The organism is Streptomyces sp. NPDC002838, from assembly GCF_040295365.1.
Taxonomy (GTDB): Bacteria; Actinomycetota; Actinomycetes; order Streptomycetales; family Streptomycetaceae; genus Streptomyces.
On sequence record NZ_JBEOVF010000006.1, the window covers coordinates 168281 to 225951 of the forward strand.

A 57671-nucleotide genomic window follows, 5' to 3' on the forward strand; every position below is an offset into this window, starting at 1 on the left:
CGGCTCGACCCGCCCATGCTGGCGATCCTCGACGAGGCCGCCAACGTGTGCAAGATCAGCGACTTGCCGGATCTGTACTCGCACCTCGGGTCGCGCGGGATCATCCCGATCACGATCCTGCAGTCCTACCGCCAGGGCCAGAAGGTCTGGGGTGACGCCGGCATGGACGCCATGTGGTCCGCCTCCACCGTGAAGGTCATCGGCAGCGGTATCGACGACCCCGACTTCGCCGACAAGCTCAGCCGCCTGATCGGCGACCACGATGTCGAGACCACCTCGACCTCACATTCAGAGTCCGGCAAGTCGACCTCTGTGTCGATGCGGCAGGAGCGGATCCTGCCCGCCGACGCGATCCGTGCCCTGCCCAAGGGCACCGCGCTGTGCTTCGCCACCGGCATGCGCGCCGCGATGCTCGACCTGCGTCCCTGGTACCTGGAGCCCGGCGCTGACGAGCTGTCTGCCGCCTCCGCCCGCGCGTCGAAGGCCATCACCGCCCGCGCCATCGCCAAGCACGCACCCCAGCAGGGCGACTACGGCACCGCCGCCTAACCGGGCTGCGCCTCACCCTCGGGTCGCTCTCACCGTCCCCAAATTCCCGGAGCAGCATGGCTCTGACCGACCACCACGACGTCTTCATCGGCTCGACCGGCGACGGATGGACCTTCGTCGTCCTCAACCGCCCTCTCCGCAACGCCGCCCACATCCTGACCGGGGCGGGATTCACCGCCCGCGAACACCAGGGCCGCACCCTCTTCCTCCTGCCGCCCGAGACTGCCGAGGACGCGCACGAGCGCGCCGGTGTCGCGGCCTACGGACTCATGGCCCACACCCTGGACCTCGTCGACCTGGCCTGGACCACACGCCAGCACGGCGCAACCCCGTCACGCGAGCCCGACGTGACCATCCGCTTCACCGACCACGCGGTCACCGCTACCGCGGCCACGGGCCAGGCCGACGCCATCCTCGTCCAGCACGGCTTCACACCAGCGGGGGCGAAGCGGCAGTACGCACTGCCACCCGGACTCGGTGAACGCGACGCACTCAGCGCCGTTGTCCGCGCCGAGGCCCACCTCTACGCCGACGGCATCAGCGTGCGCATCGACCTCGGCATCGCGACCACGCAGGACATCCCACCGGCACCATCCCGCCGCGGTGCCGCCCCCGCACCGCCGCCCACCACACCGGTCAAGCGGCGCAGCCGCTGACCACCGTCCGCTTTCCCCGGAGCACTGCACCATGCGCCAGATCGACCTGCAAGCCGAGATCACCCGCCTGCGGCAACTCGGCAGCGACTTCGAGGACTTGCACAGCGAGATCCGCTCGCTCGCCCTGACACCCGGCACCGACGCCCGCCAGCAGCTCACGGCGAAGATCGTGGACACGAACGAGCTGGTCCAACAGGCCATGTTCCGCCTCGCCGCCCTCGACGGCAGCCAGTACACCGCCGTACCCGGCAGCCGCCCGGCTCTGGAACTACTCGCCTCCGTCGTCTTGGCCGCCAGTATCGCCGCATCCGACCTGGCCTGCGCGCTGGAGGCCAATCCGCTGGAGGGCGCCCCCTTCCCCGGCCCGCCAGGCGCCCCGTTTCCCAGCTCGTCGGCCGATGACGCAGCTGTGCGCACGGCGCGGCACGCGGAGGCGGTCCCCGCCATGGCGGAGCACCTCGCGAACGCCGCCCACCAACTCGACCTGGCCTACACCGGCTGCTACTACCTCGCCAGCGGCATCACCCGGGACCTGAAGCAGCACGCCGGACAGAACCAGGCGACACCGGCGCCGAAGATCACGGACAGTCAGTACGCCGTCCTGGCCCGGCTGTCCGCAGGGGGTGGCACCCGTTACGTGATCAGCCGGTACGGCGTGCTCAAGGCCATCGACAAGGACCGGGCCACCGTGAACGTCGCCACCCTCAACGCCCTGATCAAACGAGGACTCGTCGCAGTAGACACCACGACGTCCCTGCACCAGGGCCAGCGCCTTCACGTCACCGCCGACGGCGAGCGTGCCCTCGCCCAGCACAAGCCCGCCACGACCCCCGCTCGAACAGCGGCCGTGACGCCTCCTGCGACCAAGCAGGCCGCCGTGGGACGCACGCGATGACCGGCTTCGCCCCGACGGACCGCGTCCTGGTCAGCCCCGTCTACCTGGCCGGCCCCGGCAACTCCACCGTGGTCTCCCGCCCGCTGCACGCAGCGGGCTGGGATGAGGCGCGCACGCCCGCCGGGCGGATGTTCTCCAGCCCCTGTCTGCGCGCACAGATCGCCGACCTTCCCGACGGCTGGACGATCTCCTACGCCCGCGAGCCGCTCGCCGTCCCCCGCTGGACCGCTCATTTCACCCGTGGCACCCCTGCCGAGATCGTCTCCGCCTTCACCACCACGCTCGTCCGCGGTCTGCCCGACGACCACCGTGACCATCGGCCCGGTGGTCCCCACCACACCCCTGCCGGCCCCGGCGATGTTCTGATCGCGCGCGGCTGGAGGGACGACCCCAACCCCCTCTTCCACTACCAGCACGCCCCGGACGGCCACGCCTACCTCCGCCTCAACCTCGGCGAGGCCGACTTCCACACCGAACTGGAAGGCGAGGCCGCTGCCGCCTGGACCCTGTACTCCCACGTCGAGGCCGCGGGCGGACCGCGCTGGTACGCCGACTTCACCAGCCGCACCCCCATGCACCTGATCACCGCCACCGCCGACGCCTTCTCCCGCCCGGACCCCGCACGCCGTAGGCCGCACGACCTCCCCGAGCGCCACCTGCCCTTCCTGACCATCCGCTCTGCGGCAGCCCGCACCCAAGCTCACGCTGCCGGCGCCACCGCCCGGTCATCGGCCAGCGCGGTACCCGTGGCCCCAACGCCGGCGCACATGCGCCTTGCCAACCCCGCACGAGCACGCCGCTGACCTTCCCGCGCGGCCTCTTCGGCACAGCGCAGGCCCCGCCCCACCTGGGCCGTTGAACGCCGACACCTGACGGCGGTCCGAAGCGCTCCGTCTCTTCCCCACCACTGGACTCCCCTGTGCCTGAACCCCGCCCCGACCCCGGCCTGCGCCGCACGCAGCGGGCCGGCCGTGACCGTAGCGATGACGATGTCCTCGTCGCCCCTGGCTACCTCGCCGGCAGTGCCTATTGCGGTGACGACGCCTTCGTCCCGCTGACCCATCACTACTGGCACGACATGAGTGACGAGATGGGCAACTTCTACGTCACGACCATGGGCAGCCAGCTCCGCGTCGCCTACGTCCCGGAAGCATCCGAACTGATGCCGGACGCCACCGCGTTGTGGCAGATCCGCTGCCGCACGGATCTGCACGCCCCACCGACGTGGACCGCGGCCTTCACCGACGAGACCCCGCCCGAGATCGTCGCCGCCGTCACCGCCGCCCTGGATGCCGACGTCACCGCGGGCCGATGGGACGACGAGCCCTACCGCGAGCGCGATGACCATCCGGAGATGGTGTGGGAGGTCCTGCGCGCCGCCCGCTGGCAGATCACCGTGGACGGCTGGCACATCACCGCGACCTCGCCCGACCGGCTGGCCCGCCTGGAATGCCGCCCTCCCTCCTCGTTCGGCGGGCACACAGTGGCCCGGGACGAGGCGTGGCGCGCGAGGATCCTTGCCGCCCCGGATGCGCGACGAGCGCTGTGCGAGGCCGACTTCCACAGCGCCACACCCGCCCACCTGGTCGCGGCCTTCGCCACGGCTCTGGCCGATCCGGCGCCGGTCTCCCGTGAACGCGCCTGCGTGCCGCGCGAGTGCCACGCCCACCTGCGCCCGCTGAAGCCGGACGCCCCCGCGGCGCCCCGGGCCGCGGCGGTGCCCACGCCGCGGGACCTCGCCCGTGCCCGGGCGGCTCGCGGTCCTGCACTGGCAACCGTCAGCGTTCCGCGCTGGTCAACCACCACACGGCCGCCCGCCGTTGCCGCCCCCGCCGTCAAGCCGGGCCCGCGCCGCTGAACATCTCCGCCGCCGGGATCCAGCGCGACACAGCCGCCGAAGGCCACCGCGCGCTCGCCCGCCACCAGCCCAGCCACAAGCGGCCCCTCGACGCCTCCTACGGCAGCGGCACCGCCCGGTTCTGGTACGAGCCGGTAACCGGCAGCGCATTCCCGTCCCGCGGCCCGAGCACGCCGCCGAAGGCGACAGCTGTGCGGCGCTGACTGCCCGCGCCCCTTCGGGGTCGCCTGCCCGGTATCCGCCCGCCCCCACTGCGGCGGCAAGCGCAGTGCGGTGCCGAACGGCCGGTTTCCACCGACCCGGCGCGGACGGCGAACGGCTGCCTCCTACTGATCCCCCCTTGGAGTTCTACCTGTGCGCAACCCGCCTTCTGCCACTGAGGTGTTGTCGGTCTCCGCCGCGGACGGCGCTCGCCTGTCCGTCTACCGCGACACCCCGGTGCGCCCGCGTCCCGGCGGCGCGACGGTCGTGCTGGTGCACGGGGCGTCCGTCACCGCGGACCTGTGGCGCGTCCACGCCCGGCACCTGACCGGCCTGGGCTTGACCGTCGTGCGCTACGACCAGCGCGCGCACGGTCACACCCCGCGCGGCCAGGCACCGCTGACGATCCGGCAGCTCGCCGACGACCTGCACCAGATCCTGACCCACCTCGTCCCCACGGGGCCGCTCGTGCTCGCCGGCCATTCCCTGGGCGCCCTCATCCTGCAGGAACTCGCCGCCCTGCACCCCCAACACCAGGCCCGCGTACGGGGCATGGTGCTGCTGTCGGCCACCGTACGCGGGGCGAGCGTGCTGCCCGGCCGCGGCCCGCGTGCCCTGCTTCTGGCCGCCGGACGCAGCCTGTTCGCCCTGACCTGCACCCACGCGCCCCAGGCTGTGGACTTCCTGCGGCACCGGCTGCCCACCACACACCCCTACAGCCTCGCGCCGCACCCCGACCGGCCGGCCGACGGGCCACCGCCGTGCCGCCACGGCATCCGCCACACCCACACCCGCGATCTCGCCGACCTGTGGCAGTGCCTTCGCCGCTACCAGCCGCGCGACGCCACCGTGCTCAACCAGTTCGGCGACCGGCTGCTGCTGATGGCCGGCGCCGACGACCGGCACATCCCCGCCGCCCACACCCAGCAGCTGGCCGCCCAACTCCCTGCCGCCCGCCTGGAGATCCTCCCCCGCACCACGCACGCGCTGCCCATCCGCCACCCCGCGCTCATCAGCGACCGCATCGCCCGCCTCGCCGCCGATCCGGGCCCCCACCCTCCTCACCCCCAGGACCGATCATTTCCGAACTCCCTGCCTTTCGGGCAATTTCACTAGGTGCCGGTATCCAGTCCAGCGCCATGCTCGCCCTCTCCGCAAAGGGCATACTCCCGAAGGTCGACTACGCAATTTTCGCCGACACGGGCTGGGAACCGAGAGCGGTTTATTCCCATCTCGACCGGCTGGAGCGTGAAATAGCCAGACCCGCAGGCATACCCGTTCTTCGCGTATCGTCCGGAAACATACGCGAGGATGCCCTGGACCCCGACCACAGGTTTGCGTCAATGCCGCTCTACGTCCTGAACAAGGACGGAAATCCGGGTATGACCAGGCGGCAATGTACCGGGGAATATAAAATTAAGCCGATCAAGAAAAAGGTTCGCGAAATACTCGGCTATCCCTATCCGACACGCGTCCCCAAGGGGATCTTCGTCGAGCAGTGGGTCGGAATTTCCACCGATGAATTCCACCGGGCCAAGGACGCCGACGTCAAGTACATGCGCAACCGGCACCCGCTCATCGACATGGGCTGGTCACGGTCCGACTGCGTCCGCTATCTGACGTCGCTCGGCCTGGCCGACACCCCGAAATCGAGCTGCCTCGGGTGCCCTTTCCACGGAAACGCCCAATGGCGCAATATCCGCGACAACTCCCCGGAGGAATGGGAGGACGTAGTGGAGTTCGACGCGGCCATCCGCAAGGGAAACGCCCGCGCCAACGCCACCGGCAACCGTCTGCTCGGCGAGGCGTTTCTCCACCGCTCCCGCGTCCCTCTCAGCGAAGCCCCGATCGATCACGTCACCGCAGCCGAATGGGCGGCGATGCAGCAAGAACTCACCGAGAGCGGACCGGACCTGGATGAGCTGGAGCAGGGCGTCGTCGACGGCTGTTCCCCGTGGGCCTGCCGCGGTGAAGTCGAGCCGGTACAGGACGACTTCGGACTGGCCTCTTGACCATCCTGGACCTGTTTGCGGGACCGGGGGGATGGAGCCACTCACTTAACGTCCTCGGCGTACGGGACGTGGGCCTGGAATGGGACGAGTGGGCCTGCAAAACCCGTGCGGCGGCAGGGCAGTTGACCATTCGCACCGACGTGGCGCTGTATCCCGTCTGGCCCTTCCTCGGCAAGACCGCCGGGCTCATCGCGAGCCCGCCCTGCCAGGCATGGTCCATGGCCGGCAAGCGCCTTGGCCTGGTGGACCAGCCCCTGGTCCACCAGGCGGTCGCCGACCTCGCCACCGGCCGCGACACCCGCAAGCAGCTCCTGGCCGCCTGCCGTGACGAGCGCTCCCTGCTGGCGGCCGAGCCGATGCGCTACCTGCATGCCCTCAACACGGTCGGCGAACCGGAGTGGGTGGCCATGGAGGAGGTCCCCGACGTGCTGCCGCTGTGGCGCCAGTACGCGGCCGTCCTGCGCGGCTGGGGGTTCTCGGTCTGGTACGGGATCCTCAATGCCGCCGACTTCGGCGTTCCGCAGACGCGGAGGCGGGCGATTCTGCTCGCCTCCCGGGTCCGTACGGCACAGCCTCCAACGCCGACGCACTCCCAAGTCGCTGAGCCCGAATCGCTGTTCGGTCCGGGCCGCGCCCGCTGGGTGAGCATGGCTGAGGCGCTCGGGTGGGGCGCGACCGACCGGCCTGTCCCCACCGTTTGCGCCGGCGGCGGACCCGGCGGCGGGCCCGAGCCTTTCCCTTCGGGCTCCCGAAAGACGCTGTCCGATGCCCGGGAGCGCGGCACCTGGATGCCGCGACCGGACGGAGTGGTTCTGCAGTCCCGCCGCGAAGGTGCAGGGTGGGCGGCGCGGCGCGGCACCAACCGTGCCGCCAGCGCTCCGGCGCCGACGTTCACCGCCGAGGCCCACCGTTGGTCTTGGTCGCTGCGCAGCAACAACCAGGCCAACGCCACCGTCCGGTCCATCGAGGAGCCGGCGGGAACGCTGTTTTTCGGACACCGCGCGAACGAGTGCACGTGGGTCGCAGAACCGGCCGCTGCGCCGACACAGGACACGGAGGCCCCCGCTGTGCCGGAGCCGATCCGGATCACCGCCCGCGAGGCGGGCCTGCTGCAGACCTTCCCCGCCGGCTACCCCTGGGCCGGCAACAAGGGCCAGGTCTTCGGCCAGATCGGCAACGCGGTCCCACCGTTGCTCGCTGGCCACCTCCTCGCCCCGCACCTCGGCGTCACCCTCGACCCCGACGATTTCACCTTGGCTGCCTGATGCCCCACGGCCCCGAACCCGACGAAGACGACCTGCCCGACACGCATCCGCCGCAGCCCGTGCGCTACGCCGAGCAGGCCCTCCTCGGTGCCCTCCTCCTCGACCCGCATCGGCTCGGCGACGTGACCGGGATTACCGCCGACTCGTTCTCCACCGCCGCGCACGCCGCTCTGTTCGCCGCGATCAGCACCCTGCCCCCGCCCGATCCGGCCGAGCACGCGAAGAACACCAAGTGGCTCGACCAGGTGCTCGCCGCCGGCCGCGAGCAGGCGCGCGGACTGTCCGTCTCATACCTGCACACCCTCATCCAGATCTGCCCCTGGCCCCGCCACGCGCCGGCCTACGCGCGCATGGTCGAGGCCGAACACGCCCGCCGCCGTCTGCAGGCCGCCGCGGAACGCCTCGTCCAGACCGTCCACGATGTCTCCCTCCCGCACCCTGTCCAGACGGTGCTCGCCGAGGCCGACGCGCTCGCCGCGGTCGTGGACGACATCGCGAGCCGCTTCCCGCCGCGCGCCGGCGTCCTGCCCCGCACCACGGCACCGCCGCGGACCATCGCGCCCGACTACACCGAGGCGGTCGAGGAGGAGCAGCTGCTGCTCGCGACCGCCACCGCGCACCCCACAGATACCGAGTCCGTCCGGTGGCTGCTCCCCGAGGACTTCAACCGGCCGCTGCACGCCGGGCTGTGGCAGTGCCTGACCACCCTCGCTCGCCGCCGCGAGCCCGTCGACCCCGTCACCGTTCTGTGGGAAGCCCAGCAGCGCGGTCTGTTGGACGACGGAAGTGAACCGGGTGAGGTGCTCCGCCTGCTGGCCGAACCGGCTGGGTCCGTGGAGCACTGGGGCGAGCGGGCCCTGCAGCGTTCCCTCCTGGCCACCGCAGAGCACACCGGCCGGCAGATCGAGGCGTACGCCGGCGACCTGGCGAACACACCGTTCCAGCTCGTCGTCGGCGCCCGCCGCTCCCTCGCCGACATCGGCGCCGTCCGCACCCGCTGGCAGCACGCCACCGGAACGGTCCCGCCGCAGCGACCGCGCCCGGCGCCCACCACCCGTGCCGGCCCGCCGACCACCACGCCCGCGCGCACCGCCCGCGCCGCGCGAGCAACCCGATAGCCCCGCATACGCCGGTGGCCGGACCCGAAGGCCCGGCCACCGGCAGAAGAGACGACACCCCAACGTGACTCCCCCCATCGACGCCCACGTCCGCCTCGACAGCCACCCCACCCATCCCAGCGCCGTGACCGCCGTCCTGACCGGCGCCCAGGCCCACGTTGCCCACCTGGGCCTGGAGGCTGCCGACTGGACTGTCGTCGCTGACAACGTGCTGGTCCTGGTCCGCATCGACCATGAGGAGCCCTACTGGGCGCAGGACGCGGCCAAGCACCTGTCCGCCGAAGGCATCGCCGTCGAGATCACCCCTCGGCTCCGGGAGGCCATTGACGAAGAATGGACCTGGGCCAACTACCCGATGCCCTGGTGCACCCGCAGCGAAATCCGCGAGGTCTCCAACGAGGCCCAGAAGATCCACGACGACATCCGCCACGGCCAGCTCCTCATCCACGCCCACGCCTACGACCGCCACACCACCGTCGCGGTCGGCACCTACCTCGGCCGCAACGGCAAGTCCGTCTACCTCCACGGCGAGGACCACCTGCGCCAGGTCGCCGACACCTTCGACTCACCCGCTCAGGCCCTGCTCGCCTTCGAAAAGGTCCACGGCGCCGAGATGCACCCCGGACCGGCGCCCCTGACCGACACCGAACGCGCCGCCGCCGAAGCCCGCACCCCACTCGCCCTCACCGCAGCCACGACCGAACCGGCCCGCCCGGAGCCGGAAACCGTCCCGGCCTACCTGGCCGATACCGGCGACCACGACGCCCTCCTCAACACCTTCCTCGACGCACACGGCGACTGGGAGAAGTGGCGGACCTGGTCGGACGAGACAACCCACGCCATCCACGAATCACAGACCCTGCGCATCGAACGCGTCCACGAAACCCCCGCCCACGAAACCGCGTGGACCGTAGCCGCCTACGAGACTCCCGTCTCCGACCGCATGTGGGTCCTCACCGCGACCGGCGCCACCCCCGCCCCGGTGCTGCAGGAGTTGCTGGACCACCTCGCCGACGGCGACGGCTGGGACACGGTCATCGGCGCCCCGGTGGACGAGAAGATGGTCACCGCGGCCACGCAGCCCCTCTCCGACGCCGGATGGAAGCACACCGTGGACGGGCGATGGATCCGCTGGACATCCCCCACCGGGGACGCAGGCGTCCAGTTCGACGCCTTCACCGCACAGCACCCGAGCCAGAACCTGGCCACCTGGACCGTCTGGGCCGGTCCCGATCCTGACAGGCCCACCTGGACCATCACCGCGTCCCCGCACACCCCGAGTTCGCTGCTGGCCGATCTCTCCGAAACCCTCGCCCACGAAACCGGCCTTCGCCGCCCGCAGACCGCGGGCCCCGAACGCAGGACGACCCTCTTCACCAGCCCACCGGCCGCTCCGGCGGTCACGGCCGGTCCCGCTGCCAGCCGTTCACGCTGATCATCGGCACGCGAGAGCGGGGCAACATAGCGCGGGATCGCCGGTTAGCCAAACCGGCGATCCCGCGCACCATTGATAGTCCACCGCCACGCCCTGCCCGCACGTCGAAAGGCACCACCCGACGACCACAGAGCAGCCACGAAGCAAGCACAGCCAAGAGGCCCACAGGCGATCACGCCGCTGCGTAGCTCGCCCGGAACAGATCCTGCGCCCGCTCCACGTCCTTCGGCGTACGGAGCTGCACCTCCAGATCACCCGTCCCGTGGTGACCGAGACCCGACACGTCCCGGGTGAACCCCGGCACGAGGTCGACGTCCTTCGGGTCGACCTTCAGGTAGACCAGCAACTTGCTCCGCTGCGGCGGACACAGGCAGGCGAAGTTCCGCAGACGCTGATACGCCCGGTACTGCTTGCGCTCAACACGGTTCACACCGTCCCCGAGCCCGAGCAGTGCCTCGTCGACCGCGCCCGCCAGCTCCATCATCGACGCGCCCTGGATGTCAGCTGTTGCCCGAGCAACCGCCTGGCGACGCGCCCGGCGGGCCACCTGCATGCCGCCGCTCACGGACGCCACGGTCTCAAGCCCGAGCAGGTCGCTGCCGAAGAATCGGTAGCGGACCAAGTCGATCGAGCGTCGGTGCTCGCGAACGGCATGCACGTCGTAGCGCGTGAAGTCACCAGCGATACAGATCAGGCGCGGGCCGCTCCACAGCACCTGGGACGCGGCCGTCACCCCGAGCCGGTCGCGGACCAGGCGCTCGAACTCGGCCCGGTGGTCCATCAACCACGCCAGGTAGAACAGGCCCTGGTTGATGACGCCGGCATCGACGCCGCGCTTGTACTCGACGATCACCGGCGCCCCGTTCTCGTCGAGCCCCAGCGAGTCGATCCGTCCGCCGTTGACACAGTCGATGACGTACTCGCTCGCCAGGAACCGCACGCCCAGCATCGTCTCCATGTGCGCCTCGATGAGGCCCTGCACATCCGCCTCGACCTCAGCAAGACGCGGCTTGACCTCGGTCACGCCGCTATTTGTCGTGTAGAACAGCTTCAGGCTCGACACCTTCCCCTCCTCGGCTCGAAGATCGAGAACGTCGAGGAAGGGCAGGACTATTTCCGCCATGGCCTTCAAGCGAGTGAAGATCGTGTGAGCAGCCACTCCCGGGCACCGAGGCGCACCGTGATTGGGGTCGGCCGCCACAGCAACGCCACGACCGAAATGGGGCTGTACAAGGAGATCAGCACCGGCCCAGCACGGGACGGGTTTCCTGAGGTGATCACAGGTGCCTCCAGGTCAGCACACAGTCAGCACGGGTACAGCGAGAGCCCCGGATCATTCCGGGGCTCTAAAGCTGTGATCTGCATGTTTGTCGTCAGGAACGATCGCTGCTAAGTCAGCGTCTCAAATACCGTCCGCACATACGTGCCACACTGCCAGATTCGACGAGACCTCAGGGAGCTACCGCCGAACATGCACACCACCGCATCCGACTCGCTCGCCTCCCTCTGGGACGAGGTCTTCGGCCACCAGCCCGACCCCGACCTGTGGGTGGTGATCGCGACCCTCGTCGCCGCGCTCGCCGTGGTCGTCCCGCACAACTTCTGGCGCATCTCGCGCAACGCCATCACCATCGCCCACGAGGGAGGCCACGGCCTGGTCGCGCTGCTCACCGGCCGCACCCTCACCGGCATACGGCTGCACTCGGACACCAGCGGCCTGACCGTCAGCCGCGGCAAGCCCCACGGCCTCGGCATGATCCTCACCGCGTCCGCCGGCTACACCGCTCCCCCGCTCCTCGGCCTGGGCGGCGCCGCCCTGCTCGCCGCCGGCCACATCACGCTGCTGCTGTGGGCGGCGACCATCCTCCTGGTGGCCATGCTGGTGATGATCCGCAACGCGTACGGCGCCCTGACGGTGGTCATCACCGGAGGCACGTTCGTGGCGGTGTCCTGGCTGACGGGACCGCAGGTGCAGGCGGCGTTCGCGTATGTGGTGGTGTGGTTCCTGCTGACCGGCGGGGTACGCCCGGCGTTCGAGCTCCAGGCGAAGCGGGCGCGAGGCGGAGCGGGCGACTCGGACGCGGACCAGCTGTCGCGGCTGACGCATGCGCCGGCGGGGCTTTGGCTGTTTCTGTTCCATGCCGTTTCGCTCTGCTCATTGATAGGCGGCGGCCGCTGGCTCTTGGGGATGTGAAGCGCCCCTTCAGGGGCGCGGGGCTGTGTCGATATGCGGCTCCGCCGCGGGGCGCGACCAGCCACAACGCTCCTGCACCCGAACGACGGCCTCCTTATAGAGTGGGCCCATGGCCCAGAACCCCGCACACACCGCCCTCTGGCCCGCCCCGCACGCGAGCGGAGCCGTCGACGCGACGGTCCACGTGCCCGGGTCCAAGTCGGTCACCAACCGCGCCCTGGTGCTGGCCGCCCTCGCCTCCGAGCCCGGCTGGCTGCGCCGCCCGCTGCGCTCCCGCGACACCCTGCTGATGGCGGGCGCCCTGCGGGCGATGGGCGTGGAGATCGAGGAGACGGTGTCGTCCAGTTCCTCCGTCGTGGGCGGCCAGGACAGCGCGGGAGAGGCCTGGCGCGTGCTCCCGACCGGCCTGCACGGCCCGGCCACGGTCGACGTCGGCAACGCCGGCACGGTGATGCGCTTCCTGCCGCCGGTCGCCGCGCTCGCCGACGGCCCCATTCGCTTCGACGGCGACCCGAGGTCGTACGAGCGTCCCCTGAACGGCGTGATCGACGCCCTGCGCGTCCTGGGTGCCCGCATCGACGACGACGGCCGCGGCGCGCTGCCACTGACGGTGCACGGCGGCGGGGCGCTGGACGGCGGCCAGGTGGAGATCGACGCGTCCTCGTCGTCGCAGTTCGTGTCGGCCCTGCTCCTGTCCGGCCCCCGCTTCAACCAGGGCGTCGAGGTCCGCCACACCGGCTCCACGCTGCCCTCCATGCCGCACATCCGGATGACCGTCGACATGCTGCGCTCGGTCGGCGCCCAGGTCGACACCCCGGAGTCGGGCGGCGAGCCGAACGTCTGGCGGGTCACGCCGGGCGCCCTGCTCGGCCGCGACCTGACCATCGAGCCGGACCTGTCCAACGCCCAGCCGTTCCTGGCGGCGGCCCTGGTGACCGGCGGCCGGGTCGTCGTCCCGGACTGGCCGGCCCGTACCACCCAGCCCGGTGACCGGCTGCGCGAGATCTTCACCGAAATGGGCGGATCCTGCGAACTCACCGAATACGGCCTGGTGTTCACCGGCTCGGGCTCCGTGCACGGCATCGACGTGGACCTGGGCGACGTGGGTGAACTGACCCCCGGCATCGCCGCGGTCGCCGCCCTCGCGGACTCCCCCTCCACTCTCCGCGGCGTGGCGCATCTGCGCCTGCACGAGACGGACCGCCTGGCCGCGCTCACCAAGGAGATCAACGAGCTCGGCGGCGACGTCACGGAGACCGCCGACGGCCTGCACATCCGCCCGCGCCCGCTGCACGGCGGGATCTTCCACACGTACGAGGACCACCGGATGGCGACGGCCGGCGCGATCATCGGCCTGGTGGTCGAGGGCGTGCAGATCGAGAACGTGGCGACGACGGCGAAGACCCTCCCGGACTTCCCCGACCTGTGGACCGGGATGCTGCGTGGCGCGGAGACCCAGGGATAAGGTCATGCGCCGCTACGGCAAGCACACCGACGAGGACGACATCCGCTCCCGCCCGAACCGCAAGGGCAACCGGCCCCGTACGAACATCCGGCCCAAGCACGAGGACGCGGCCGAGGGCATGGTCCTCACCGTCGACCGGGGCCGGCTGACGTGCCTCGTCGAGGGCCGGATCGTGATGGCGATGAAGGCCCGCGAGCTCGGCCGCAAGGCGGCGATCGTGGGCGACCGGGTGGCGCTGGTCGGCGACATGTCCGGCCAGAAGGACACGCTCGCCAGGATCGTCCGCATCGAGGAGCGCACGTCGGTGCTGCGCCGTACCGCGGACGACGACGACCCGTACGAGCGCGTGGTGGTCGCCAACGCCGACCAACTCGCCATCGTCACGGCCCTGGCCGATCCGGAGCCCCGCCCCCGCTTGATCGACCGCTGCCTGGTGGCGGCGTTCGACGGCGGCCTGGAACCCCTGCTGGTCATGACGAAGTCGGACCTGGCCCCGCCGGACAAGCTGCTGGAGCTGTACGGCGATCTGGACATCCCGTACGTGGTGACGAGCCGCGAGGAGCTGGAGAGCGGGGCGGCGGTGGCCCGGGTGCGCGAGCAGCTCGACGGCAAGATCACCGCCTTCGTCGGTCACTCGGGCGTCGGCAAGACGACCCTGGTCAACGCGCTGGTACCCCTGGAACAGCGCCGTTTGACGGGACACGTCAACGCGGTGACGGGCCGCGGCCGTCACACCACGACCTCGGCGCTGGCCCTGCCGCTGGCGGGCGACGGGGGGTGGGTGGTCGACACCCCGGGCGTACGGTCGTTCGGCCTGCACCACGTGGACCCGTCCCGGGTGATCCACGCCTTCCCCGACCTGGTGCCCGGCACGCAGAACTGCCCCCGTGCGTGCAGCCACGACGAGCAGGACTGCGCGCTGGACCAGTGGGTGGCCGACGGCCACGCGGACCCGGCCCGCCTCTACTCGCTGCGCCGGCTCCTGTCGACGAGGGAGCGGAAGGAAGGCGACTGAGGAAGGGTGCCGGGGAGGCGTCCGGGGAAGGCTGCTGACCTTCGCGTTGTTTGTCTTGACGTACGTCCGGTAAGGGCATAATCGCACCGAGCCCGGATCGAAGCCTGAGCAAAGCCTGATGAAGCGGTCACAAACGCTGGGACACGTGGACTTACGGGAGGACAGCACATGGCGTGGCTGCTGGTCATCGTGGCCGGGTTGCTCGAGACCGGTTTCGCCGTCTGTCTGAAGCTGTCGCACGGCTTCACCAGACTCTGGCCGACCGTCGCTTTCTGCGTCTTCGCGCTCGGCAGCTTCGGTCTGCTGACCCTGGCCCTGAAGAAGCTCGACGTGGGCCCGGCGTATGCCGTGTGGACCGGCATCGGCGCGGCGGGAACCGCGATCTACGGCATGGTCTTCCTCGGCGACCTCGTCTCGACCCTGAAGATCGTCTCGATCAGCCTGGTGATCATCGGCGTGATCGGACTCCAGCTGTCGGGTTCCGCCCACTGAGCCGTCAGCCGGTCAACTGGCGGTGGAGCGCGCTCCGTACGAGATCCGCCACGCCGCCCTCGCCGGGCGGGGCCGCCACGCAGGACAGGGCGAGGCGGACGACGAGTTCGCAGGAGCGGGCCAGTTCGGCGATGTCCGACTTGGCCGCGCCGGGACCGGAGAGAACCGCCACGGCCCGATCACGCACCAGGGCCACGAAGTCGCCGGGTGACGGCAGCGGGCCGTCCGCCCGGCGCTGCGCGGGGACAGCCGAGGAGGATGGCACGGCCTTCAGCGTCGGTGAGGGCAGGCGCTCGCTCCAGCAGCCGGTGAGCATGGCTCGGACAAGGGCGTTCTCACGGGCCGTCGAGGCCGTCCACTCGGCGGTCGCGGTCAGCCGCTCCCGGACGTCGCCGTGCGCGGTCAGCGCCCGCTCGACGCCGGTGAGATACCCGTCAGCTTCCCTCCTGACCAGGGCCCGGGCCAGCCCTTCCTTACTCCCGAACTCGTTGTACAGCGTCTGCCGGGACACTCCGGCCGCCGCGGCCACGTCCACCATCCGCACAGCGGACCACGGCCGGCGCGCCAGCGCCGTGTAAGCGGCATCCAGCAGGGACTCCCGCGCTGCAGGCATCATCGCCTCCCTGGGCGATCGGCTCTGCGCCCCAGATTTGACGCGCACAGAGGCACTGTCAAGGGTTCGCGGCGGCACCCGGGGGCGCGCACTCCCCCTTCGCAAGCCACAAACAACAACCACCACCAAGCCGCGACGAGCCGCCACCGTCAGTCTGCGGGCAGCCGCTGCCGTCAGGCTGCGGGCAGCCGCCCCCGCCCCACCGTCAGCCTGCGGGCAGTCGTGCCGCTGGGGCGGCACGGGTGGGCGCAGGCGGCACCCCGTAGCGCCGGGCCGCGCGACCCACCCCCGCCCAGCCCCCACGCCGGGCGACTGAAAACGCGGGTGCCTGGACAAACCCCGGGCACCAACCCCGCACACCCCTCCCCAAGGCCCCCTGTAGCCCCGTACCAGCAACGACAGATACCGTTCGCTACATGCCCGACTACCTCGACGACCTCCGCTTCGCCCACGTCCTCGCGGACGCGGCAGACGCGGCCACCATGGCCCGCTTCAAGGCCCTAGACCTCAAGGTCGAAACGAAGCCGGACATGACCCCGGTCAGCGAAGCGGACAAGGCCGCGGAAGAACTCATCCGCGGTCAACTCGGGCGCGCCCGCCCCCGCGACGCGATCCTCGGCGAGGAGTACGGCATCCAGGGCACCGGCCCCCGCCGCTGGGTCGTCGACCCGATCGACGGCACCAAGAACTACGTACGCGGCGTCCCCGTCTGGGCCACCCTCATCTCCCTCATGGAGGCGGGCGACACCGGCTTCGAGCCCGTCGTCGGCGTCGTCTCCGCCCCCGCCCTCGGCCGCCGCTGGTGGGCCGCGAAGGGCCACGGCGCCTTCACCGGCCGCAGCCTCAGCTCGGCCTCCCGCCTGCATGTCTCCCGTGTCTCGAAGCTCACGGACGCCTCCTTCGCGTACTCCTCGCTCAGCGGCTGGGAGGAACAGGGCAGGCTGGACGGCTTCCTGGACCTGACCCGCGAAGTGTGGCGCACCCGCGCGTACGGCGACTTCTGGCCGTACATGCTGGTCGCCGAGGGCGCCGTCGACATCTGCGCCGAGCCGGAGCTCTCCCTGTGGGACATGGCCGCGAACGCGATCGTCGTGACGGAGGCCGGCGGCACCTTCACCGGTCTCGACGGCCGCCCGGGCCCGCACAGCGGCAACGCGGCCGCCTCGAACGGCCTGCTCCACGACGAGCTGCTGGGATATCTCAACCAGCGCTACTGAGATAAACAGAAGAGCGTCTGCGCTCTCAACCGACCGCACGCGCCCTCTTGTTGACCTCCGTTTTACCTGCCACTCTGAGAGCACCCTCATTTGTGAACTTGTGAATCCTTGAACTAACGGACGCCGGAATCGGGGAGTTCGGAGCCCGACAGTCCCAGAGCCCGACAGTCCGAGAGTCCGAAGTCCGAGAGTCCGGGGATTCGTAGGAGGTGCCTCCAACGCATGCTCGTCCGCGACGCCATGAGCACGGTGGTCCTCACCATCGGCCCCACCCACACCCTCCGCCAGGCCGCCGCCCTGATGTCCGCCCGCCGGATCGGCGCGGCCATCGTCCTCGACCCCGACGCCGGCGGCATCGGCATTCTCACCGAACGCGACGTACTCAACTCCGTGGGCCAGGGCCAGAGCCCGGACACGGAACCCGTCCACGCCCACACCACCACCGACGTCGTCTTCGCCGCTCCGGCCTGGACCCTGGAGGAGGCGGCCCACGCCATGGCGCACGGCGGCTTCCGCCACCTCATCGTCCTCGACCACGGCGAGCCCGTCGGCATCGTCTCGGTCCGCGACATCATCCGCTGCTGGGCTCCGGCCCGACAGCACGCACCGGCCTGAACACACCGACCTGAACACACCGGCGGGCCGGATCCCCTGCCCAGGGAATCCGGCCCGCCGAGATATGACCCGCCGAGACCCGATCAGACGAGGTCGAACCGGTCCAGGTTCATCACCTTGTCCCACGCGGCGACGAAGTCCTTCACGAACTTCTCCTTGGCGTCGTCGCTCGCGTAGACCTCCGCGAGCGCGCGCAGCTCGGAGTTCGAGCCGAAGACCAGGTCGGCACGGCTGCCGGCCCACTTCAGCTCGCCCGTGTCGGCGTCGCGACCCTCGAACGTGGTCTGGTCCTCGGACGTCGACTTCCACGTCGTGCCCAGGTCGAGCAGGTTGACGAAGAAGTCGTTGGTCAGGGACCCGGGCGTCTTGGTGAGGACGCCGAGCTGCGACTGCTGGTGGTTGGCGCCCAGGACGCGCAGACCACCGACCAGGGCCGTCATCTCGGGGGCGCTCAGGGTCAGCAGGTTCGCCTTGTCGAGCAGCAGGTGCTCGGCCGGCAGACGGTTGCCCTTGCCGAGGTAGTTGCGGAACCCGTCGGCGGTCGGCTCGAGCGCGGCGAAGGACTCCGCGTCGGTGTGCTCCTCGGTCGCGTCGACGCGGCCCGGGGTGAAGGGCACCTCGATGTCGAAGCCGGCGTCCTTGGCGGCCCGCTCCACGCCCACGCAGCCACCGAGGACGATCAGGTCGGCCAGGGAGACCTTCCTGGCGCCGGAGTTGAACTCCTGCTGGATGCTCTCCAGCGTGCGCAGGACCGTCGCGAGCTGCTCGGGGTCGTTGACCTCCCAGCCGCGCTGCGGCTCGAGGCGGATGCGCGCGCCGTTGGCGCCGCCGCGCTTGTCGCTGCCGCGGAAGGTCGAGGCCGACGCCCACGCGGTGCTGACCAGCTCCGAGACGCTCAGGCCCGAGTCGAGGAGCTTGGCCTTGAGGGCCGCGATGTCCGCGGCGCCGATGACCTCACCCTCGGACTCCGGCAGCGGGTCCTGCCACAGCAGGGTCTCCTCCGGGACCTCCGGGCCGAGGTACAGCGACTTCGGGCCCATGTCGCGGTGGGTCAGCTTGTACCAGGCCCGGGCGAAGGCGTCCGCGAACTCCTCGGGGTTCTCGTAGAAGCGGCGGGAGATCGGCTCGTAGATCGGGTCGAAGCGCAGCGACAGGTCGGTGGTGAGCATCATCGGGCGACGCTTCTTCGACGGGTCGTGCGCGTCGGGGACGATCTCCGGGGCGTCCTTCGCCACCCACTGGTGGGCGCCGGCCGGGCTCTGCGTGAGCTCGTACTCGTACTCGAAGAGGTTCTTGAAGAACCCGTTGCTCCACTGGGTCGGCGTGGTGGTCCAGGTGACCTCCAGGCCGGAGGTGATGGCGTCCGCGCCCTTGCCGGTGCCGTAGGTGCTCTTCCAGCCGAGGCCCTGCTCCTCCATCGAGGCGGCCTCGGGGTCGTTGCCCACGTGGTCCGCCGGGCCGGCGCCGTGGGTCTTGCCGAAGGTGTGACCGCCCGCGATCAGGGCGACCGTCTCCTCGTCGTTCATCGCCATCCGGCGGAACGTCTCGCGGATGTCACGGGCCGCCGCGATCGGGTCCGGGTTGCCGTTCGGGCCCTCCGGGTTGACGTAGATGAGGCCCATCTGGACCGCGCCGAGGGGGTTCTCCAGCTCGCGGTCGCCGGTGTAGCGCTTGTCGTCGAGCCAGGTGGTCTCGGGACCCCAGTAGACGTCCTCCTCCGGCTCCCAGACGTCCTCGCGGCCGCCGCCGAAGCCGAAGGTCTCGAAGCCCATCTGCTCCAGGGCGACGTTGCCCGTGAGGATCATGAGGTCGGCCCAGGAGATGTTCTGGCCGTACTTCTTCTTGACCGGCCACAGCAGACGGCGCGCCTTGTCCAGGTTGCCGTTGTCCGGCCAGCTGTTGAGGGGCGCGAAACGCTGCTGCCCGGCCCCGGCGCCGCCGCGGCCGTCGCTGATGCGGTAGGTGCCGGCGCTGTGCCACGCCATACGGATCATCAGCGGGCCGTAGTTGCCGAAGTCGGCCGGCCACCAGTCCTGCGAGGTGGTCAGCACCTCGGCGATGTCCTGTTTCACGGCCTCGAGGTCGAGGGCCTTGAACGCCTCGGCGTAGTCGAACTCCTCACCGAGGGGGTTGGCCACGGCGGGGTTCTTGGCGAGGATCTTCACATTGAGTCGCTCCGGCCACCACTGGCGGTTTCCACCGCCCTGGGTGGGGTGCAGGGCGCGACCGTGCGCGACGGGGCAGCCGCCCGCCTCCTCCGGCTTCTCGTCGGTGACGATCGCGTCATGGTTCTCAGTCATGGGAATCCTTCGGGATTAGGCGGATCACGGTGCTCAGGAACTGCGGGCGGTGGAACGGTGGGGGCGCGGACCCCGATGGATGACCGCGGCGTCGTCGTTCGAGAAGCCCTGGCCATGGGACACCGTCGGGCAGGGGGCCTCGCCGACCGGCTTTCGTCGCCCGCAGGCCGGCACCGCGCAGCTCCTCGACGGTCGTCGGAGCCTGGGATTCGCTCATGGTGCCCACGTTACTGCTGCCTGTTCCTGTCGCCTTGGCCAAAGCCGATCTCGATCCTACAATGGACAATGTCTAAGTCAAGCTATGCTCCAAAGTCACATTCGTTCGGGATCTGGTTCCCCTGCTGTTAGGCTGGTCTTTATGAGTGACCTTCTGGAACGACTGCGCGGCCGCGGCTGGCGGATGACCGCGCAGCGGCGCGTTGTGGCCGAGGTCCTCGACGGCGATCACGTCCACCTGACGGCCGACGAGGTCCACGCGCGGGCCGTCGCCAAACTGCCGGAGATCTCCCGGGCGACCGTCTACAACACGCTGGGCGAGCTGGTCTCCCTCGGCGAGGTGCTCGAGGTCGCCACCGACAAGCGCGCCAAGCGGTACGACCCCAACGCCCACCGGCCGCACCACCACCTGGTGTGCGCCCAGTGCGGCGCGATCCGGGACGTCCACCCGAGCGGCAACCCGCTGGCCGACCTCCCCGACTCGGAGCGCTTCGGCTTCACGGTCTCGGACGTCGAGGTGACGTACCGCGGCGTCTGCCCGAACTGCGCGGCGGCCTAGCACGGCCCGCGACACCCGCTGATGCCCCGGCACCCTCTTGGGAGCCGGGGCATTGTGCTGCGTACGCGGAGTCCATACGTCGTTCGGGCTTCCTGAATCTGACGGGCCGTCATATCGTCGTGCGGCACCCCCGCCCCGTACCGAACTCCGCGAGGAGCAACCGTGGGAGATCCGCACCCAAAACTCCACGCCACCGAACTGACCCGCACCTTCGGCCGCGCCCCGCACACCGTCGACGCCCTCGGCCCGCTCGACCTGACCGTCGCCCCGGGCGAGTTCGTCTGCCTCGTCGGCCCCTCCGGCTGCGGCAAGTCCACGCTGCTGCGCATAGCGGCGGGACTGCTCCGGCCGAGCACGGGCACGCTGGAGATCCGTACGACCAGCCCTCGCCCGGCCGCGATGATCTTCCAGGACTACGGCATCTACGACTGGAAGACGGTCCGGGCGAACGTCCGCTTCGGCCTGGACATCCAGCGCGTCCCGCGTCGCGTGGCCAACGCGCGGGCCGACGAGTGGCTGACCCGCATGGGCCTCGCCGACTTCGCCCACGCCTACCCGGCGACCCTCTCCGGCGGCATGCGCCAGCGAGTGGCGATAGCCCGCGCGCTGACGGTGGAGCCCGAACTCCTCCTCATGGACGAGCCGTTCGCCGCCCTGGACGCCCAACTCCGCATGATCCTCCAGGACGAGCTCCTGGAACTCACCCAGTCCACCCGCACCACCACCCTCTTCATCACCCACAGTCTGGAAGAGGCGATCGTCCTCGGCGACCGCGTCCTGGTGATGTCCGCCCGCCCGGGCCGGATCATCGCCGAACACCACCCGCCGTTCCCACGCCCGCGCACCGGCGACATTCGCTCCGCACCCGAGTTCACCTCCCTGAAGAGCGAGCTGTGGGACCTGCTGCGGAAGGAGGCGGTGCCGGCATGACCACGATCGCTCCCGACAAGGAGTCCCTCCTCGTACGCCGGCCCGGCCCTCAGGAACTCCACCCCGTACGCGCCCACCGCCGCCGACGCGCCCTGGAACTGTCCCTGGCCGCGGCGGTCCCCCTGCTGCTGATCCTGCTCTGGCAACTGGCCGCCACCCAGGCCTGGATCGACGACCGCGTCTACCCGGCGCCGTCCACGATCCTCGCCGACGGCTGGGACCGGGCCGCGGCCGGCGACCTCTGGCCGGACGTGTGGGCGACGCTGAAGCGCGTCCTGGCCGGCTACGCGATCGGCACGGCGGCGGGCTACGCGCTGGGCCTCCTGATGGGCTCCCTCTCCCTGGTACGGGCCGCCCTGGAACCCCTCCTGGACGCCCTGTACGTCGTACCGAAGCTGGCCCTGCTGCCGATCTTCCTGAACATGTTCGGCCTGGGCGAGGGACCGCAGGTGGCCCTGGTGGCGGCGACGGTCTTCTTCTTCGTCTGGATATCGACGATGTCGGCGGTGATGGCCATCCCTTCCGGCCACCGGGACGCGGGCCAGGTCTTCGGCGCCTCGCCGTGGCAGATGTTCCGCCACGTCCTGCTGCCGGCGTCGTTGCCGCAGGTCCTGGTGGGCGCGCGGATAGCGGCGGGCGTGGCCGTGCTGGTGATCGTCGCCTCGGAACAGATCGCCGCCACGAACGGCCTGGGCCACCTGATCTTCGACTCACGGGCGCTGTTCCAGAACGACGTGATGTTCGTCGGCATCGTCTGTGTCGCCGCCCTGGGGGTGCTCTTCTCCGAACTGGTGCGGATCGTGGGCCGACTGCTCACACCGTGGGCCCCGAGGGATCGAGGACGGGGGCAGTCATGAGGACGCGCTCCTACGGTGTCATGGGGATCGTCGCCGTACTGCTGACGTCGGCTGCCTGCTCGTCGCCGTCCGCAGGGGGCCCGGCGTCGAAGGCGGGCGCGCAGACCCGCACGGTCCGGCCGGTGGAAGGCTGCGGCGACACGTCCTGGACGGAGCCGGCGGACCGCTCCCCGAACCGCGGTCCGGCCCGCTGCCGCCCCGGAGCACCCGCCCCACAACCCCTGCCGGAAACCCGAAAACTGACGCTCGCGACGGGAACGCTGAGCGCGGAGTACGTGGCACCGCTGCAAGTTGCCCTTGACAAGGGAGAGTTCAAGAAGGAGAGCCTGGACGTCACTCTGAAGGTGCTCCCGACCCCGGACGCGCTCCCCCTCCTCGCCAAAGGAGACATCGACGCACTCTGGGCAGCCCCGGAGGCGGCCGTCATGAACGGCGTCCGCGGCGGCTTCGACATCAGCTGGGTGGCGGGGAACTTCTCGCCCGACCCGAGGTCGAGGAGCGGTCTGTGGGTGCGGCTGAAGGAGGGCGAGAGCGCCGACCGTGTCGCGATGGCCGGCCGCAAACTGGGCACCATGATCGGCAAGGGCTCGGTGATCGCGTATCCGATGGAAAGGGCGCTGGAGAAGCACGGTGGCGGCCTGGACGAGATCCAGTACCAGCAACTGGGCTCGGCCGACGTCCTCACGGCCCTGCGGAACGGCGGCGTCGACTCGGCCTGGCTCCTGGACCCGGTCTGGCGCAGGATCGACGGCGAGAAGGGCTACGCCTTCCTCGGCGGCCAGCCAATCGGCGAGCCCCTGGGCGGCATGCTGTACGGCCCGAGCCTGCTGAACGACGACGTGGACGCGGGGGTGGCCCTGCTCCGGGCCTACATCCGCACGGTGAACACGCACTTCGCAGGGGACTACAAGAAAGATGCGACCTTCGTCACATATTTGGCAAAGCTCCTGAAGGCGGACGAGGCGATCCTCAAGTCGACTCCGTCCCTCCGCATGGACTGGGAAATCCGCGCGGGCACGACGGACCGCCTGCAGTCCGCGTACGTCGCCCAGGGCGTGGCGGAGGGAGACCCGCTCCCGGAGTCGCAGACGGTGAACAGGTCCTTGTACGAGGAGGCGGTGGGCCACCGCCCCTGACGTGAACGCCTGAACGCACCGAGGGCCGGAACCCTTTCGGATTCCGGCCCTCGGCCTTCAGTAGCGGGGACAGGATTTGAACCTGCGACCTCTGGGTTATGAGCCCAGCGAGCTACCGAGCTGCTCCACCCCGCGTCGATGAATGCAACACTACGTGAAGGACGCGGACAGAAGCAAATCGATTACCTGCCCCGCATCAGCCCAGGTCAGGACGGTCCATCAGAGGCGGAGCCCTCAGGGGTGCGCATCCGAACGCACCCGCATCCAGAAACCGGCCCCGGGCCAGCAGCGCGTCAGGCCGACAGCTCTTGCCGAAGGGCGTCCCTCAACCGAGCCGCCCGCTCCGCAACCTCGCGCGGCCCCAGGGACACTGCCCGATCCGCCCACCGCTGCCCCTCGGCCAGCTCTCCCCGACGCGCGTAGACCAGGGCCAGCCGCAACGCCGCCCGCCCATGCCCGGCGTCGGCCGCACGCGTCCACCAGACCGCCGCCTCCGGCTCACTCCCCTCCCGGGCCAGCAGCAGCCCCAGATTGAACGCCCCGTTCCGCGATCCGGCCTCGGCCGCCTGCCGGTACCACCGAGCCGCCTCCACCACATCGCCCCGTGCGGCGGCCAGCATCCCGACCCGTACCTGCGCCCGCCGGTGCCCCTGACCGGCCGCCCGCTCGTACCACTCCTCGCACTCGGACTTCTCGTGCACCGACTCCCCGAGCTCATGCGCGGGCGCCGGCGGCCGCCGCGCGTCGAGCACGGTGGCCAGCCGGTACGCGGCCTCCGCGCTACCGCCCCCCGCCGCACACCGCAGATGCCGCTCCGCCTCGGGCTCGTCGCCGTCCCGCAGCCGCGCGATGCCGACCTGCAACGCCGCCTCCGTATGCCCGGCGGCCGCGGCCCGCTCGTACCACCGCAGCGCGACGGACTCCTCGCCCCGCCCCGCGAACAGGATCCCCAGGTTGAACGCGGCGTCGACACTCCCCGCCTCGGCGGCCTTGGAGAACCACGGCTCCGCCCCGGCCGCGTCCCCGCCCTGCAACAGCAGGATCGCCAGCGCGTTGGCCGCCTCGCGGTGCCCGGCGTACGCGGCCCGCCGGTACCACTGCTCGGCCTGTGCGGTGCGCCCCTGCTCGGCGCAGAGCAGCGCGAGGTTGTACGCGCCGTTGTCGTCCCCCGCGTCCATCGCGGCCCGGTACCACCGCTCGGCGGTCTGCGGCTCACCGCGCTCGGCGTGCAGCGCGCCCAGCGCGTTGGCCGCGTTGCCGTCCCCGTCCTGTGCCGCCCTGAGCCACCACACGGCCGCGCTCTCGGTGTCTCCCGCGTCCCGCAGCAGGAACCCGAGCGCGCAGGCGGCGCGCGCCTCCCCGTCCTTGGCGGACGTCAGATACCAGCGCCCGGCCTCCTTGAGCTCGCCGCGCTTCTCCAGGATCGCCCCGAGGTGCAGCGCGGCCCGCCGGTGTCCGCGCGCGGCGGCCTGCCGGTACCACTGCTCGGCCTCTCCCAGCAGCAAGGCACCGTCGTCGGCACCGGTCTCCTCCTCGTCCGCCGCCCTGCGATCGAGCGCGCGTGCCAGTCGGTACGCCGCTTCCCGGTGCCCCCGCTCGGCCGCGGCCCGCATCCACCGCTCGGCCCCGGCGTCGCCGCGGTGCTCCAGCAGATCGGCGAGCGCGTAGGCCCCCAGGGAGTGACCCTGCTCGGCGGACTGGCGCAGCCAGTACTCCGCGGCGGGCTCATCGCCCCGCTCGCGGTGATGACGGCCCAGCGCGTGCGCGGCCGCGGCGGACCCGGCGACGGCGGCGATCCGCCACCACCCGGCGGCATCGTCGGCGTAACCACGCTGGTGAAGAAGGACCCCGAGGTTGTTGGCGGCGGCACGGTCACCGGCGGCGGTGGCGGCACGCAGATGGGGCTCGGCTCCGTCGAGATCGCCGCGGCGCAGCAGCATGGCTCCGAGGACGCTCATCGCCTCGATGTCGCCGGCTTCGGCCGCGAGCCGCCGACGGACTTCCTCGGCGGCGTCGTCGGCCACCTCCCCGGCCTCGTCCTGCTGGGAAGGCTGCACAAATCGCCCTGTCTCGAACAGAGTTGCCTTGTCCCCCATAACGTCCATCGTCGCACCACCTGCAACCTGGGTACACCTGGTATACCGCAGCCAGTGAGGTCACTTCAGCGTTTTGTCGACATGCCCACAGAGAGACAAGTCAAACACAGATCTCTCAACTCCCCTCGGCGGCACGGCCGTCCTCTACGTCGGCACATGCGTTCGCACATCACGAAGGCCCGGATCCTTTTCAGGATCCGGGCCTTCGCTGTCGCACGACACGTCGTCGACTTCAGTAGCGGGGACAGGATTTGAACCTGCGACCTCTGGGTTATGAGCCCAGCGAGCTACCGAGCTGCTCCACCCCGCGCCGTTGTTCTGCAACCGTATCACGGCGCGGGGTGGGCTTTTCGATCAGCTGCTGTCGGGGCTGCCGCTGGGACTCGGACTGCCGCCGGGACTGGGGCTGCCGCTGGGACTGGGGCTGCTGCCGCCGGTCCCGTCGGCCCGGTTCTGCGCCTCCTCGGCCCGCCGCAGCGCCTCCTCCAGATCCTTCTGCGCCTCGCCGTACGCCGTCCAGTCGTTGTCCTTCAGAGCCTGCTGGCCGGCCTCGAAGGCCTTCTGGGCGTCGTTCAACGCCTCTTGGACCGACGGGTTGTTGGACGTCGGTGGCGGAGTGGTCGTGTCGCCCTCGTCCGGTGGTGGCTCGGTGACCGGGCCCTCGGCTCCGAAGACCTTGTTGAGGGCCTCGCCGAGGGTGTCCTCGAAGGCGGTGTTGCCTCCGTAGGACACCAACACCTTCCGCAGCAACGGGTACTTCAGTCCACCACCGCGTACGTAGACCGGCTCCACGTAGAGCAGTCCTCCGTCGAGTGGCACCGCCAGCAAGTTGCCGTACTCGACCTCGGAGTCACCGCCTCTCAGCAGCCTGATGGTCTCGGCGATGTTCTGTTCGGAGTTGAACTGGCTCTGAACCTGTTTGGGCCCGTTGACCGTTGTGTTCGTCGGCAGTTTCAGGATTCTGATCTGGCCGTAGCCGGAGGTGCCCGCTTCGGCGTCGACCGACATGTACGCGCTGAGGTTGTCGCGCCCGTTGGGCGTGAACGTCGTGGTCAGCGAGAACGCCTGCGCCGCCTGGTCGGGCATCTTCATGCTCAGGTAGTACGGCGGCACCGCGTTGCCCGACTTGTTGGTCGGGTCGTCCGGCACCTGCCACACCTCGCTGCCGCTGAGGAACGTCGTCGCGTCCTTCACGTGGTACCGGGTGAGCAGCTCGCGCTGGACCTTGAACAGGTCCTGCGGGTAGCGCAGATGGCTCATCAGCGAGTCGGAGATGTCGCCCTTCGGCTCCACCGTGCCCGGGAACGCCTTCATCCAGGTCTTCAGGACCGGGTCCTGGGTGTCCCACTGGTAGAGCTCGACCTTGCCCGTGTACGCGTCGACGGTCGCCTTCACCGAGTTGCGGATGTAGTTGACCTGGTTCTGCTGGGCCACGACCGCGCGGCTGTTGTTGGTGGCGGTCAGCGAGTCGGCCGTCGTGTCGCCGAGGGTCGTACGAGACGAGTACGGGTATCCGTTCGTCGTTGTGTACGCGTCGACGATCCACTGGATACGGCCGTCCACGACCGCCGGATAGGCGTCGCCGTCGATGGTCAGCCAGGGCGCCACGGCCTCGACGCGCTGCTTGGGCGTGCGGTTGTACAGGATCCGCGACCCGTCGCCGATCGCGCCGGAGTAGAGGATCTGCGGCTCGCTGAACGCCACGGCGTACGCGGCCCGGTTCATCGGGCTGGAGAGGTTGACCCCGCTGTCGCCCTTGTAGGTGTAGGTCTTCTCACCACTGTCGTCGGAGTAGTCGATCTCCTTCTGAGGACCGCCGACGATCGAGTAGGTGCTGGTCCTCTCGCCGTAGTAGACCCGCTGCTCGTACGTCCCGAGATCGCCCTTGGACGGCAGGTCGGACTCGGTGAAGACGGGGCGGCCCTGGGAGTCGGCGCTGGTGCCCTCGGCGGCGACCACGCCGTATCCGTGGGTGTAGCGGAAGTGGTCGTTGATCCAGTTGTTCTTCGGAATGCCGTTGAGGTTCAGCTCACGCAGACCGATGACCGTGTCCTGGTCCTTGCCGTCCTTGCTGTAACGGTCGACGTCCAGGTTGGTCGGGAACGCGTAGTAGTTCCTGATCTGCTGGAGCTGCTGGAACGTCGGCGAGGCGATGTTCGGGTCCATGATGCGGATGCTCGCCGTGGAGTCGACGTCGTCGCGCAGCTTGGTCTTGTCCTCGGTCGTGCTCGTCCCCGGGTACTCGCTGACCTTGGCGTTGTCGATGCCGTACGCGTCGCGCGTCGCCTTGAGGTTCTTCTCGACGTACGGCGCTTCCTTGGCCTGCTCGTTCGGCTGGACCTGGAACTTCTGGACGATCGCCGGGTACAGGCCGCCGATGAGGATCGCCGAGAGCACCATCAGACCGAAGCCGATGACGGGCAGCTGCCAAGTGCGTCGCCACAGGGTGGCGAAGAACAGCAGGGCACAGATGACGGCGATGCAGAACAGGATCGTCTTGGCCGGCAGATAGGCGTTGGCGTCGACGTACCTGAGGCCCGTCCAGTTGTCGGTGGCCTTGAAGTCGCTGGACTTCACCGCCAGTCCGTACCGGTCGAGCCAGTACGCGACCGCCTTGAGGGCGACGAAGATGCCCAGCAGCACCGACAGATGCCCGGTCGCGGCGGCCGTGGCACGCGCGCCCGGGGACGTGATCCTGAGCCCGCCGTACAGGTAGTGGGTGAGCGCGGCGGCGATCACGGAGAGGATCGCGGCGGCGAAGCCGAAGCCGAGCAGGAACCGGTACCAGGGCAGGTCGAACGCGAAGAACGACACGTCGAGCTGGAACTGCGGGTCCTTCTCGCCGAACGAGACGCCGTTGACCCACATCAGCCAGGTCCGCCACTGGCTGGAGGCGGAGGCGCCGGCGATCAGGCCCACCAGGGCGGTGATCCCGAACAGCAGCCACTTCTTGTACGGAGCGATGCCCATCCGGTAGCGGTCCAGGCTCTGCTGCTCCATCGACATGGCGCTCAGCGGCGGCCGCAGCCGGTGTGCCAGCCAGATGTTGAAGCCGACCGCGAGGGCCATCAGCAGACCGAAGACGAAGAAGAGCCCGATCTTGGTCCACAGGGTGGTCGTGAACACAGACGAGTAGTTGACCGACCGGTACCAGAGCCAGTCCGTCCAGAACCCCGCGAACATGGTGAACGCCATACCGAGAACGGCAAGGACGCCCAGTGTCATGAGCAGGGTCCGGACACGCCGGGACGGGCGGCCCACTCTGATCCGTGGCCCCGTCGGGCCTCCGCCGCGGTCCGGCATCTGGAAAGCCAAGGTGCGCACCTCGAAGTTCGCTGTTGGTCCGTCAGGCCCGTGTCGTCACGGGCCGTCCATGGGCCACGTGATCGTAGGCCCTCATCTATGCAACTTACTCACGCTTTACTCGGTTCCCGATTCGGGCCGGGAACGAGGCAGGATTGTGACCATGTCCAACACTCCCATGGCAGCGAGCCCGCTGACCCGGGCGGTACTCGAGATCGACGAGTACGCCTCCGGCCTCGGCTGGGACCAGCCCGCCCGCCTCTTCGCCCTCGTCGACACCGCACGGCTGCGAACCCAGGAACCCGCCCTCGCGGCCCAGCTCGGTCTCGAGGAGGAACAGAAGATCACCGGCCTCACCCCGATCGAGCAGGACGAGATTCCAACGGGCAAGCCGCTCGACGAGTTCCTCGGCACCATCGCCTGGCCCGACGCGGTGGTCGGCTGCGCGCTCACGGTGGAGCGCCTGATGCTTCCGCCGTCCGCCGAGGCATCCGTCCCGGAGGGGCTGAGTGACAAGAAGCTCGCCCAGTGGGTGGCCGAGCACCCGGACCGCCAGGAGGTCCGTATGACGGTCGCCGTACTGCGGGACGGCGCCCGTGAGTCGGCCCTGCGGCTGCGCGAGAAGGACTCCCCGACGGAAGTCCTCACCGGGTCGGACCTGGTGCCGGGTCTGGCGGAGGCGCTGGCGGCGACGTTCGAGGAGTAGGCCCGCGCGACTGTCCGGTGGTGCGCTTCTCTCCGGTCTGTCCGGTGGTGCGCTTCTATTCGGTCGTGCACTGCTATCCGGTCGTGCACTTCGGCAGGTCGGCGGTGTCGCCGGAGCGGATGTCCTTCAGGGCGCCGAGGGCGTCGTCGATCGTGTCGACCTTGACGAGGGTGAGCCCCTTGGGGGTGTCGCTCGCGGCGGCCGCGCAGTTGGCGGCGGGCGTGAGGAAGTACTGGGCGCCCTTCTCACGCGCGCCGACGGTCTTCATCTCGATGCCGCCGATCGGGCCGACCTTGCCCGCGTCGTCGATGGTGCCGGTACCGGCGACGAACTTGCCGCCGGTCAGGCTGCCCGGGGTGAGCTTGTCGTAGATGCCGAGCGCGAACATCAGGCCGGCGCTCGGCCCGCCGACGTCGGCGAGCTTGATGTCGATGGTGAACGGGAACGTGTGATCCGTCCCCGCGGAGATTCCGACGATGGCACGCTTCTCGCCACCGTCGTCGGAGGTCGCGGTCCTGATGGTCACGTCCTGTGTCCTGGTCGCCGTCCTGTTCTCCTTCTCCGCGGCGGCCTGCTCCTTGGCGGGCACGATGGTGAAGACGACGTCCTGGCCGGGCTTGTGCTTGGTCACCAGCTCGGCGACGTCGGCCGGTTCCTTCACCGTCGTACCGTCGACGGCCTTGATCACGTCACCGGCGTGCAGCTTGCCCTCGGCCGGGGAGTCCTTGACGACGGTCGAGACGATCACCCAGGACTTCACCGGGACGTCCAGCTCCTTCAGGGCGGCGACCTTGGCGCTCTCCTGGGACTGGCTGAACTCCTCGGCGTTCTCCTGGGTGGACTGCTCCTCGGTCTTGCCGTCGGGGTAGAGGGTGTCGTGCGGCACGACCTTGTTGTCATGAGCAAGCCACCCATACACGGCCTCGACAAGATTCATCTTGTAGTCGGCACTGGTGACGCGCACGGTGGTCATGTTCAGATGACCGCTCGCCGTATAGGTCTTCCGCCCGGAAATCTGCAGCACCGGCTCGCCGTCGTGGTCCCCGAGAGTGTTCACCGTCGGACCCGGTGACATCTCCGCATACGGCACGTTGATGAACACTCCCGCGCACAGGAGTGCGATCAGCATCAGAGTGGAGGCGAGCATCGTCGCGGTGCGGCGTGGCATGCCACGACAGTACGGGACGCTCCTGTCAGCACACCGTCAGGGCGGCGTCCGGTCACATGCCGGTGTGGGACTTCTCCATGGCCTCGCGGAACCGGGCATACCCGTCCAGCTCGGGGCCGTCACTCCGTATCCTGCGGGTCCGGTTGGCCCAACTGCCCCACAGGCCGGCGCCGACCGCAGCCAAAAGCGGAATCAGCAACCAGACGAGCGCCCCCATGCCGACCTCCAACCCCACCTGAGCCACCGCAACTGACTGATCAGCAGATTAGTCATCTGCACTGACAACGCTCACGCCGGGGGTGGGGTTACGCAACCGGAGGGATGAGGAAGGGGTCGGCAGGCGCACCGAGCGAGTCGGCAGGTCACACCGAGGGAGTCAGCAGGCGCCGACCCACTCCTCGGTGCCGTCGGAGAACTTCTGGTGCTTCCAGATGGGCACCTCGTGCTTGAGGTCGTCGATCAGCTTCCGACAGGCCTCGAAGGCCTCCCCTCGATGAGGACAGGAAATGGCGACGACGACAGCGAGGTCCCCGACCCTGAGGTCACCGACCCGATGCACCGCGGCGAGCGCCCGCACCGGATACTCCGCGACGACCTTCTCGGCGATCCGCCGCATCTCGGCCTCGGCACTGGGATGACACGAATACCCGAGCTCGTCGACATCGGCACCCCCGTCATGGTTCCGCACGGTCCCGACGAACAACGCGGTGCCCCCTGCGGCATCGTCCCCGACGGCCCGGAAGACCTCGTCCAGGGAGAGGGCCGTCTCCCGGATGGCGAGAAGCTTGATGGAGTCCTGTGCGGCCTGCTCGCCGGGATGGTCACTGATGGATGCCATGCCCCCATCGTGCCGCAAGCCGGGGATCACGGGAAATACGGCTATCACCCGGCACACGCGCGTGGCCGTTTGGAGCCTCCTACAGGCTTTGGAGCCTCCTACAGGCTGAGGACGAGGCCATTCGGGCCGATGGGGTCACTTCCGCACCACACCGACCCGCCCCTCAGATCCGCCGCCGAGCCTTCCGAGCCCGCCGCACCACAGCCGCCGCACCCAGCAGAGCCACCGTCGCGCCCGCAGCCCCCGCCGCAGTCGCGTCCTTGCGCCCCAGCCGCCGCCCGGCCACCGTATGCCTCCCGGAAACCTCCTCCAGCAGCTCCGCCAACACCTCTTCGTTGGTCCACTGCGGCCGCCACCCCGCGTCATGCAGCCGGCTCCCACTCACGACCCACGGGTACATCGTGTAAGCCAGGTCCCCCGCAGGGGACGGCGTGAGCCCGATCCGGTGCAGCCGAGCCGCCGCCCCCAGAGCGACAGCGGACGGCAGCTCCATCCGCCGGATCCCGCTCAGCTCCTCGACCTCCTCCTGCTCCAGCCACCCGTCACACCCGACGACGAGCTCCCCGTCGACCTTCTCCAGGACGGCGTACTCCAGTGCACTGCACAGATCCTCGACATGGCAGAACTGCCAGGCCGGCCGCGACCCGGCGACGACAAGCAGCCGAGGCGACTCGAAATACCTGGTCAGCGCGGTGTCGGTACCTCCCACCAGCACCGCGGGCCGCACAACGGTGACATTAAGTCCGGGATGCGCCCGCGGAGCGCGCCGCGCGAGCCGCTCGATCTCCAGCAGGTCCCCGACCCCGGTCGCCTCCGCCGTGGCCCGCAGCTCCGCGTCCTCGGACAGCGGCAGCTCGTTGTCCGGCAGCGCGCCGTAGACCATCGAAGAGGTGCACAGCACGACCCGGTGGGTCCCCGCCGCGGCGGCAGCGGTCAGCACGGTCTGTGTCCCCCGTACGTTGTAGGCCGTACGGGCGGCGGGATCGGTCTCCAGATCCAGATCGAGGGCCAGATGGACCACCACATCGGCCCCGCGCAACTTCTCCGCGATGGCCGGATCCCGCACATCCAGGATGTGCCACTGCGCCGCCGCACACTCACCGCGCCGCTCGTCGAGCGCGATGACCTGCTTGATCTCGTCCGACGCGACAAGCCGCTCGGTGAGCAGCGCACCGATGCCGGACGCGGCGCCGGTGACCGCGACGACGGGCCCTCGGGCGGCGGGACTGGTTGACTGGTTTCGCGCTGCGCGAACCTGCGGATCTGGGGAACTCACCGGGCGTCTCCAGCGGTTGTCTTCAGTACGCACGCCAGTGACGCGTACGTACCAGGTGGCATCCATCCTGCCGCAGGCCAAGAGTCGGCGAAGCACCGAGGCCCGAACCGCCCATGGTGTCTACGCTGGGTGGTGTTATCGGGCAGTCGCGCCGTCGGAGACAAACCGGCGGCCTTACCAGCCGAGGAATCCCGTGAGTGACACCCCATTCGGATTCGGCCTTCCGCCGGAGGAGCCGGACGACGGCGACGAGGGCAAGAAGAAGGACCAGGAGAGCGGTGGTGGTCAGGGCCCGGCCAACCCGTTCGGCTTCGGCGGGCTGCCCGGAGCCGGTGGCTTCGGTGGCCCCGGCGCGGACAATCCGCTCGCTGCCATGTTCGGTTCGCTGAACCCCACCGACCTGGGCGCCGCCTTCCAGCAGCTGGGCCAGATGCTCTCGTACGAGGGCGGCCCGGTGAACTGGGACATGGCCAAGCAGATCGCCCGCCAGACCGTCTCCCAGGGCACCGCGGACGGCACCAAGGACGCGAGCGTCGGCCCCGCCGAGCGCAGCTCGGTCGAGGAGTCCGTCCGCCTGGCCGACCTGTGGCTGGACGACGCGACGTCCCTGCCGTCCGGCGCGGGCTCCGCCGTGGCCTGGTCCCGCGCGGAGTGGGTCGAGGCGACCCTGCCCGCGTGGAAGGAGCTCGTCGACCCGGTCGCCGAGCGTGTCGGCACCGCCATGGGCGATGTCCTGCCGGAGGAGATGCAGGCCATGGCCGGCCCGCTGATCGGCATGATGCGCTCGATGGGCGGCGCCATGTTCGGCACGCAGATCGGTCAGGCCGTCGGCGTGCTCGCGGGCGAGGTCTTCGGCTCCACCGACATCGGTCTGCCGCTCGGCCCGGCCGGCAGGGCCGCGCTGCTGCCGGTGAACATCGAGGCGTTCGGCAAGGACCTCGGCGTGCCGAAGGAGGAGGTGCGGCTGTATCTCGCCCTGCGCGAGGCCGCCCACCAGCGCCTGTTCGCGCATGTGCCGTGGCTGCGCTCCCACCTGTTCGGCGCGGTCGACGGCTACGCGCGCGGGATCAAGGTCGACACGGCCAAGCTGGAGGACGTGGTCGGCCAGTTCGACCCGCAGAACCCGGAGCAGCTGCAGGACGCCCTCCAGCAGGGCATGTTCCAGCCGGAGGACACGCCAGAGCAGAAGGCGGCCCTGGCCCGTCTGGAGACGGCCCTGGCGCTCGTGGAGGGCTGGGTGGACGCGGTGGTCCACGCGGCCGCGAAGCCGCGCCTGTCGTCCGCCGACGCGCTGCGCGAGACCCTGCGCCGCCGCCGCGCCTCGGGCGGCCCGGCCGAGCAGACGTTCGCCACCCTGATCGGCCTGGAGCTGCGCCCGCGCCGCCTGCGTGACGCCTCCCGTCTGTGGGCCTCCCTCACGGACGCGCGCGGTGTCGACGGCCGGGACGCCCTGTGGGCCCACCCGGACATGCTGCCCACGGCCTCCGACCTGGACGACCCGGACGGCTTCGTGCACCGCGAGCAGCTGGACTTCTCCGAGCTGGACAAGATGCTCGGCGAGGCGGCGGACAAGCCCGACCTCAAGAAGAAGGACGACGGCGCCAGGGGCCCCAAGGACCCCAAGGACCCCAGGGACCCCAAGGACGCTGACGAGGGTGACGACGCCGAGTGAGCCTGTACGACGACGCGGTCCTCGTCCTGAAGAACCACGAGGACCAGGCGGAGCTGAGCCAGGTCTATCTGGACCACCTCGCGGCGCACCCGGACGGCTTGTGGAAGGCCTGCGCGGACGGGCACATCACGGCGAGCGCTCTGGTGATCGACCCCGAGCGCGGCCGGGTGCTGCTGACCCTGCACAAGAAGCTGCGGATGTGGCTGCAGATGGGCGGACACTGCGAACCGGGCGACGACACGCTGTCGGCCGCGGCCCTGCGTGAGGGGACCGAGGAGTCGGGCATCGCGGGACTGAGCCTGCTGCCCGGCGGTCCGGTGCGCCTGGACCGGCATCACACGCCCTGTGCCTGGCACCTCGATGTCCAGTACGCCGCGCTGGCTCCGGACGGGGCCGTCGAGGCGATCAGCGACGAGTCCCTGGACCTGCGCTGGTTCGCCTACGACGAGGTGGCGGCCGTGGCGGACGAGTCGGTCGTACGACTGCTGGAAGCGACGCGCGCGAGGCTCTGAAGGCATGTGTAAGGGGCGACCGCCTTGGCGGTCGCCCCTTACGTTCGCTTTCCGGACGATGCCGGCCGGTCAGCTGTTGCTGCCCCCGAGGGAGTTGCCGCGCAGGCCGCCGCTGCCCATGCCGAACTGGCCGAGCACGCCCGATGTGCGCAGATGCTGCGGCGGCAGCAGCTCACTGGGCTGCACCAGGACGTGGCCCGTGCCGGAGAACTGCATCTCCCAGCCCTCGCCGGTGGAGCCCCTGCGGCGCCACACGGCGGACGTGGAGGTGGGTGCCTGGAGCTGGGTGCGCAGGGACGTGGACCAGGCGACCACCGCGTCCGCGTCGCAGCAGATGTTCTTCTCCGGGGTCACCTCCAGCACCAGCGGCTCGCCCGAGGTCATGAGGACGACCTGCCCGGAGCCGGACAGCTCCAGGTTGTAGGCACCCGCCGAGGCCACCTCCACCGCGCTGTCGACCGCGACGATGCCAACCCCGAGGGAGCCGTCGAAGGCGAGCACGTAGGAGCTGTCGACCGTGATGCCACGGCCGACCTCCATGATGTGCAGGTGCTGGGCGAGGTTGGCGAGGTAGACGGCGCCGTTGCCCTTGCAGCGCATGAGTTCCAGGCGCTCGCCGGTCATCCGTTCGACGTTGCGCCAGCTGCGGTTGCGGTACTGGCTGTCGAACTCCACCTGCCCCTCGAAGGCCACCATGGCGCCCTGCCGCGCGAGCACGGCGCTGCTGCCCTGGGTGACGTCGGTCTTCAGGAGCTGCGGGTTCTGCAGGGTGTACCGGCCGGTGGACTCCACCGGGATGTGTGCGAAGAGTGTGCTGTGCATGATGTGCCTGGTGCTCCCCTCAGCCCCGGATCTTGAATCGGTCGCCGGTGTCCTCGCTCGGCTGGACGACGACGAAGCCCTGCCCCTTGAAGCCGATCTGGAAGGCCTCGCCGCTGCCCCGGCCGATGAGAGCGCTCGCCTTGACGGTACGGCGGGCCTTCATGTCCAAGCCGGTCGTCCAGGCGATGAGTGCGTCCGGGTCGACGTACGTCTCCCGTTCGGCGCAGTCCAGGGCCATGGGAACGCCCCGGCTGACCAGCGCGACCCAGCCCGTGCCCCGTACCACGAGGTTGGTCAGGCCCGAGCCGGACAGCTTGGCGAGCCCCTTGACCGGCTCGATGGTCAGCTCCAGCGAGGCGTCGCAGGCCAGCAGCGTGGCGCCGTTGACCGAGAGAGCCTCGCCGTTGAGGTGGAGGACGATGATGTCGCCGCCGTAGTCGGCGAGGTAGAGGTCGCCGTCACCGCGGCAGAGCATCAGCTTGCCGCCCTCGCCGGTGACCATCGCCTCCGCAGTACGGCGGAGGCTGCCGGGCGGCGCGTCGAACTGCACATAGCCCTCGTAGGCGATCATCGAGCCGGCCTTGGCCAGCAGATCGTGCCCGGTGGCCATGGTGACCTTGAGCGTCTTGGAGCTGTGCACACTCATGCGGACGCCGGTCGCAGCGGCGCGGTGCGCACTCAGAGTCTGGGAGTCCATGGGCCTCACACCTCGAAGGGCTGTACGACGACGAAGTTGCCGGGGGCGCCCCGGAACTGGAGGTTCACGGCCTCGGAGGTCTGCCGGGAGTATCCGGACCGGCGCAGCCTGAGCGCGGTCGTGGTGACGGCCTGTGCACCGGCGGACCAGGCGATGACGGCGTTGCCGTCGACGTAGGTGGCCGGGCCCACGGGGATGACGACCGGCACGCCGCGGGTCTTCACGGCGACCGCTCCCGTGCCGGAGAAGAGCATGCTGAACAGGCCTCCCCCGGGCAGCCCCGCGCCCTCGATGCGGCGGACCTCGGTGTCCAGGGACTCGTCGAAGGCGAGCACACCCTGGGCGCTGGTGTAGAGCTGCTCCCCCTGGAGGCGGATGACGAACACCCGGCTGGCCTCGTCGGCGAGGAAGACCTCGCCCTCCCCGGAGCAGCGCATCAGGGACATGCCCTGGCCGGTGAGCGCACCGGTGAGCTTGCCGAGCAGGCCGGATCCCTTGTGGGCGAAGTCGATGTCGCCCTGGTAGGCGACCATGCTGCCCTGCTTGGCCAGGATGGAGGCGCCCTTGGTGAGCGTGGCCCGCACGAGCTGCGGGTTCTGCTCGGTCCAGCGGTCCCCTACGGGTGCTTCCGCGTACTTCGTCAGGACGACGCGTACGTTCGCCTCGGGCGGCACGGGCGCGATCGCCGTGGCGCCTGCGAAGGGCGGCTGTCCCTGGCCGGGGAAGGCGGCGGGGGCGCCCGGGGGCGTGAACGTCTGAGGGCCCGCGCCGGGGGGCGTGAACATGTGCGGGCTCGTCGGCGCGGCCGGCGGCGCCGAGCCGGGTGGCGTGGTACCAGGCGGGGTGATGCCGACTCCCGCGGCGGGCGTGCCCTGGGCGATCGTCGGAGCGGTGTGGATCGACGCGGCGGGCGCGGGCGCGGCCGGGGCGGGGGCAGGAGCGGGTGCGGGCGGGGGCGCGGCGAACGTGGGCGCGGGTGCGGGCGGCGCGGCGGCCTGGGGCGGCGGCGCGAACGTCGGTGCCTGGGTCTGGGCCGGGACGGCCGGCGCGGGCGCGGGCTCCTCTTCGGCGACCTCGCCGCCGAAGTTCTTCAGCAGCGCGTCGAGACCGCCGTCGAAGCCCTGCCCGACCGCGGCGAACCGCCACACGTCCTTCAGGTAGAAGTCGCCCAGCATCACGGCCCGCTCGGTGGAGAACTCCGAGCCGTCGAAGGAGTACCGCGCCACTTCCTCCCCGCCGGCGACGATGCGCAGGTACCCGGGGGCGATCTGTGACATCTGACCCGTGCCGTCGATCGTCGCCGTGAACGACAGCTCCTGGATCTGCGGCGGGATCTTGTCCAGCGTGACCCGGAACGACTCCGTGTCACCCGCCTGCGCGCCCAGGAGCTGAATGGACTCCTCCGGGGACTTCGGCTGGTTGAAGAAGACGAAGTACCGGTCGTCCGAGAGCCGTTCGTCGGCGTCGAGACCGAAGCAGCTGATGTCGAAGGTCAGCCCGGGGCCGGTGATCTGTACGCCTACGTACAGATCCGTGCCCGCGGTGAGGTCACTGATCTTGGCCTTGTGGCCGCGTTGGAATTCCCTGGCCATGCGTAACGACCGTCCCCCATCCCGAATGTGAGTGCGTCGCGACAGGCTAACGGCAAACTCGGACACCGGCGGAAGTCGGTACAGATCCGGTACGAAGTCCCGCGTGAGGTGCGGTACGAACGCCACGCGGAGCGTGCGTCACTCGTCTCGGGCGCCCGGCAGGTGCGGCAGCCGCTCGGCGGCGACCACTCCCTCGAGATAGCCCCGGGCCCGCTCGGTGCGCGGATAGGCCTCCAGCAGCCGCCAGAAACGGGGCCCGTGTCCGGGCACGAGCAGATGCGCGAGCTCGTGCAGAAGGACGTAGTCGACGACGTACTCCGGCATGCCCTGGAGTCGGTGCGACAGGCGGATGCTGCCCTCGGAGGGTGTGCACGAACCCCAGCGCGTGTTCTGGTTGGTGACCCAGCGCACCGAGGCCGGCCGGGCCCGGCCGTCGAAGTACTGGGTCGAAAGCCGCTCGGCACGCTCGGTCAACTCGGCGTCCCCGAGGACCCGCTTGCTCTCCTGGGCGGCCAGTTTGTCGAGCATGACGCCCACCCAGCGCTGCTCCTCGGCCTCGGACATCCGGGCAGGGATGAGCACGACGGTGCGATCGCCCTCGCGGTACGCGGAGACCGTCCGGCGTCGACGGGCACTCCTGCGCACCTCGATCGCGCTCGCCCCTGAGCCGCTCGGCGGCTGGCTCGTCGTACTGCGCTGTGGCGTTCCGGCGCGGTGCAGTGGGTCGGCGGACACGCCCCGACGTTACCCGCTGCGCACGGGGGAAGTCCCGACTCCGGGAGGGTTCGGTGCCGATCCCCCACATGCGTTTGATTCGCCCGACTGACTTGTACGACGAATACCCACCGCCTGTGGACAACTTTCCGCACCCGATGGCGGATCCGGGCATGCTGGCTCTCGCCGGCGGAGCTGCCGCGGACGTCCGACCAACGTCCGGCCGACCTCCACGGGCGGACGGGGACGTTCAACGAGGGCTACGGGGGCCTGTGATGCAGAAGATCGATCCGCAACCGATCGTTCCGATCGTGAAGCCCGCGCTCAGGCGCGGCTGGCGCGACCGCACCACCCTGCAGTTCGGTATGACACCGGCGCACGCGATGACACTGGGTCCGATGGACCCGGCCACGGCCGGTTTCCTCGATCTGCTCAACGGCACGCGCGGGCCGGCGCTTCTGCGGGAGGAGGGGCGCCGCATGGAGTTGCCCGACGGGCACGTCGACGCGCTGGTGGAGCAGCTGGCGCGGGCCGGGCTCGTCGACGACGCGCGGGGCGGCGGACCCGCCGCGGACGCCCTGCGGGCGAAGAAGGAGGTCCTCGACCGGCTGCGCCCCGACCTGGCCTCGTTGTCGCTCACCACGTCCGAACCCGGTGAGGCGATCGGGCTCCTGGCCGCCCGCCGGTCCCTGCGCGTCCAGGTCAGAGGCGCGGGCCGGGTGGGCGCCGTCCTGGCCTCACTGCTGTCGGGGGCGGGGGTCGGCGAGGTCGACGTACGCGATGTCGGCCGCGTCGAGCCGGGGGACGTCGCGCCGGGCGGGCTGCCCGCCGAGTCCGTCGGCGACCGCCGGGACGTGGCAGCCCGGCGGGCCGCACGGCGGTCGGCGCCGGACCGGCCGCCGCGCCGCACGCCCCGTACGCCGCTCGACGGCGACGAACCCGGCTTTTCCCTGGTGATCCTGACCCCGCGGGACGACGTCGACGTGCACGCCCCCGCCCCGTCCGCCGCCGAGCCCCTGATCACCTCCGGCACACCCCATCTGTACGCCGGAGTGGTGGAGGGGACGGGCGTGGTCGGCCCGCTCGTCCTGCCCGGCGACACGGGCTGCGCCGGCTGTCTGCACGAGGCCCGCACCGATCGTGACCAGGCCTGGCCCCGCCTGGTCGCACAGTGGCGCTCCGGCCGGCCGCGCCCGGTGCGGCCCTGCGACCTGGCACTGGCCACGACGGTCGCGGGGCTGGCGGCCGCCCATGCGCTCGCCTTCCTGGACGGCCGGGTTCCGTCGAGCGCGGGTGCCCGCTGGGAGGTCTCGCTGCCCGCGCTGCACTGGCATGCACGGCCGGTCTGGGCGCATCCCGCATGCTCGTGCGGAGCAGCGGAGAAAGGTAAGGGGGAATGCGCCTCCAAGAGCGAGGAGTGGCACGAGACAATGGCGGAGCAACGACCGTCGAAGGAGTTACGCCGTAGGGCAGACGCGGCGCGGCTTGCTGGGACCTGGAGGGCGCATGTCTGATCTTCCCCGGAAGGCGGTTACCCGTACCGCCAAGCTCGCCGCGCTCCCGCTCGGTTTCGCCGGTCGGGCGACCTGGGGACTCGGAAAGCGGATCGTGGGCGAGTCCGCGGAGATGGTCGGCCGCGAGCTGCAACAGCGCACCGCCGAGCAGCTGTTCAAGGTGCTCGGCGAGCTCAAGGGCGGCGCGATGAAGTTCGGGCAGGCCCTGTCCGTCTTCGAGTCGGCGCTCCCCGAGGAGGTCGCCGGCCCCTACCGGGCAGCGCTGACGAAGCTCCAGGAGGCAGCGCCGCCGATGCCGACGCGCACGGTGCACGCGGTGCTGGCGGAGCGGCTCGGGGAGGACTGGCACGAGCTGTTCCTCGAATTCGAGGACAAGCCCTCGGCGGCCGCCTCGATCGGCCAGGTGCACCGCGGGGTGTGGCACGACGGCCGCGAGGTGGCGGTCAAGGTGCAGTACCCGGGTGCCGGCGAGGCCCTGCTGTCCGACCTGAACCAGCTGAGCCGTTTCGCCCGCCTGCTGGGTCCGCTCATCCCGGGCATGGACCTCAAGCCGCTGATCGCGGAGCTCAAGGACCGGGTCTCCGAGGAACTGGACTACGGCCTGGAGGCGCAGGCCCAGCAGGCCCATGCCGAGGAGTTCGCGGACGATCCGGACGTGATGGTGCCTTGTGTGGTCCACCAGTGCGACGAGGTCCTGATCACCGAGTGGATGGAGGGCGTCCCGCTGTCGGAGGTGATCGCCGACGGTACGCAGGAGCAGCGCGACCGCGCCGGTCAGCTGCTGGCCCGCTTCCTCTTCTCCGGCCCAGCCCGCACCGGCCTGCTGCACGCCGACCCGCACCCGGGCAACTTCCGCCTCCTGCCGGGCGACCCGGAGGGCGAGGCCGACTGGCGCCTGGGCGTCCTGGACTTCGGCACGGTCGACCGCCTCCCGGGTGGCTTGCCGACCCCGATCGGCACCTCCCTGCGCATGACGCTGGACGGCGAGGCGGAGGCCGTCTACGAGCTCCTCCGTACGGAGGGCTTCGTCAAGGAATCGATAGAGCTGGACCCGGACGCCGTCCTCGACTATCTCCTGCCGATCATCGAACCGGCCCTGGTGGATGAGTTCACCTTCACCCGCGGCTGGATGCGCAGCCAGGCCGCGCGGATCGCCGATCCCCGCTCCCCCGCGTATCAGCTGGGCAAGCAGCTCAACCTGCCCCCGGCGTACCTCCTCATCCATCGCGTGACGCTGAGCACGATCGGCGTGCTGTGCCAGCTGGGCGCGACGGTGCGTCTGCGCGAGGAACTTCAGGAGTGGCTGCCGGGGTTCGTGCCGGAGGCGGACTTGGAGGAGGACTTGGAGGAGAAACCGGCGGCCGAGGCGTGAGGTTCCTCAAGGGCCCGGCGGAGAGGGCTCACCACCAGGCCGAGTCCAGCCGCCCCTCGATGGCCCTGAGGTTCTCCCGGGAGCAGCGGTCGCAGAAGTACTGACGGCTGCCGTTCTCCACGGAACAGGTCCAGGTGGGCGGCGGCCCTTCGGCCGGGGTGCCGCAGCGGGCGCACACGAGGGACTGGGGCTCCGCGGCGGAGCCGCCTTTGTCACTGCCTCCGGGAAGACTCGTCACCCGGCGACGATATCGCCGTGACCTGGGGATCGCCGGGCACAACGCACCGCGGGGGCCGGTCCGTTCGGACGGACCGGCCCCCGCGAGGAGAGCTCCGCCTCCCTGGACCGGGAGGCCACCGCTTCAGGTGTGGTCGGGATTACTGCATGACCGCCAGGGCGAGCGCACGACGGGCGCGCAGCGAGGCACGCTCCGCCCGGCGCTGCATCCGGCGAGCGGTCACCAGGCGCACGGCCTGGCGTTCCCGCTCGGCCTCCTGCAGTCGCTCGTGCATATGCGCACGAGCGAGGGCTTCTGGGATGAGTTGCATCTCTCGGGTCCTGTTCTGGCGCGAGTCGTTCGCGCCTGTGGTGGTGACGTCTTCGATCGCGGAGCCGGTGGGCTCGTTGGTGGACGGCTTCATCGGGGCCTGCTTCTTGGGGTCGTGCGTGACGGGACGGTCGATCGTTCCTGCAGTGTTCATGCTGTGACCGGGTTCTTGCGCGGGCGGCCACGCGGCCGCTTCCGGGCGACGACGACACCCTGGACGAACAGCTCGCCACCCCAGACGCCCCAGGGCTCACGCCGCTCCTTGGCGCCGGCGAGGCAGGCCTCGACCAGCGGGCAGGTGCGGCAGAGGGACTTGGCGTACTCGACGTCCGCCGGCGACTCGGCGAAGAAGACTTCCGGGTCGTAGGAACGGCAGGGGACGGGCACGCCCAGGTTCTCGATGGCGTCGTCGAGCGCGGTGAGCGCGGTGAGCGGGGTCAAGGTGGAGTCCTCCGTGAGGCCGGGCGGGGGGATCGTTTCGGAAGGCGGTACGGACGGGGCGTGCGCTTCGAGTTGCACGGTTCGTCTTCCTCGTCTGGTCGGTCCGGCCCTGTTGGGCCGGGTGTCGGCTTGGTACCGGGTTCTTTTCTTGTCCCGAGGCCCCTTCGCTCTGCCGTCCCCGGTCGGGGACAAACAGAAGGGCCGCGGATCCCGGATGGGGTTCCGCGGCCCTGAAGGCGCCGGCCTGATCGGCGATCAGGCTGGATCACTCCAGGGTTCTGGCCCACGGAAGGCCCACATCTGGTGGTGCTGCGTCGTCTGCTTCCGGAATCCGGCACCGGCCGCCGCAAAGGCATAGGCCTGCGCCTGTGCCACTACTGCCGCTTCCAGTGCCTTGGTCGGTCGCTCATTGCGCTCACGGACGGGAAGGCCCGCGAGAGACAGGGAGGACGCCGGACGCACGGCAGGAATGCCGGACAGACCGGTGCCCAGGTTCGAAACGCCGAGCATGCACGTGGAGACGACCGAGCGATCGGTCATTTTGGCGGTGCTGATGGAGCTGATGTTGATGCTGATCACTGGAATCGCCTCCTCTCGGCGTCTCGGGGGACTGGGGTGAGCCAGTCCGACGGATATGCAAGTACAGCACGGAATCGGGGCCTTCGAGAAGGCCTCCGTTCCCGTGGCTAAGAACCTATGGGGATTGCTGGGGCATGCGCAAACTATTTTTTCGACGAGTTCGCATCAGACCTCATCTTCTTCTCCTGCGAGCTCCTGGCCTGCGCAGATGGCCAGAACATCGGCTCCGTAGCGGTTGAACTTGCGCACGCCGACCCCCGGGATCCGAGCCAACTCGCCCTCGTCGTCGGGCGCGGCCTCGGCGATCGCCATCAGCGTCTTGTCGGTGAAGACGCAGAAGGCGGGCTGTCCGCTGCGTCGCGCCTGGACCGCGCGCCACGCCCGCAACCGCTCGTAGAGACCCTCGTCCATGTCGGACGGGCAGTCCTCACAGCGCATCAGCTTCATCTCACCGGCGTCGGTGAGCGTGCGCCCGCACACCCGGCAGCGGGCCGGGGTGCGCTGCGTGCGTCGCGGGGCGGCGGCGCCCGGTCGGCTCGGGAAGCCGCGCTCGACACCGCCGGAGCCGACCGCGGCGCTGCGTCCGGCGGCGCCGGTCGAGCCGGGGCGCAGACCGTCGAGGAAGCGGCTGGGGCGGCGGTTGGGACGGCCTCCCGGCGAGCGGGACAGCGCCCAGGAGACGTTCAGATGCTCCCGCGCCCGGGTGACACCGACATAGAGGAGACGGCGCTCCTCCTCGATCTGTTCGTCGGTCTTTGCGTAGGTGATCGGCATCATGCCCTCGGCGACACCGACCAGGAAGACGACGTCCCACTCCAGGCCCTTGGCCGAGTGCAGGGAGGCGAGGGTGACGCCCTCGACGGTCGGGGCGTGCTGGGCGCCCGCCCGTTCGTCGAGCTCGGCCACCAGGTCGCTCAGGGTGGCGCCGGGTCGGGCGGCGGCGAAGTCCTGCGCGAGGTTCACCAGCGCCGCCAGCGACTCCCAGCGCTCTCTGACGGCTCCGGAGCCGGCCGGAGGCTCAGTGGTCCAGCCCTCCCCCGACAGCACGGCACGCACCTGGGAGGGCAGGTCGACCGCGTCGTCCAAGAGGGAGTCGTTGCCGCCGAAGCGGGCCGCGCCGCGCAGGGCGATGCCCGCCTTGCGCACCTCGGGGCGGTCGAAGAACCGCTCGGCACCGCGCAGCTGGTAGGGGACGCCGACGTCGGCGAGGGCCTGTTCGTAGGTCTCGGACTGGGAGTTGGTGCGGAACAGGATGGCGATCTCGCTGGCCCGGACGCCCGCGTCGATGAGCTCGCGGATGCGGCGGGCGGCGCCCTCGGCCTCGGCGGGCTCGTCGGTGTACGCGGTGTAGACGGGCTCGGGGCCCGGGGCGCGCTGGGAGACCAGCTCCAGCCGGTGGTCGGCGGCGCGGCCGCGGGCCTGGGCGAGCAGGCCGTTGGCGAGGTGGACGACCTGGGGGGTGGAGCGGTAGTCGCGGACCAGCTTGACGACGGTGGCGCCGGGGTGGCGGGTGCGAAAGTCCAGTAGATGGTCGGGAGTTGCTCCCGTGAACGAGTAGATCGTCTGGCTGGCGTCGCCGACCACGCACAGGTTGTCCCGCTCGCCGAGCCACAGCTCCAGCAGTCGCTGCTGGAGGGGGCTGACGTCCTGGTACTCGTCGACCACGAAGTGCTGGTACTGGGAGCGGACCTGGTCGGCGATGTCGTGCCGGTCCTGGAGGATCGCGACGGTCAGCAGCAGCACGTCCTCGAAGTCGATGACCGCGCGGTCGCGCTTGAGATCCTCGTAGGCGGAGTAGAGCTGGGCGATCTCGGCCGGGGTGCGGGGGGTCTCGCGGCCGGCCTTGGCGGCCGCGAGCGCGTAGTCGGCGGGGACGGTCTGGGTGACCTTGGACCATTCGATCTCGCCGGTGACGTCCCTCAGCTCACCCCGGTCGAGGCGGATACGGCAGGCGGCGGCCGCGTCGGCGACGAGCTGGATCTTGCGGTCGACAAGCCGGGGCATGGACCCGCCGATCGCTTTCGGCCAGAAGTACTGGAGCTGACGCAGGGCCGCGGAGTGGAAGGTACGGGCCTGGACGCCGGCGGCGCCGAGTTGGCGCAGTCGGCCCCGCATCTCGCCGGCGGCGCGGTTGGTGAAGGTGACAGCCAGCACACTGGAGGGCTGGAGGATCCCGGCCCGCACCCCGTAGGCGATGCGGTGGGTGATCGCCCGTGTCTTGCCCGTGCCGGCGCCCGCCAGCACGCACACCGGGCCGTGCAGGGCGGTGGCCACCTCGCGCTGCTCGGGGTCGAGCCCTTCGAGCACCGCGTCGGCCGAGCCCGGTGTCTGCGGGAAGAGGGTGGAGTGCGTTGCTGCTGTCACACGGCCATGCTGCCAGGTCGCCGGAGACGGGTGAGCCGGTTGTCCACAGGCAGGCACTCGCAGTCGTACTAATGCGGCAGGCGTCACCTGGCGGGCATACCCCCGGCGGGAATGGTGACCCGATCGCGTACGTTCCCCCTCTGGACCACCCGATCCCCGAGCCACCAGAGGAGCGCGCGAGACATGCAGGGCACCGTGACGATGTACAGCACCACGTGGTGCGGCTACTGCCAGCGGCTGAAGAAGCAGCTGGACCGCGAGGGCATCGCGTACACCGAGATCAACATCGAACAGGACCCCGCGTCCGCAGCGTTCGTGGAGAAGGCGAATGGCGGAAACCAGACGGTCCCGACCGTGCTCTTCGCGGACGGTTCGACGCTCACGAACCCTTCGCTGGCTCAGGTGAAGCAGAAAGTCGGCGCGTAACCGCTCCGCAGCTTCAAACCAGGAAGGCGGTCCCCGAGGGCACCCTCGGGGACCGCCTTCTCGTGTGTGGCCAGGCGCCGTGTCACACGCTCCGCGTCGGCAGCGGCTTGCCGTACCAGAGCTCGATCAGACGGGCCGCGATGGAGATGCCGTACGGCGGGAGTACCTCGCCGGAGTCGAAGGCGGCGCGCAGCTCGTCGCGGGAGAACCAGCGGGCCTCGTGGATCTCGTCGCCGTCGACGGTGATGTCGGCAGAGGTGGCGCGGGCCATGAAGCCCAGCATCAGGCTGGAGGGAAAGGGCCAGGGCTGACTGGCGATGTACTCGACCTGACCGACGCTGATGCCGGACTCCTCGAAGACCTCACGGCGCACCGCCTGCTCGATGGACTCGCCGGGCTCGACGAAGCCGGCGAGCGTCGAGAAGCGGCCCTCGGGCCAGTGGACCTGACGGCCCAGCAGGATGCGGTCGTCCTCGTCGGTGACGGCCATGATCACGGCCGGGTCGGTGCGCGGGTAGTGCTCGGCGCCGCAGGCGGGGCAGCGGCGGATGTGACCGGCCGCGGCGATGACGGTGCGCTCTCCGCAGCGGGAGCAGAAGCGGTGTGTGCGCTGCCAGTTCTCCAGGCCGACCGCGTGCACCATCAGGCCCGCGTCGCGCGGCGACAGCAGCAGGCCCGCTTCGCGCAGGCCCGCGGGGCGCGCGGACTGGTCGATGCGGCCGGGGAGTGCGTCCTTCTGGAGGGCGAAGTAGCTGACGCCGTCCTCGTCGATGCCGAGGAAGTAGCGGTGTGCCTCGGTGAGGGGGGCTTCGAAGGAGGGCGTCATGACGAGTTCGGTACGGCCGTCCGCCGTCTCGTCGAGCAGGACCTGGCCGCCGGAGACCACGAAGCAGCGGGTGGTGGGGTGGCTCCACGCCGCCGCGAGCCAGGCCTCGTCGAGCCGGTGGTGGGCGGCTCGGTCGATGCCGCTCGGGGCGGTGAGCGAGATGGGGCGGTCGGCGGTGTGGTCGGTCCAGGTGGTCACGGGTGCTTCCAACTCCCCCGGTGGAAAGTGTGTTTCGGCGGGTGGTTCAGCGGGCTGTGCGGCGGGAGGCGACCGGGTCCGGCGGGGCCCCGCCGTCCGGGGCGGTTCTTCCAGTGTGCCCGCGTGCGATGTCGGGCCGGGCGGCGCGGGACGGTCAGGGCGCATGGCGCCAGTGCTCGGCGAGGTCGTCCCACAGGTATGCGGTGGTCTCGACGCCTTTGAGGAGCAGATCGAGTTCGACCTTCTCGTTCGGGGCGTGCCAGCCGTCGGACGGGACGGAGATGCCGAGGAAGAGCACGGGTGCATCGAGGACTTCCTGGAGGTCCGCGGCCGGTCCCGAGCCGCCCTCGCGCGTGAAGCGGACGGGCTGGTCGAAGGCGCGGCCCATGGCGCGGACGACCGACTGCAGGGCCGGGTGGTCCAGGGGGGTCAGGCACGGGCGGGTGGACCCGGTGAAGGTGATCTCGTGCCGGATCCCGGCGGGCAACTGCTCGGCGGCCCATTCGCGGACGGCCTTCTCGATGTGGTCGGGGTCCTGGCCCGCGACCAGCCTGAAGGAGAGCTTCACCAGCGCCGCGGACGGGATGATCGTCTTGCTGCCGGGGCCTTGATAGCCACCGCCGATGCCGTTGACCTCAGCGGTCGGGCGGGCCCACATGCGCTCCAGGGTGGTGTACCCGGCCTCGCCGTGCACGGCGAGGGACTTGGCCGTGCGCAGCCACTGCTGCTCGTCGAAGGGCAGTTCGGCGAAGAGTTCGCGCTCGCGGTCGGTGAGTTCGACGATGCCGTCGTAGAAGCCGGGGATCGCCACGCGCGCGTGCTCGTCGTGCAGGGCGGCGACCAGGCGGGCGGCGGCGGTGGCCGGGTTGGGGACGGCGCCGCCGAAGGAGCCGGAGTGGATGTCCTGGTCGGGGCCGAACAGCCGGATCTCGCACTCCGCGAGGCCGCGCATGCCGGTGCACACCGTGGGGACGTCCTCGGACCACATGCCGGTGTCGGAGACGATCACGGCGTCGGCGGCGAGCCTGGCCGAGTTCTGCTCCACGAGCGCCCGGAAGTGCGGGGAGCCGGACTCCTCCTCGCCCTCGATCAGCAGCTTCAGGTGCACGGCCGGGGTCGTGCGGCCGGTGGTGGCGAGGTGGGTGCGGACGCCGAGTGTGTGGAAGAACACCTGGCCCTTGTCGTCGGCGGCACCGCGCGCGTAGAGGCGGTTTTCGCGGACGACCGGCGCGAAGGGGTCGCTGTCCCAGCCGTCCTCGCGGGCGGCGGGCTGCACGTCGTGGTGGCCGTAGACGAGGACCGTGGGCGCCCCGGGGTCGGCGGAAGGCCACTCGGCGAAGACGGCCGGCGCGCCCGGCGTCTCCCAGACCTCGGTGGTCGGGAAGCCGGTCTCCCGGAGCTTGGCGGCGAGCCAGTCCGCGCTGCGGCGTACATCGGCGGCGTGGTCGGGCTGGGCCGACACGGAGGGGATCCGCAGCCACTCGGCGAGGTCGTCGAGGAAGGCGGCACGGTGCTGCTCGATGTACGTACGGACGGCGCTGACGGCACTGTCAACGGGGTGGCTCATGGTCACGAGCCTATCGGCCCCCACCGACATCCTCGTCGTGCGGTTCCTCACCCCTCGGCTCCCCCAGCAGGAGCCGCTCCAGCGCCGCACGGTCGGGCAGGTCGTCCGGCCGTACGACCTCGCCGCTGCGGACGTAGAGGAACGCGGCCGTGACCGACTCCAGGGGCACGCCCCGCTGCTCGGCCCAGGCGAGCCGGTAGACCGCGAGCTGGAGCGGATCGGCGGTGTGGGTGCGGTTGGTCTTCCAGTCGACGATCTCGTACGTCGCTGTCTCGCCGTCGCCCTCCTTGTAGACGGCGTCGATGCGGCCCCGGAGCACGCGGCCGGCGATCGCCAGCTGGAAGGGGGCCTCGACGCGGTGGGGCGTGCGGCGGGCGTATTCCGTGCGCTCGAAGGCGTCCTTGAGGGCTTCCAGATCCCGTTCGTCGGCGATGTCGGCCTCGGCTCCGGGCAGTTCCTCCGGCTCCAGCATGGGCAGCGTCAGCTCTTCGAAGCGGGCCTCGACCCAGGCGTGGAAGCGGGTGCCGCGACGCGCGGCGGGCTGCGGCGGGCGGGGCATGGGGCGGGCCAGCTCCTGCGCGAAGCCGTCCGGGTCGGCGGCCAGGCGCAGCAGCTGGGACGCGGTCAGCGAGGCCGGCAGGGGCACGTTGGTGACACTCTGGCGGGCGCGCAGGAGCTCGCCGGTGAGGGCGTCGAGGTCGCGGTCCCAGGAGGCGATGGTGCGGGCCTCCTCCGGAGTGAGGGGGGCGCGCTCGGGTTCTGTGGGGTGGGGGCGTGCGCTCTCCTGCGTATCCGAGTGGTCGGGGATGTCCGGGGCCGCCGCCTGGTGCGGGACGGTCGGGCGGTCCGGGGCCCATGCGTCCCAGTCGGCCGGGGCTTCGTCGGTGTCGAAGAAGGGGGCCTCGTCGGAGGCCTCCTCGTAGGGGGCCTCCTCGTAGGGGGCTTCGTCGTAGGGGGCTTCGTCGTAGGCGGCGTCGTAGGGCGCTTCGTCGTCCTCGAGTGGTGCCGGCCAGTCCGGGTCGTCGTAGGTGTCCGGGTCGTGTGTGGCCGCGGGGTGGGTGGCCTCGTGTGAGGCGAGGGCGTCGAGGTGGGCCAGGACGGTCGCGGCGGCCGCCCTGCGGCGGGCCAGAGCCGCGTCGTCCAGGGGCAGGGGCCACACCTGGTCGGCGGCCTCCTGGTGCAGGGCCGGGTTCTCCTCTTCCTCGGCGGGCTCGTCGGCCCACGCCTCGATCTCGCCGTGTCCGGCCGTGCAGTGGTCGTACAGGGCCTGAAGGAAGTCGGACGGGCCGCGGGGCTTCTTCTGGGTGGGACCCCACCAGTGGCCGGAGCCGAGGAGGAGGGAGCGGGGGCGCGTGAAGGTGACGTAGCCGAGGCGGAGCTCCTCGGTGTGCTGGTGCTCCTTCATCTCCTCGTGGAAGGCCTTCAGACCCCGGGAGTCCCAGGAGGCCACGTCGGGGAGGGTTTCGGTGTCGCCGCGCAGTGCGTGCGGCAGCACCTTGCCCTGGGCGGTCCACTTCTCGCGGCCCCGGTCGCTGGGGAAGGTCCCGGTGACCAGGCCGGGGACGGCCACGACATCCCACTCCAGGCCCTTGGACTTGTGCGCGGTGAGTACCTTCACGGTGTTCTCGCCGCCGGGGAGGGCGTTGTCGAGGCCCTTCTCGTACTGGGCGGCGGTGCGCAGGAAGCCGAGGAAGGCCAGGAGGGTCGCCTCGCCGTCGCCGGCGGCGAACGAGGCGGCGATGTCCAGGAAGTTCGACAGGGTCTCGCGGCGGCGGGCGGCCAGGGCGTGCGGGGACGCCGACAGTTCCACCTCCAGGCCGGTGACGGACAGGACGCGGTGCAGGACGTCCATCAGGGGGTCGGCCAGGGAGCGGCGCAGCTCGCGCAGCTCGGTGGCCAGCCGCGCGAACCGCACGCGCGCGTCCGGTGAGAAGGGCAGCCCATCGTCCCCGTCGCCGTCCAGCGGGGTCTCCAGGAACGTGTCCAGGGCGTCCGCGAGGGATATCACCTCGGACGGGTCGACCCCCTCGACCGCCTCGGCCAGCCGGCGGTCGGGATCGTCGCCGCCGTCCACGCGCGCGTGGGAGACGAGCAGCCGGGCGCGGCGCCCCAGGAGGGCGAGGTCGCGCGGGCCGATGCGCCAGCGGGGGCCGGTCAGCAGGCGGACGAGGGAGGCGTTGGCGCCGGGGTCCTGGAGGACCTCGCAGACGGCGACGAGGTCGGCGATCTCGGGCAGGTGCAGCAGTCCGGAGAGGCCGACCACCTCGACGGGGATGTCCCGTGCGACGAGCGCGCCCTGGATCTCGGCGAAGTCGGTGGCCGTACGGCACAGGACGGCGATCTCGCCGGGCGCTTTCCCGGTCCGTACGAGATGGGCGAGGGAGTCGGCGATCCAGTCGATTTCCTCGGTGTGGGTGCGCAGCAGGGCGCAGCGGACCAGTCCGTCGCGTTCGGCGCCGGGGGCCGGGCGGAGGGCCTCCACGCCCGCGTGCAGGGCGCGCAGGGGCTCGGCGAGGCCGTTGGCGAGGTCCAGGAGGCGGCCGCCGCTGCGGCGGTTCTCGCTGAGGGACTGGCGGGTGGCGGGACGGCCGTCGGCGCGGGCGAAGTGCTCGGGGAAGTCGTCGAGGTTGGCGACGGAGGCGCCGCGCCAGCCGTAGATCGCCTGGCAGGGGTCGCCGACGGCGGTCACGGGATGGCCGGTGCCGCCGCCGAACAGGCCCGCGAGAAGGATGCGTTGGGCCACGGAGGTGTCCTGGTACTCGTCGAGGAGCACCACGCGGAACTCGTCGCGCAGGATCCGGCCCACTTCGGGGTTCTGGGCGAGCTGGGCGGACAGGGCGATCTGGTCGCCGAAGTCGAGCAGGTCGCGTTCCCGCTTGGCGGCGCGGTAGCGGACCACCAGGTCGGCGAGTTCCCGGCGGGCGGCGGCGGTCTCGGGGATCTTGCGCAGGTCGGCGTTGGTGAGTTTGGCGCCGTCCAGGGCGCGCAGCAGCTCGGCGTCGTAGGCGCGCAGGTCCTCCGGCCGTACGAGGTGTTCGGCGAGCTCGGCGTCGAGCGTGAGGAGGTCGCTGACGAGGTCGGCGAAGGAGCGGGTCAGCGCCGGGTAGGGCCCGGGCGCCTCGCGCAGCACGCGCGCGGCGAGTTGGTAGCGGGTGGCGTCGGCGAGCAGCCGGGAGCTCGGCTCCAGTCCGATGCGCAGGCCGTGATCGGTCAGGAGGCGGCCCGCGAAGGCGTGGTACGTCGAGATCACCGGCTCGCCCGGCGGGTTGTCCGGATCGATGACGTCGGGGTCGGTGACGCCTGCCTTGATCAGCGCCTTGCGGACGCGCTCGGCGAGCTCGCCGGCGGCCTTGTTGGTGAACGTGAGACCGAGCACCTGTTCGGGGGCGACCTGGCCGGTGCCGACCAGCCACACCACGCGTGCCGCCATCACCGTCGTCTTGCCCGAGCCGGCTCCGGCCACGATCACCTGCGGGGCGGGCGGTGCGGTGATGCAGGCCGTCTGCTCCGGGGTGAACGGGATACCGAGGAGCTCCTTGAGCTGGTCGGGATCGGTGATACGGGCGGGCATGTCGGAGAGGCTAGCGGCGGGCACTGACAGCGGAGGCCACATCGCCCTCGGGACAAAGGAGAAGCGCAGGTCAGCACGTGTGGTGCGGTCGATCACAAAGAGCGCGAGGGATCACCTGCGTTACTCGACCACGTGCCGTCCCTCGGGCCGCGCGCTGCACGAGGCCCGGAACGCGCAGTGTGTGCAGTGCTGGCCGGCGCTCGGCGTGAACCGTTCGTCGAGGACCTTGCCGGCTGCCGTGGCCAGCAGCTCGCCCACCCACTCCCCCTCCAGCGGCTCCTGCGCCTGCACCTTGGGCAGGGTCTCGCCGCCGTCGCGCTTGGCGGCGCCCTGGCGCAGCTGGACGAGTTCCGCGCCGCCCGGCTCGGGGCGCGCCCCGTCGAAGGCCTCGTCGACCGCGCCCTCGCGGACGGCGAGCTGGTAGACGGCGAGCTGGGGGTGGTGCTCCACCTCCTTGGCACTGGGCGCCTGTTTGCCGGTCTTGAAGTCGACGACGTAGGCGCGGCCCTCGCCGTCGGCCTCCACGCGGTCCATCTGGCCGCGGATGCGCACCTCGTAGTCACCCGCTTCGAGGCTGACGTCGAAGTCGTGCTCGCTGGCGACCGGCGTCCGCCCCGTGCGGTCCATGACGTGCCACTTCAGGAAGCGTTCGAGCGCCACGCGCGCGTTGTCCTTTTCCTGCGCCGATTTCCACGGCGCGTCGAAGGCGAGCGCGTTCCACACGGAGTCGAGGCGTTCCATGAGGACGGCGAGGTCGGCCGGGGTGTGTCCGGAGGCGACCTCGTCGGCGAGAACGTGCACGACGTTGCCGAAGCCCTGGGCGACAGTCGCGGGCGCGTCGGCCTTGACCTCGCGGCCCAGGAACCACTGCAGGGCGCAGGTGTTGGCGAGTTGCTCCAGGGCGCTGCCGGACAGCACGACGGGCTGGTCGCGGTCGCGCAGCGGCACCTTGCTCTCGGTCGGCTCGAACATGCCCCACCACCGGTAGGGGTGGGCGGAGGGCACCAGGGGGCGGCCGTCCTCGTCGGCGAGGGCGGCGAGCCGGGCCAGTCGGCGGGCGGCGGCCTCCCTGAGGGTGTCCGACACCCGCGGGTCGACCGTGGTGGCGCGGAGTTCGGCGACGAGCGCCGCGACGGACAGCGGGCGGCGGGGGCGGCCCGTGACGTCCTTCGGTTCGACGCCGAGTTCGCTGAGGAAGCGGGAGGGCTGGTCACCGTCGTCGGCGGGTGCCCTGACCGCGGTGACGACGAGACGTTCACGCGCGCGCGTGGCGGCCACGTAGAACAGGCGGCGCTCCTCGGCGAGCAGCGCCCCCGGGGTGAGCGGTTCGGCGAGTCCGTCGCGGCCGATGCGGTCCGCTTCCAGGAGGGAGCCGCGGCGGCGCAGATCCGGCCACAGGCCCTCCTGGACGCCGGCGACGACGACCAGCCGCCACTGAAGGCCCTTGGAGCGGTGCGCGGTCATCAGGCGGACGGCTTCGGGTCGGACGGCCCGCCGGGTGAGCGTGTCGGCGGCGATGTCCTCAGCGTCGATCTCCTCCAGGAAGTTCAGGGCGCCCCGGCCGCCGGTGCGCTCCTCGGCGCGGGCCGCGGTCGCGAACAGCGCGCAGACGGCGTCGAGATCGCGGTCGGCGTTGCGTCCGGCCGCGCCGCCGCGCCGGGCGGCGCGCTCCAGGCGCGTGGGCCATGGTGTGCCTTCCCAGAGGTCCCACAGCGCATCCTCGGCCGTACCGCCGCCCGCGAGGCGCTCACGGGCCTTCCTGAGCAGCGCGCCCAGACGCTGGGCGCCACGCGCGTACGTGGGGTCGTGCACGGCGAGGCGCTCCGGCTCGGCCAGCGCCCGCGCGAGCAGTTCGTCCGAGGGAGGTGGCAGAGGGTTGCCCGCGGCCCGCTCCTCGTCGCGCAGGGCACGGCCGAGGCGGCGCAGGTCGGCGGCGTCCATGCCCGCGAGGGGGGAGGCGAGCAGCGTGAGGGCGGTTTCGGTGTCGAGCCAGGAGGTGTCCGAAGTGGGCTCATCACCCTCTTGGTCGGGTGCTTCGGTCCGCGCCGCCTCCGCCGCGGCCACCGCCCGCAGCGCCGTCAGAAGGGGTGCCACCGCGGGCTCGTGCCGCAGGGGCAGGTCGTCGCCGTCGATGTCCAGGGGGACGCCGGCCGCCGTGAGTGCGCGGCGGACCGTCGGGATGGTGCGGGATCCGGCCCGCACCAGGACGGCCATGTCGCTCCAGGGGACGCCGTCCTCCAGATGCGCCCTGCGGAGGATGTCGGCGATGTTGTCCAGCTCGGTGCCGGGCGTCGGGTACGTGTAGACCTCGACCTGGCCCCCGTCCCGTACCGGAGCGAGTTCACGATGGGCGCGGACCTTGTCGGCCGGGAGGCGGGTCAGCGGCATGCGCTGGGTCAGCAGCCGGGTCGCGGCCAGCAGGGCGGCGCCGGAGCGGCGGGAGGTGCGCAGGACCTCGACGGGCGCCGGGCGGCCGTCCGCGCACGGGAAGGCCCGCGGGAAGTCCAGGATGCCGTTCACGTCCGCTCCGCGGAACGTGTAGATCGACTGGTCGGGGTCGCCGAAGGCGAGGAGGGTGCGGCCGCCGCCGGCGAGGGCGTGCAGCAGCCGTACCTGGGCCGGATCGGTGTCCTGGTACTCGTCGACGAAGACGGCGTCGTACTGCGCGGCGAGCCGCTCGGCGACCCCGGGGCGGTGGGCGAGCAGGACCGCGCGGTGGACCAGTTCGGCGTAGTCGAGCACGCCCTGCAGGTCGAGCACGTCGAGGTACTCGGCGAGGAAGGCGGCCGCGGCACGCCAGTCGGGGCGGCCGATACGGCGGGCGAAGGCGTCCAGGGCGCCCGGGCCCAGCCCCAGTTCACGGCTGCGGGCGAGGACCGCGCGGACCTCGTCGGCGAAGCCGCGGGTGGTCAGGCAGGCGCGCAGTTCGTCCGGCCAGCGCACATGCGCGAGGCCGAGCCGCTCCAGGTCGGGCTGGCCCGCCAGCAGTTCGCGTACGGCGACGTCCTGTTCGGGGCCGGACAGCAGCCGCAGCGGCTCCACGAACAGGTCGGTGTCCTGGTGGGCGCGGACCAGGGCGTAGCAGAACGAGTGGAAGGTGGTCGCCTGGGGAGCGCGTGCCGCGCCTATGCGCAGCGCCATACGGTCGCGCAGCTCGACGGCCGCCTTGCGGCTGAACGTCAGCACGAGCACGCGCGCGGGGTCCCCGCCCCGGGCGATGCGCGCCGCCACCGACTCGACGAGCGTGGTGGTCTTGCCGGTGCCGGGACCTGCGAGAACGAGCAGCGGGCCGGTGCGGTGGTCAACCACGGCGCGCTGTGCGGCGTCCAGACGAGGGGGATCCTCACGGGCCGGCGGGGTACGCACCAGTCGGTAAGCGCCACGGTTCCCCTGTCGCACCTGGGTGTGCGACAGGCGTCTGGTGGAGGAAGAGGAGCTCACGTGGTTCGCCGGTCCTGGTGGGTGTGCTGTGGAAAGGACCGCCGCGCGTGGAGGGCGGTGGCCGGGGGGTGAGGGGGATGCGCGCTGGCGACGCTACGCCGACGGGCGGCGCGGAAGCAGGTCTTCCGCTTCTTCCCTCACGCCACTCGCGACACGTATGCCCCTCGATTCACGAACGTACGTCATGCCACGGACGTGCCCTGCTTCCCCCGTACGGGCCTCGGGTTGCCCCGCGACCCCTTCGATGGCGGATGCTGTCAGGTGTGACCCTCAGCACGTTCGCTGCCGTCCCACCGGGCCCGTCTCAGGTCGACCCGCGGGAGATGGCCCTCGGCGGTCCTGGCTGCCTGTTTCAGCGGCGTGCCCTCCTCGCGGTAGTGGCCGAGCGCCTCCAGTTCGTGCCCCGCAAGCAGCGCTCCGTCCGCGCGCACGACACGCCACCACGGAACGGCCCCTCCGTAGAGGGACATCACGCGGCCGACCTGACGGGGACCTCCCTCCTCGAGCCACTCGGCGACGTCGCCGTACGTCATGACGCGCCCGGGCGGAATCCGTTCGGTTACGTCGAGGACCCGCTCGGCGTACTCCGGCAGCGTGTCCGCGTACGCCGCGTGGGCGTCGTCCTTCGGATGGCTCTCCTCGCTCATCCGCCCCATATTGCCCCACGCCACCGACAATGTGACGCGCGCGCGACCGTGCGTAGCCTTCGCTCCGGGGCAGCGCTTCGGGCAGACTGTGCGCCCCCGCATGTGCACCCTGACAGCCCCGTGTGTCGGTGGGGCATGCCACCATCGTGCGGGCGGTGACCGGTGATACGAGACCAAGAAGAGACGATGAAGCAGCAGGGTGTGCACCCCGAGGACGCGGACAGCACCTCTGCCGCTTCGTCGAGCCCGGGCACCGCCGACCCGGACGAGACGGGCAAGAAGACGGACAAGAAGGCGGACAACAAGAAGAGCGCGCACGACGCCGACAAGGAGACGCCCACGACCCGGTCCGCGTCTGACGACGACCCCGACGAGGTACACGCCGACGAGGTCGAGGGCGACGAACCGCTGCTGCCCGCGCGCGTGCACCGGCCCTCCGACCTGATGCGGCTGTTGGTCGGCGCCATCGCCGTCGCCGTGCTGCTCGCGATCGCCGCGTTCGCACACGGCACCACCTCGGGCCTCGAAGAGGACATCAACAAGGGCACCGGCCAGGCACCCGACCTGCTCACCAATTTCGCGGGGCTGGCCTCCAGCATCGCCATCCTCCTGGTGCCGGTCGCGTTCGCGATCGAGCGGCTGATCAAGCGTGACGGGCTGCGTATCGCCGACGGCGTGCTCGCGGCGGTGCTCGCGCACGGCGTCACCCTGGCCACCGATCTGTGGGTCGCACGGGCCGCCCCCGACTCGATCCAGGAGGCGCTCACCAAGCCCTCCCCCGGCGACATCCACGCCCTCACCGACCCCGTGCACGGCTACCTGGCTCCCGTCATCGCGTACATGACGGCCGTCGGCATGTCGCGCAGGCCGCGCTGGCGCGCGGTGCTGTGGATCGTGCTGCTGCTCGACGCCATCTCGATGCTCGTCGCCGGATACACGACAGCGTTCTCGATCACCCTGACGCTGCTGATCGGCTGGACCGTGGCCTACGGCACGCTGTACGCCGTCGGCTCGCCCAACGTCCGTCCCACGGGACGGACCCTGATGGCGGGCCTCAGGACCGTCGGCTTCCGCCCGGTGAGCGCGTCCCGCGAGGAAGTGTCGGACATGCCGGAGACCGGCGACCGCGGCCGCCGCTACTTCGTCACCCTGGAGGACGGCCGGCCCCTGGACGTGACGGTGGT

The 57671-nt window shown here is 70.8% G+C and carries 50 protein-coding genes and 2 tRNA genes (2 of these 52 running past the window's edge); 27 read left to right on the plus strand and 25 right to left on the minus strand.

Annotation, left to right across the window (positions count from 1 at the left end; translation table 11 throughout):
- The 10 genes from ABT063_RS10890 to ABT063_RS10935 form a co-directional block, all read left to right on the plus strand.
- Positions 1–549: the final stretch of a type IV secretory system conjugative DNA transfer family protein gene (locus ABT063_RS10890; protein WP_351056911.1), read on the plus strand. Its footprint begins 1248 nt before the window's first position; 549 of the gene's 1797 nt are visible here — the last part of the coding sequence; the start codon falls outside the window, past its left edge; the stop codon is at positions 547–549.
- Between the two features lie 56 nt (positions 550–605).
- Positions 606–1205, plus strand: a complete 600-nt coding sequence (locus tag ABT063_RS10895; protein WP_351056912.1) for a hypothetical protein — start codon at positions 606–608, stop codon at positions 1203–1205.
- 31 nt (positions 1206–1236) lie between these two features.
- A complete protein-coding gene (locus tag ABT063_RS10900; protein WP_351056913.1) occupies positions 1237–2100 on the plus strand; it encodes a hypothetical protein in 864 nt (287 codons plus the stop codon).
- Positions 2097–2903, plus strand: a complete 807-nt coding sequence (locus ABT063_RS10905; RefSeq protein ID WP_351056914.1) for an SPDY domain-containing protein — start codon at positions 2097–2099, stop codon at positions 2901–2903. Before ABT063_RS10900 ends, ABT063_RS10905 begins: the two co-directional genes overlap by 4 nt.
- A 116-nt stretch (positions 2904–3019) precedes the next feature.
- On the plus strand, positions 3020–3958 hold the full coding sequence (locus ABT063_RS10910) for an SPDY domain-containing protein (RefSeq protein ID WP_351056916.1): 939 nt from the start codon (positions 3020–3022) through the stop codon (positions 3956–3958).
- A 381-nt stretch (positions 3959–4339) separates the two neighbouring features.
- Positions 4340–5275, plus strand: coding sequence for an alpha/beta fold hydrolase (locus tag ABT063_RS10915; protein ID WP_351057046.1), 936 nt, complete (start codon positions 4340–4342; stop codon positions 5273–5275).
- A gap of 23 nt (positions 5276–5298) precedes the next feature.
- Complete coding sequence (locus ABT063_RS10920) at positions 5299–6171, plus strand: adenine nucleotide alpha hydrolase family protein (protein ID WP_351056917.1); 873 nt, start codon at positions 5299–5301, stop codon at positions 6169–6171.
- Positions 6168–7436 carry a DNA cytosine methyltransferase gene (locus ABT063_RS10925; RefSeq protein ID WP_351056918.1) on the plus strand — a complete coding sequence of 423 codons (1269 nt, stop codon included), beginning with the start codon at positions 6168–6170 and terminating at the stop codon, positions 7434–7436. Before ABT063_RS10920 ends, ABT063_RS10925 begins: the two co-directional genes overlap by 4 nt.
- Complete coding sequence (locus ABT063_RS10930; RefSeq protein ID WP_351056920.1) at positions 7436–8554, plus strand: DnaB-like helicase N-terminal domain-containing protein; 1119 nt, start codon at positions 7436–7438, stop codon at positions 8552–8554. The genes ABT063_RS10925 and ABT063_RS10930 overlap by 1 nt, the downstream gene beginning before the upstream one ends.
- Positions 8555–8618: 64 nt before the next feature.
- Positions 8619–9989 (plus strand): SPDY domain-containing protein, encoded by a 1371-nt coding sequence (locus ABT063_RS10935; RefSeq protein WP_351056921.1) that lies wholly within the window; start codon positions 8619–8621, stop codon positions 9987–9989.
- Between the two features lie 172 nt (positions 9990–10161).
- Here the strand turns inward: ABT063_RS10935 and ABT063_RS10940 are convergent, their stop codons facing one another.
- Positions 10162–11052 (minus strand): DUF5655 domain-containing protein, encoded by an 891-nt coding sequence (locus ABT063_RS10940; protein WP_351057047.1) that lies wholly within the window; start codon positions 11050–11052, stop codon positions 10162–10164.
- A 408-nt stretch (positions 11053–11460) separates the two neighbouring features.
- Between ABT063_RS10940 and ABT063_RS10945 the strand changes: the two genes are divergently transcribed.
- From ABT063_RS10945 to ABT063_RS10960, 4 genes are all read left to right on the plus strand, one after another.
- A complete protein-coding gene (locus ABT063_RS10945) occupies positions 11461–12183 on the plus strand; it encodes a M50 family metallopeptidase (RefSeq protein ID WP_351056922.1) in 723 nt (240 codons plus the stop codon).
- A 109-nt stretch (positions 12184–12292) separates the two neighbouring features.
- Positions 12293–13648 carry a 3-phosphoshikimate 1-carboxyvinyltransferase gene (aroA, locus tag ABT063_RS10950; RefSeq protein WP_351056923.1) on the plus strand — a complete coding sequence of 452 codons (1356 nt, stop codon included), beginning with the start codon at positions 12293–12295 and terminating at the stop codon, positions 13646–13648.
- A gap of 4 nt (positions 13649–13652) precedes the next feature.
- Entirely contained in the window at positions 13653–14663 is a 1011-nt protein-coding gene (rsgA, locus tag ABT063_RS10955) for a ribosome small subunit-dependent GTPase A (RefSeq protein ID WP_351056924.1), read from the plus strand.
- A gap of 168 nt (positions 14664–14831) precedes the next feature.
- Complete coding sequence (locus ABT063_RS10960; RefSeq protein ID WP_059416543.1) at positions 14832–15155, plus strand: DMT family transporter; 324 nt, start codon at positions 14832–14834, stop codon at positions 15153–15155.
- Positions 15156–15159: 4 nt separating this feature from the next.
- On the opposite strand, the gene ABT063_RS10965 is transcribed toward ABT063_RS10960, so the two are convergent.
- Complete coding sequence (locus ABT063_RS10965; protein ID WP_351056925.1) at positions 15160–15768, minus strand: TetR/AcrR family transcriptional regulator; 609 nt, start codon at positions 15766–15768, stop codon at positions 15160–15162.
- Positions 15769–16184: 416 nt separating this feature from the next.
- On the opposite strand from ABT063_RS10965, the gene hisN reads away from it, so the two are divergent.
- Entirely contained in the window at positions 16185–16985 is an 801-nt protein-coding gene (hisN, locus tag ABT063_RS10970; RefSeq protein WP_351056926.1) for a histidinol-phosphatase, read from the plus strand.
- Between the two features lie 222 nt (positions 16986–17207).
- Positions 17208–17600, plus strand: a complete 393-nt coding sequence (locus ABT063_RS10975; protein WP_351056927.1) for a CBS domain-containing protein — start codon at positions 17208–17210, stop codon at positions 17598–17600.
- 83 nt (positions 17601–17683) lie between these two features.
- Here the strand turns inward: ABT063_RS10975 and katG are convergent, their stop codons facing one another.
- Positions 17684–19900, minus strand: a complete 2217-nt coding sequence (gene katG, locus ABT063_RS10980; protein WP_351056928.1) for a catalase/peroxidase HPI — start codon at positions 19898–19900, stop codon at positions 17684–17686.
- Between the two features lie 358 nt (positions 19901–20258).
- Between katG and ABT063_RS10985 the strand changes: the two genes are divergently transcribed.
- The 4 genes from ABT063_RS10985 to ABT063_RS11000 all read left to right on the plus strand — a co-directional run bounded on the left by ABT063_RS10985 (position 20259) and on the right by ABT063_RS11000 (position 23598).
- Positions 20259–20675 (plus strand): Fur family transcriptional regulator, encoded by a 417-nt coding sequence (locus tag ABT063_RS10985; RefSeq protein WP_095747967.1) that lies wholly within the window; start codon positions 20259–20261, stop codon positions 20673–20675.
- A gap of 162 nt (positions 20676–20837) precedes the next feature.
- Positions 20838–21605 carry an ABC transporter ATP-binding protein gene (locus ABT063_RS10990; protein ID WP_351056930.1) on the plus strand — a complete coding sequence of 256 codons (768 nt, stop codon included), beginning with the start codon at positions 20838–20840 and terminating at the stop codon, positions 21603–21605.
- Complete coding sequence (locus ABT063_RS10995) at positions 21602–22462, plus strand: ABC transporter permease (RefSeq protein WP_351056931.1); 861 nt, start codon at positions 21602–21604, stop codon at positions 22460–22462. Before ABT063_RS10990 ends, ABT063_RS10995 begins: the two co-directional genes overlap by 4 nt.
- Entirely contained in the window at positions 22459–23598 is a 1140-nt protein-coding gene (locus tag ABT063_RS11000; RefSeq protein WP_351056932.1) for an ABC transporter substrate-binding protein, read from the plus strand. Before ABT063_RS10995 ends, ABT063_RS11000 begins: the two co-directional genes overlap by 4 nt.
- Positions 23599–23659: 61 nt before the next feature.
- Here the strand turns inward: ABT063_RS11000 and ABT063_RS11005 are convergent.
- The 4 genes from ABT063_RS11005 to ABT063_RS11020 all read right to left on the minus strand — a co-directional run bounded on the left by ABT063_RS11005 (position 23660) and on the right by ABT063_RS11020 (position 28997).
- Positions 23660–23733 (minus strand) — tRNA-Met (locus tag ABT063_RS11005).
- 158 nt (positions 23734–23891) lie between these two features.
- Positions 23892–25703, minus strand: coding sequence for a tetratricopeptide repeat protein (locus tag ABT063_RS11010; protein WP_351056933.1), 1812 nt, complete (start codon positions 25701–25703; stop codon positions 23892–23894).
- A gap of 227 nt (positions 25704–25930) precedes the next feature.
- A tRNA-Met gene (locus ABT063_RS11015) sits at positions 25931–26004 on the minus strand.
- A gap of 44 nt (positions 26005–26048) precedes the next feature.
- Positions 26049–28997 (minus strand): UPF0182 family membrane protein, encoded by a 2949-nt coding sequence (locus ABT063_RS11020; protein ID WP_351057048.1) that lies wholly within the window; start codon positions 28995–28997, stop codon positions 26049–26051.
- Positions 28998–29160: 163 nt separating this feature from the next.
- Here ABT063_RS11020 and ABT063_RS11025 point away from each other — a divergent pair, with 163 nt between their 5' ends.
- The gene (locus ABT063_RS11025; RefSeq protein ID WP_351056935.1) at positions 29161–29703 is read left to right on the plus strand and encodes a PPA1309 family protein; all 543 of its coding nucleotides are present in this window, start codon (positions 29161–29163) and stop codon (positions 29701–29703) included.
- A gap of 73 nt (positions 29704–29776) precedes the next feature.
- On the opposite strand, the gene ABT063_RS11030 is transcribed toward ABT063_RS11025, so the two are convergent.
- From ABT063_RS11030 to ABT063_RS11045, 4 genes are all read right to left on the minus strand, one after another.
- On the minus strand, positions 29777–30871 hold the full coding sequence (locus ABT063_RS11030) for a YlbL family protein (protein WP_351056936.1): 1095 nt from the start codon (positions 30869–30871) through the stop codon (positions 29777–29779).
- Positions 30872–30923: 52 nt separating this feature from the next.
- Positions 30924–31088, minus strand: a complete 165-nt coding sequence (locus ABT063_RS11035; protein ID WP_351056938.1) for a hypothetical protein — start codon at positions 31086–31088, stop codon at positions 30924–30926.
- 159 nt (positions 31089–31247) lie between these two features.
- Positions 31248–31709 (minus strand): molybdenum cofactor biosynthesis protein MoaE, encoded by a 462-nt coding sequence (locus ABT063_RS11040; protein ID WP_351056939.1) that lies wholly within the window; start codon positions 31707–31709, stop codon positions 31248–31250.
- A gap of 163 nt (positions 31710–31872) precedes the next feature.
- Positions 31873–32985 (minus strand): SDR family oxidoreductase, encoded by a 1113-nt coding sequence (locus ABT063_RS11045; RefSeq protein WP_351056940.1) that lies wholly within the window; start codon positions 32983–32985, stop codon positions 31873–31875.
- A 193-nt stretch (positions 32986–33178) separates the two neighbouring features.
- On the opposite strand from ABT063_RS11045, the gene ABT063_RS11050 reads away from it, so the two are divergent.
- Together ABT063_RS11050 and ABT063_RS11055 are read left to right on the plus strand one after the other, a co-directional pair.
- The gene (locus ABT063_RS11050; RefSeq protein ID WP_351056941.1) at positions 33179–34657 is read left to right on the plus strand and encodes a zinc-dependent metalloprotease; all 1479 of its coding nucleotides are present in this window, start codon (positions 33179–33181) and stop codon (positions 34655–34657) included.
- Entirely contained in the window at positions 34654–35169 is a 516-nt protein-coding gene (locus ABT063_RS11055; protein WP_351056942.1) for an NUDIX hydrolase, read from the plus strand. The genes ABT063_RS11050 and ABT063_RS11055 overlap by 4 nt, the downstream gene beginning before the upstream one ends.
- 69 nt (positions 35170–35238) lie before the next feature.
- Here the strand turns inward: ABT063_RS11055 and ABT063_RS11060 are convergent, their stop codons facing one another.
- The 4 genes from ABT063_RS11060 to ABT063_RS11075 all read right to left on the minus strand — a co-directional run bounded on the left by ABT063_RS11060 (position 35239) and on the right by ABT063_RS11075 (position 39015).
- The gene (locus ABT063_RS11060) at positions 35239–35991 is read right to left on the minus strand and encodes an AIM24 family protein (protein ID WP_351056943.1); all 753 of its coding nucleotides are present in this window, start codon (positions 35989–35991) and stop codon (positions 35239–35241) included.
- 19 nt (positions 35992–36010) lie between these two features.
- Positions 36011–36688 carry an AIM24 family protein gene (locus ABT063_RS11065; protein WP_351056944.1) on the minus strand — a complete coding sequence of 226 codons (678 nt, stop codon included), beginning with the start codon at positions 36686–36688 and terminating at the stop codon, positions 36011–36013.
- Positions 36689–36693: 5 nt separating this feature from the next.
- The gene (locus ABT063_RS11070) at positions 36694–38280 is read right to left on the minus strand and encodes a TerD family protein (protein ID WP_351056945.1); all 1587 of its coding nucleotides are present in this window, start codon (positions 38278–38280) and stop codon (positions 36694–36696) included.
- Positions 38281–38418: 138 nt separating this feature from the next.
- On the minus strand, positions 38419–39015 hold the full coding sequence (locus ABT063_RS11075; RefSeq protein WP_351056946.1) for a M48 metallopeptidase family protein: 597 nt from the start codon (positions 39013–39015) through the stop codon (positions 38419–38421).
- A 278-nt stretch (positions 39016–39293) separates the two neighbouring features.
- Between ABT063_RS11075 and ABT063_RS11080 the strand changes: the two genes are divergently transcribed.
- Both ABT063_RS11080 and ABT063_RS11085 read left to right on the plus strand, forming a co-directional pair.
- Positions 39294–40508 carry a TOMM precursor leader peptide-binding protein gene (locus ABT063_RS11080; protein ID WP_351057049.1) on the plus strand — a complete coding sequence of 405 codons (1215 nt, stop codon included), beginning with the start codon at positions 39294–39296 and terminating at the stop codon, positions 40506–40508.
- Positions 40501–41880 (plus strand): ABC1 kinase family protein, encoded by a 1380-nt coding sequence (locus ABT063_RS11085; protein ID WP_351056947.1) that lies wholly within the window; start codon positions 40501–40503, stop codon positions 41878–41880. Before ABT063_RS11080 ends, ABT063_RS11085 begins: the two co-directional genes overlap by 8 nt.
- A gap of 28 nt (positions 41881–41908) precedes the next feature.
- On the opposite strand, the gene ABT063_RS11090 is transcribed toward ABT063_RS11085, so the two are convergent.
- The 5 genes from ABT063_RS11090 to ABT063_RS11110 form a co-directional block, all read right to left on the minus strand.
- Positions 41909–42118, minus strand: a complete 210-nt coding sequence (locus tag ABT063_RS11090; RefSeq protein WP_351056948.1) for a hypothetical protein — start codon at positions 42116–42118, stop codon at positions 41909–41911.
- A gap of 139 nt (positions 42119–42257) precedes the next feature.
- On the minus strand, positions 42258–42581 hold the full coding sequence (locus ABT063_RS11095; RefSeq protein WP_351056949.1) for a putative WhiB-interacting protein: 324 nt from the start codon (positions 42579–42581) through the stop codon (positions 42258–42260).
- Positions 42578–42946, minus strand: a complete 369-nt coding sequence (locus tag ABT063_RS11100; protein WP_030038270.1) for a WhiB family transcriptional regulator — start codon at positions 42944–42946, stop codon at positions 42578–42580. The genes ABT063_RS11095 and ABT063_RS11100 overlap by 4 nt, the downstream gene beginning before the upstream one ends.
- 177 nt (positions 42947–43123) lie before the next feature.
- Positions 43124–43447: a hypothetical protein gene (locus ABT063_RS11105; RefSeq protein ID WP_351056950.1), complete on the minus strand. Its 324-nt coding sequence runs from the start codon at positions 43445–43447 to the stop codon at positions 43124–43126.
- Between the two features lie 165 nt (positions 43448–43612).
- Positions 43613–45811 (minus strand): ATP-dependent DNA helicase UvrD2, encoded by a 2199-nt coding sequence (locus ABT063_RS11110; RefSeq protein ID WP_351056951.1) that lies wholly within the window; start codon positions 45809–45811, stop codon positions 43613–43615.
- 183 nt (positions 45812–45994) lie between these two features.
- Here ABT063_RS11110 and ABT063_RS11115 point away from each other — a divergent pair, with 183 nt between their 5' ends.
- Entirely contained in the window at positions 45995–46237 is a 243-nt protein-coding gene (locus ABT063_RS11115) for a mycoredoxin (protein WP_095750180.1), read from the plus strand.
- A gap of 82 nt (positions 46238–46319) precedes the next feature.
- Here the strand turns inward: ABT063_RS11115 and nudC are convergent, their stop codons facing one another.
- From nudC to ABT063_RS11140, 5 genes are all read right to left on the minus strand, one after another.
- Entirely contained in the window at positions 46320–47261 is a 942-nt protein-coding gene (gene nudC / locus ABT063_RS11120; protein ID WP_351056952.1) for an NAD(+) diphosphatase, read from the minus strand.
- Between the two features lie 154 nt (positions 47262–47415).
- Entirely contained in the window at positions 47416–48828 is a 1413-nt protein-coding gene (locus ABT063_RS11125) for a dipeptidase (protein WP_351056953.1), read from the minus strand.
- Positions 48829–48838: 10 nt separating this feature from the next.
- On the minus strand, positions 48839–52399 hold the full coding sequence (locus ABT063_RS11130; RefSeq protein WP_351056954.1) for an ATP-dependent helicase: 3561 nt from the start codon (positions 52397–52399) through the stop codon (positions 48839–48841).
- Between the two features lie 120 nt (positions 52400–52519).
- Positions 52520–55840: an ATP-dependent helicase gene (locus ABT063_RS11135; protein WP_351056955.1), complete on the minus strand. Its 3321-nt coding sequence runs from the start codon at positions 55838–55840 to the stop codon at positions 52520–52522.
- A 257-nt stretch (positions 55841–56097) separates the two neighbouring features.
- Entirely contained in the window at positions 56098–56487 is a 390-nt protein-coding gene (locus ABT063_RS11140) for an MGMT family protein (protein WP_351056956.1), read from the minus strand.
- Between the two features lie 186 nt (positions 56488–56673).
- On the opposite strand from ABT063_RS11140, the gene ABT063_RS11145 reads away from it, so the two are divergent.
- A protein-coding gene (locus ABT063_RS11145) for a lysylphosphatidylglycerol synthase domain-containing protein (protein WP_351056957.1) crosses the window boundary here: on the plus strand, positions 56674–57671 show its 5' portion. Its footprint extends 1789 nt past the window's final position; only the first 998 of its 2787 coding nucleotides appear in the window; it begins with the start codon at positions 56674–56676; the stop codon falls past the right edge of the window.

Excerpts from the sequence above, each read along its gene's own strand:
- ABT063_RS10975 (WP_351056927.1), top strand. The coding sequence starts at position 17,208 with ATGCTCGTCCGCGACGCCATGAGCACGGTGGTCCTCACCATCGGCCCC.
- ABT063_RS11115 (WP_095750180.1), top strand. The coding sequence starts at position 45,995 with ATGCAGGGCACCGTGACGATGTACAGCACCACGTGGTGCGGCTACTGC.
- katG (WP_351056928.1), bottom strand. The coding sequence starts at position 19,900 with ATGACTGAGAACCATGACGCGATCGTCACCGACGAGAAGCCGGAGGAG.
- ABT063_RS11010 (WP_351056933.1), bottom strand. The coding sequence starts at position 25,703 with ATGGACGTTATGGGGGACAAGGCAACTCTGTTCGAGACAGGGCGATTT.
- ABT063_RS10960 (WP_059416543.1), top strand. The coding sequence starts at position 14,832 with ATGGCGTGGCTGCTGGTCATCGTGGCCGGGTTGCTCGAGACCGGTTTC.
- ABT063_RS11065 (WP_351056944.1), bottom strand. The coding sequence starts at position 36,688 with ATGGACTCCCAGACTCTGAGTGCGCACCGCGCCGCTGCGACCGGCGTC.
- ABT063_RS10965 (WP_351056925.1), bottom strand. The coding sequence starts at position 15,768 with ATGCCTGCAGCGCGGGAGTCCCTGCTGGATGCCGCTTACACGGCGCTG.
- hisN (WP_351056926.1), top strand. The coding sequence starts at position 16,185 with ATGCCCGACTACCTCGACGACCTCCGCTTCGCCCACGTCCTCGCGGAC.
- ABT063_RS10895 (WP_351056912.1), top strand. The coding sequence starts at position 606 with ATGGCTCTGACCGACCACCACGACGTCTTCATCGGCTCGACCGGCGAC.
- ABT063_RS10930 (WP_351056920.1), top strand. The coding sequence starts at position 7,436 with ATGCCCCACGGCCCCGAACCCGACGAAGACGACCTGCCCGACACGCAT.
- ABT063_RS11025 (WP_351056935.1), top strand. The coding sequence starts at position 29,161 with ATGTCCAACACTCCCATGGCAGCGAGCCCGCTGACCCGGGCGGTACTC.
- ABT063_RS11125 (WP_351056953.1), bottom strand. The coding sequence starts at position 48,828 with ATGAGCCACCCCGTTGACAGTGCCGTCAGCGCCGTCCGTACGTACATC.
- ABT063_RS10945 (WP_351056922.1), top strand. The coding sequence starts at position 11,461 with ATGCACACCACCGCATCCGACTCGCTCGCCTCCCTCTGGGACGAGGTC.
- ABT063_RS11140 (WP_351056956.1), bottom strand. The coding sequence starts at position 56,487 with ATGAGCGAGGAGAGCCATCCGAAGGACGACGCCCACGCGGCGTACGCG.
- rsgA (WP_351056924.1), top strand. The coding sequence starts at position 13,653 with ATGCGCCGCTACGGCAAGCACACCGACGAGGACGACATCCGCTCCCGC.
- ABT063_RS11095 (WP_351056949.1), bottom strand. The coding sequence starts at position 42,581 with ATGAACACTGCAGGAACGATCGACCGTCCCGTCACGCACGACCCCAAG.
- ABT063_RS11130 (WP_351056954.1), bottom strand. The coding sequence starts at position 52,399 with ATGCCCGCCCGTATCACCGATCCCGACCAGCTCAAGGAGCTCCTCGGT.
- aroA (WP_351056923.1), top strand. The coding sequence starts at position 12,293 with ATGGCCCAGAACCCCGCACACACCGCCCTCTGGCCCGCCCCGCACGCG.
- ABT063_RS10995 (WP_351056931.1), top strand. The coding sequence starts at position 21,602 with ATGACCACGATCGCTCCCGACAAGGAGTCCCTCCTCGTACGCCGGCCC.
- ABT063_RS11085 (WP_351056947.1), top strand. The coding sequence starts at position 40,501 with ATGTCTGATCTTCCCCGGAAGGCGGTTACCCGTACCGCCAAGCTCGCC.
- ABT063_RS11035 (WP_351056938.1), bottom strand. The coding sequence starts at position 31,088 with ATGGGGGCGCTCGTCTGGTTGCTGATTCCGCTTTTGGCTGCGGTCGGC.
- ABT063_RS11070 (WP_351056945.1), bottom strand. The coding sequence starts at position 38,280 with ATGGCCAGGGAATTCCAACGCGGCCACAAGGCCAAGATCAGTGACCTC.
- ABT063_RS11000 (WP_351056932.1), top strand. The coding sequence starts at position 22,459 with ATGAGGACGCGCTCCTACGGTGTCATGGGGATCGTCGCCGTACTGCTG.
- ABT063_RS11020 (WP_351057048.1), bottom strand. The coding sequence starts at position 28,997 with ATGCCGGACCGCGGCGGAGGCCCGACGGGGCCACGGATCAGAGTGGGC.
- ABT063_RS10900 (WP_351056913.1), top strand. The coding sequence starts at position 1,237 with ATGCGCCAGATCGACCTGCAAGCCGAGATCACCCGCCTGCGGCAACTC.
- ABT063_RS10920 (WP_351056917.1), top strand. The coding sequence starts at position 5,299 with ATGCTCGCCCTCTCCGCAAAGGGCATACTCCCGAAGGTCGACTACGCA.
- ABT063_RS11040 (WP_351056939.1), bottom strand. The coding sequence starts at position 31,709 with ATGGCATCCATCAGTGACCATCCCGGCGAGCAGGCCGCACAGGACTCC.
- ABT063_RS11060 (WP_351056943.1), bottom strand. The coding sequence starts at position 35,991 with ATGCACAGCACACTCTTCGCACACATCCCGGTGGAGTCCACCGGCCGG.
- ABT063_RS10905 (WP_351056914.1), top strand. The coding sequence starts at position 2,097 with ATGACCGGCTTCGCCCCGACGGACCGCGTCCTGGTCAGCCCCGTCTAC.
- ABT063_RS11030 (WP_351056936.1), bottom strand. The coding sequence starts at position 30,871 with ATGCCACGCCGCACCGCGACGATGCTCGCCTCCACTCTGATGCTGATC.
- ABT063_RS10985 (WP_095747967.1), top strand. The coding sequence starts at position 20,259 with ATGAGTGACCTTCTGGAACGACTGCGCGGCCGCGGCTGGCGGATGACC.